Annotated in this window: 45 protein-coding genes (1 of these 45 running past the window's edge); 17 read left to right on the top strand and 28 right to left on the bottom strand. The window is 36.3% G+C overall.

Features of this window, described 5'->3' with window-relative positions; genetic code table 11:
• Both LUA91_RS17855 and LUA91_RS17850 read left to right on the top strand, forming a co-directional pair.
• Positions 1 to 904: the 3' portion of a PA0069 family radical SAM protein gene (locus LUA91_RS17855; RefSeq protein ID WP_231427466.1), read on the top strand. It extends 164 nt beyond the left edge of the window; the window shows 904 of its 1,068 coding nt (coding positions 165-1,068); its start codon lies beyond the left edge, outside the window; its stop codon occupies positions 902 to 904.
• Positions 905 to 940: 36 nt separating this feature from the next.
• Entirely contained in the window at positions 941 to 1,813 is an 873-nt protein-coding gene (locus LUA91_RS17850) for a RimK family alpha-L-glutamate ligase (protein ID WP_231427465.1), read from the top strand.
• A gap of 90 nt (positions 1,814 to 1,903) precedes the next feature.
• Here the strand turns inward: LUA91_RS17850 and LUA91_RS17845 are convergent, their stop codons facing one another.
• Together LUA91_RS17845 and LUA91_RS17840 are read right to left on the bottom strand one after the other, a co-directional pair.
• Positions 1,904 to 2,431 (bottom strand): CAP domain-containing protein, encoded by a 528-nt coding sequence (locus LUA91_RS17845; RefSeq protein ID WP_231427464.1) that lies wholly within the window; start codon positions 2,429 to 2,431, stop codon positions 1,904 to 1,906.
• Between the two features lie 187 nt (positions 2,432 to 2,618).
• Entirely contained in the window at positions 2,619 to 5,171 is a 2,553-nt protein-coding gene (locus tag LUA91_RS17840) for an ATP-dependent Clp protease ATP-binding subunit (RefSeq protein WP_231427463.1), read from the bottom strand.
• 562 nt (positions 5,172 to 5,733) lie between these two features.
• Between LUA91_RS17840 and LUA91_RS17835 the strand changes: the two genes are divergently transcribed.
• The gene (locus LUA91_RS17835; protein WP_231427462.1) at positions 5,734 to 6,054 is read left to right on the top strand and encodes a hypothetical protein; all 321 of its coding nucleotides are present in this window, start codon (positions 5,734 to 5,736) and stop codon (positions 6,052 to 6,054) included.
• A 52-nt stretch (positions 6,055 to 6,106) separates the two neighbouring features.
• On the top strand, positions 6,107 to 7,630 hold the full coding sequence (locus tag LUA91_RS17830) for a DUF4394 domain-containing protein (RefSeq protein WP_231427461.1): 1,524 nt from the start codon (positions 6,107 to 6,109) through the stop codon (positions 7,628 to 7,630).
• A gap of 71 nt (positions 7,631 to 7,701) precedes the next feature.
• Here the strand turns inward: LUA91_RS17830 and LUA91_RS17825 are convergent, their stop codons facing one another.
• The 7 genes from LUA91_RS17825 to LUA91_RS17795 are packed head-to-tail and all read right to left on the bottom strand — an operon-like array spanning position 7,702 to position 18,613.
• Positions 7,702 to 9,120, bottom strand: coding sequence for a phytoene desaturase family protein (locus LUA91_RS17825; RefSeq protein WP_370633673.1), 1,419 nt, complete (start codon positions 9,118 to 9,120; stop codon positions 7,702 to 7,704).
• The gene (locus LUA91_RS17820) at positions 9,120 to 10,583 is read right to left on the bottom strand and encodes a rhodanese-like domain-containing protein (protein ID WP_231427460.1); all 1,464 of its coding nucleotides are present in this window, start codon (positions 10,581 to 10,583) and stop codon (positions 9,120 to 9,122) included. The genes LUA91_RS17825 and LUA91_RS17820 overlap by 1 nt, the downstream gene beginning before the upstream one ends.
• Positions 10,583 to 11,356: a hypothetical protein gene (locus tag LUA91_RS17815; protein ID WP_231427459.1), complete on the bottom strand. Its 774-nt coding sequence runs from the start codon at positions 11,354 to 11,356 to the stop codon at positions 10,583 to 10,585. Before LUA91_RS17815 ends, LUA91_RS17820 begins: the two co-directional genes overlap by 1 nt.
• 1 nt (position 11,357) lies before the next feature.
• Positions 11,358 to 12,803: a hypothetical protein gene (locus tag LUA91_RS17810; protein ID WP_231427458.1), complete on the bottom strand. Its 1,446-nt coding sequence runs from the start codon at positions 12,801 to 12,803 to the stop codon at positions 11,358 to 11,360.
• 19 nt (positions 12,804 to 12,822) lie between these two features.
• Entirely contained in the window at positions 12,823 to 14,136 is a 1,314-nt protein-coding gene (locus tag LUA91_RS17805; protein ID WP_231427457.1) for a beta-carotene 15,15'-monooxygenase, read from the bottom strand.
• 10 nt (positions 14,137 to 14,146) lie between these two features.
• On the bottom strand, positions 14,147 to 15,502 hold the full coding sequence (locus LUA91_RS17800; RefSeq protein ID WP_231427456.1) for a RagB/SusD family nutrient uptake outer membrane protein: 1,356 nt from the start codon (positions 15,500 to 15,502) through the stop codon (positions 14,147 to 14,149).
• An 18-nt stretch (positions 15,503 to 15,520) separates the two neighbouring features.
• Complete coding sequence (locus LUA91_RS17795; protein ID WP_231427455.1) at positions 15,521 to 18,613, bottom strand: TonB-dependent receptor; 3,093 nt, start codon at positions 18,611 to 18,613, stop codon at positions 15,521 to 15,523.
• A 596-nt stretch (positions 18,614 to 19,209) separates the two neighbouring features.
• Here LUA91_RS17795 and ettA point away from each other — a divergent pair.
• Positions 19,210 to 20,889: an energy-dependent translational throttle protein EttA gene (gene ettA, locus LUA91_RS17790; protein WP_231427454.1), complete on the top strand. Its 1,680-nt coding sequence runs from the start codon at positions 19,210 to 19,212 to the stop codon at positions 20,887 to 20,889.
• A gap of 47 nt (positions 20,890 to 20,936) precedes the next feature.
• Here the strand turns inward: ettA and LUA91_RS17785 are convergent, their stop codons facing one another.
• From LUA91_RS17785 to LUA91_RS17760, 6 genes are all read right to left on the bottom strand, one after another.
• The gene (locus tag LUA91_RS17785; RefSeq protein ID WP_231427453.1) at positions 20,937 to 21,329 is read right to left on the bottom strand and encodes a hypothetical protein; all 393 of its coding nucleotides are present in this window, start codon (positions 21,327 to 21,329) and stop codon (positions 20,937 to 20,939) included.
• A gap of 18 nt (positions 21,330 to 21,347) precedes the next feature.
• Complete coding sequence (locus tag LUA91_RS17780) at positions 21,348 to 21,695, bottom strand: hypothetical protein (protein ID WP_231427452.1); 348 nt, start codon at positions 21,693 to 21,695, stop codon at positions 21,348 to 21,350.
• Positions 21,696 to 21,883: 188 nt separating this feature from the next.
• Positions 21,884 to 22,606, bottom strand: a complete 723-nt coding sequence (locus LUA91_RS17775; protein ID WP_231427451.1) for a GDSL-type esterase/lipase family protein — start codon at positions 22,604 to 22,606, stop codon at positions 21,884 to 21,886.
• A 27-nt stretch (positions 22,607 to 22,633) separates the two neighbouring features.
• On the bottom strand, positions 22,634 to 22,864 hold the full coding sequence (locus tag LUA91_RS17770) for a DUF1456 family protein (RefSeq protein ID WP_123205800.1): 231 nt from the start codon (positions 22,862 to 22,864) through the stop codon (positions 22,634 to 22,636).
• A 157-nt stretch (positions 22,865 to 23,021) separates the two neighbouring features.
• Positions 23,022 to 24,326, bottom strand: a complete 1,305-nt coding sequence (locus tag LUA91_RS17765; RefSeq protein WP_231427450.1) for a DEAD/DEAH box helicase — start codon at positions 24,324 to 24,326, stop codon at positions 23,022 to 23,024.
• Positions 24,327 to 24,370: 44 nt separating this feature from the next.
• Positions 24,371 to 24,589 (bottom strand): hypothetical protein, encoded by a 219-nt coding sequence (locus LUA91_RS17760; protein ID WP_231427449.1) that lies wholly within the window; start codon positions 24,587 to 24,589, stop codon positions 24,371 to 24,373.
• A 240-nt stretch (positions 24,590 to 24,829) separates the two neighbouring features.
• Between LUA91_RS17760 and LUA91_RS17755 the strand changes: the two genes are divergently transcribed.
• The 3 genes from LUA91_RS17755 to LUA91_RS17745 all read left to right on the top strand — a co-directional run bounded on the left by LUA91_RS17755 (position 24,830) and on the right by LUA91_RS17745 (position 26,463).
• Positions 24,830 to 25,303 carry a ribonuclease H-like YkuK family protein gene (locus LUA91_RS17755; RefSeq protein WP_056849412.1) on the top strand — a complete coding sequence of 158 codons (474 nt, stop codon included), beginning with the start codon at positions 24,830 to 24,832 and terminating at the stop codon, positions 25,301 to 25,303.
• 130 nt (positions 25,304 to 25,433) lie between these two features.
• Positions 25,434 to 25,961, top strand: a complete 528-nt coding sequence (locus LUA91_RS17750) for a TlpA disulfide reductase family protein (protein ID WP_231427448.1) — start codon at positions 25,434 to 25,436, stop codon at positions 25,959 to 25,961.
• 31 nt (positions 25,962 to 25,992) lie between these two features.
• Positions 25,993 to 26,463, top strand: coding sequence for an SRPBCC family protein (locus tag LUA91_RS17745; RefSeq protein ID WP_231427447.1), 471 nt, complete (start codon positions 25,993 to 25,995; stop codon positions 26,461 to 26,463).
• A gap of 4 nt (positions 26,464 to 26,467) precedes the next feature.
• Here the strand turns inward: LUA91_RS17745 and LUA91_RS17740 are convergent, their stop codons facing one another.
• From LUA91_RS17740 to LUA91_RS17720, 5 genes are all read right to left on the bottom strand, one after another.
• Complete coding sequence (locus LUA91_RS17740; RefSeq protein WP_231427446.1) at positions 26,468 to 27,046, bottom strand: DUF4468 domain-containing protein; 579 nt, start codon at positions 27,044 to 27,046, stop codon at positions 26,468 to 26,470.
• Between the two features lie 84 nt (positions 27,047 to 27,130).
• Positions 27,131 to 28,147, bottom strand: coding sequence for a porin (locus tag LUA91_RS17735; RefSeq protein WP_231427445.1), 1,017 nt, complete (start codon positions 28,145 to 28,147; stop codon positions 27,131 to 27,133).
• A gap of 38 nt (positions 28,148 to 28,185) precedes the next feature.
• Positions 28,186 to 29,574, bottom strand: a complete 1,389-nt coding sequence (locus tag LUA91_RS17730; protein ID WP_231427444.1) for an ammonium transporter — start codon at positions 29,572 to 29,574, stop codon at positions 28,186 to 28,188.
• Positions 29,575 to 29,917: 343 nt separating this feature from the next.
• A complete protein-coding gene (locus LUA91_RS17725; RefSeq protein WP_231427475.1) occupies positions 29,918 to 30,865 on the bottom strand; it encodes a TIGR01212 family radical SAM protein in 948 nt (315 codons plus the stop codon).
• A gap of 480 nt (positions 30,866 to 31,345) precedes the next feature.
• Complete coding sequence (locus tag LUA91_RS17720) at positions 31,346 to 32,788, bottom strand: APC family permease (protein ID WP_231427443.1); 1,443 nt, start codon at positions 32,786 to 32,788, stop codon at positions 31,346 to 31,348.
• Positions 32,789 to 33,088: 300 nt separating this feature from the next.
• On the opposite strand from LUA91_RS17720, the gene LUA91_RS17715 reads away from it, so the two are divergent.
• The 4 genes from LUA91_RS17715 to LUA91_RS17700 all read left to right on the top strand — a co-directional run bounded on the left by LUA91_RS17715 (position 33,089) and on the right by LUA91_RS17700 (position 38,994).
• A complete protein-coding gene (locus LUA91_RS17715) occupies positions 33,089 to 35,335 on the top strand; it encodes a sodium-translocating pyrophosphatase (RefSeq protein ID WP_231427442.1) in 2,247 nt (748 codons plus the stop codon).
• 129 nt (positions 35,336 to 35,464) lie between these two features.
• Entirely contained in the window at positions 35,465 to 36,922 is a 1,458-nt protein-coding gene (locus LUA91_RS17710; protein WP_231427441.1) for an amino acid permease, read from the top strand.
• Positions 36,923 to 37,017: 95 nt separating this feature from the next.
• Entirely contained in the window at positions 37,018 to 38,355 is a 1,338-nt protein-coding gene (locus LUA91_RS17705; RefSeq protein WP_231427440.1) for a porin, read from the top strand.
• Between the two features lie 57 nt (positions 38,356 to 38,412).
• Positions 38,413 to 38,994 (top strand): MarC family protein, encoded by a 582-nt coding sequence (locus LUA91_RS17700; protein WP_056849401.1) that lies wholly within the window; start codon positions 38,413 to 38,415, stop codon positions 38,992 to 38,994.
• 329 nt (positions 38,995 to 39,323) lie between these two features.
• On the opposite strand, the gene LUA91_RS17695 is transcribed toward LUA91_RS17700, so the two are convergent.
• The 5 genes from LUA91_RS17695 to LUA91_RS17675 form a co-directional block, all read right to left on the bottom strand.
• On the bottom strand, positions 39,324 to 40,487 hold the full coding sequence (locus LUA91_RS17695) for an RsmB/NOP family class I SAM-dependent RNA methyltransferase (protein ID WP_231427439.1): 1,164 nt from the start codon (positions 40,485 to 40,487) through the stop codon (positions 39,324 to 39,326).
• 20 nt (positions 40,488 to 40,507) lie between these two features.
• A complete protein-coding gene (locus LUA91_RS17690; RefSeq protein ID WP_231427438.1) occupies positions 40,508 to 41,722 on the bottom strand; it encodes an ABC transporter substrate-binding protein in 1,215 nt (404 codons plus the stop codon).
• A gap of 112 nt (positions 41,723 to 41,834) precedes the next feature.
• Positions 41,835 to 43,364, bottom strand: coding sequence for a glutamine-hydrolyzing GMP synthase (guaA, locus tag LUA91_RS17685; protein WP_231427437.1), 1,530 nt, complete (start codon positions 43,362 to 43,364; stop codon positions 41,835 to 41,837).
• Positions 43,365 to 43,511: 147 nt separating this feature from the next.
• Positions 43,512 to 43,967, bottom strand: coding sequence for a dCMP deaminase family protein (locus LUA91_RS17680; RefSeq protein ID WP_231427436.1), 456 nt, complete (start codon positions 43,965 to 43,967; stop codon positions 43,512 to 43,514).
• A gap of 63 nt (positions 43,968 to 44,030) precedes the next feature.
• A complete protein-coding gene (locus LUA91_RS17675) occupies positions 44,031 to 45,464 on the bottom strand; it encodes an MFS transporter (protein ID WP_231427435.1) in 1,434 nt (477 codons plus the stop codon).
• A gap of 143 nt (positions 45,465 to 45,607) precedes the next feature.
• Between LUA91_RS17675 and LUA91_RS17670 the strand changes: the two genes are divergently transcribed.
• Positions 45,608 to 46,234, top strand: a complete 627-nt coding sequence (locus LUA91_RS17670) for a LysE family translocator (protein ID WP_231427434.1) — start codon at positions 45,608 to 45,610, stop codon at positions 46,232 to 46,234.
• A gap of 71 nt (positions 46,235 to 46,305) precedes the next feature.
• On the opposite strand, the gene LUA91_RS17665 is transcribed toward LUA91_RS17670, so the two are convergent.
• From LUA91_RS17665 to LUA91_RS17655, 3 genes are all read right to left on the bottom strand, one after another.
• On the bottom strand, positions 46,306 to 47,544 hold the full coding sequence (locus tag LUA91_RS17665) for a thioredoxin family protein (RefSeq protein WP_231427433.1): 1,239 nt from the start codon (positions 47,542 to 47,544) through the stop codon (positions 46,306 to 46,308).
• A gap of 214 nt (positions 47,545 to 47,758) precedes the next feature.
• The gene (locus tag LUA91_RS17660) at positions 47,759 to 48,322 is read right to left on the bottom strand and encodes a hypothetical protein (RefSeq protein WP_231427432.1); all 564 of its coding nucleotides are present in this window, start codon (positions 48,320 to 48,322) and stop codon (positions 47,759 to 47,761) included.
• 167 nt (positions 48,323 to 48,489) lie between these two features.
• Positions 48,490 to 50,391 (bottom strand): class II glutamine amidotransferase, encoded by a 1,902-nt coding sequence (locus LUA91_RS17655; RefSeq protein ID WP_231427431.1) that lies wholly within the window; start codon positions 50,389 to 50,391, stop codon positions 48,490 to 48,492.
• A 211-nt stretch (positions 50,392 to 50,602) separates the two neighbouring features.
• On the opposite strand from LUA91_RS17655, the gene LUA91_RS17650 reads away from it, so the two are divergent.
• Genes LUA91_RS17650 through LUA91_RS17635 form a run of 4 tightly spaced genes read left to right on the top strand, consistent with a single transcriptional unit; the run spans position 50,603 to position 57,451 of the window.
• Positions 50,603 to 53,380, top strand: coding sequence for a TonB-dependent receptor (locus tag LUA91_RS17650; RefSeq protein WP_231427430.1), 2,778 nt, complete (start codon positions 50,603 to 50,605; stop codon positions 53,378 to 53,380).
• A gap of 10 nt (positions 53,381 to 53,390) precedes the next feature.
• Positions 53,391 to 54,710: a DUF4876 domain-containing protein gene (locus tag LUA91_RS17645; RefSeq protein WP_231427429.1), complete on the top strand. Its 1,320-nt coding sequence runs from the start codon at positions 53,391 to 53,393 to the stop codon at positions 54,708 to 54,710.
• A 46-nt stretch (positions 54,711 to 54,756) separates the two neighbouring features.
• Positions 54,757 to 56,307: a DUF6850 family outer membrane beta-barrel protein gene (locus LUA91_RS17640; RefSeq protein ID WP_231427428.1), complete on the top strand. Its 1,551-nt coding sequence runs from the start codon at positions 54,757 to 54,759 to the stop codon at positions 56,305 to 56,307.
• Positions 56,308 to 56,311: 4 nt separating this feature from the next.
• Positions 56,312 to 57,451 (top strand): cytochrome-c peroxidase, encoded by a 1,140-nt coding sequence (locus LUA91_RS17635; protein ID WP_231427427.1) that lies wholly within the window; start codon positions 56,312 to 56,314, stop codon positions 57,449 to 57,451.
• Positions 57,452 to 57,671 lie beyond the last annotated feature (220 nt).

Raw genomic sequence — 57,671 nt, 5'->3', positions numbered from 1 at the left:
TATAGTCAATAAAGTTGATAGCCCTGACGTTGGCATGGCTTACTCTTTAAATCCTTATCAAGGTTGCGAACATGGCTGCACCTATTGTTATGCCCGCAATTCGCATCAATATTGGGGTTATAGTGCAGGAATTGAATTCGAACGAAAAATTATCGTTAAACAGGATGCGCCTTCACTATTCAAAAAATTCTTAGAGAAAAAGGGATGGGATGCTTCAACCATTTCATTATCTGGGAATACAGATTGTTATCAACCAGCAGAGCGGAAATTTAAATTAACCCGCCAGCTTTTGGAAATTGCCTTGGAATATAAGCAGCCTATCGGGATGATTACTAAAAACTCGCTGATTTTGCGAGATCGAGATATTCTCCAAGAAATGGCTAAATTAAATTTATGCATGGTTTATGTATCTATAAATAGCTTAAATGAAGATTTGAGGCAGGTAATGGAACCCAGAACAACAACTGCAAAACAGCGGTTACGGATAGTTGAAGAATTGAGCAAAGCAGGAATCCCCATGGGTGTAATGCTTGCTCCGCTCGTGCCGGGCTTAAGCGATCATGAAATTCCAAAAATTTTAAAAGCCGTGGCCGATGCAGGTGCCATAAAAGCAGGTTATACCGTTGTGAGGTTAAATGGTGCAATCGGACAGATTTTTGAAGATTGGCTCCGAAAAAACTTTCCAGATCGCTTTGATAAAGTTTGGCATATGATTCAAAGTTGTCATGGAGGCAATGTAAATGATAGTCGGTTTGGCGATAGAATGCGTGGTGATGGTAATATTGCGAAAATGATAAGAGATAGTTTTAGGTTGCATGCCAGGCTTAATCACCTTAATGAAAAGGAAATTATTTTAAACCACTCTTTATTTAAAGTACCAAATGATCAAATGACCTTGTTTTAATTTGGCCGTTTAATTTATAAGATATAGTTTTAGCTCATGAAAATAGCATTGGTAACTTATCTTGATCAGGGAAAATATGATACGGAAACCGTAGAAAGCGAAGACGAAAAGCTGCTTTTGTTTCTTCAAAATAAAGGTTTAAATATTGATAAAGTAATTTGGAACGATCCAACTATCAATTGGGATAATTATGAGTTGGCCATATTAAAATCACCTTGGGATTATTTTGACCTGATAAAAGACTTTCATCAATGGTTAAATATTTTAGAGGAAAAAAGTATAAGGTTGTTAAACCCAATAAATACTGTGAGGTGGAATACCGATAAACATTACTTAAAGGAAATTCAGGATGCTGGGCTATCGATTACGCCTAGTATTTTCCTAAATAAGTTCGATGAAATATGTTTCGATCGCTTTTTTAAAGAATTTGATACCAGGAAGTTGATTGTAAAACCCTGCATAAGCGGTGGCGCAAAAAACACTTTTAAGGTTACAGATTCTAATAAAAAAGAAGTTGCTAAAAAACTACCTCAACTAATTCAGGAAGAAGATTTTATTATGCAACCTTTTTTACCTGAAATATTAGAAAAAGGAGAATGGTCATTCATCTTTTTTAATGGATCTTATAGTCACTCGCTAATTAAACAAGCAAAAGTCGGAGATTTTAGAGTGCAACCAGCACACGGTGGTACTGTACACCCTCAAAATCCAAGTCAGAATTTAATTGATATTGCGGCTAAATATGTAAATCAATTTGCCAAAGATTGCCTTTACGCCAGAGTAGATGGCACTTTTGTAAATAATAATTTTCTTTTAATGGAGCTAGAGTTGATTGAGCCATTTTTGTTTCTGAATACCGATCAGCAAAACTATGATCGATATTACAAAGCATTGCAAGAATTGATTTAGTGCTGCCTTTATTTAAATATGAAGCTGCAGATTTTATAAGATGAATGTTAATCTTAAGATCTGCAGCTTGATTTGATAAATTAGAAAACGTTACATTTTTACGGCTAGCACTTGAGTCCAGAATAAACCAGATCTGGCAGCACCCATTTCTTTGTAGGCGGGGTTCATCATATTTTTACAATGCCCTTCACTTTTTAGCCAATCATTAAAAACCTGTAACTCGGTAGTTTGACCTTGAGCAACGTTTTCACCAACTGCCTTCCAAATATAACCAGTTGCTGTTACGCGATCGCCAACGCCTGTTCCATTGGCCGACTCGTGCTGCATTTTATTTATCGATTCCATATACTTGCTGTGGCTTATTGCTGCAGATGTTAAGTTCGCATTCCAACTTAACACAGCAACTGGTGGCATCGCAGTAGTTCCGCAGTTGCAACCCGCCAAACGCGTATCGTTTACCAATTTTAATAACATTTCATTATTTAAATTCGTTACCGATGAAATTTCTGCTTTTAGAACAGTTACTGGTAACTCAGGAGATTGGTTATCGATACTTTTCTCGCAAGATGTAGCCAGGCAAGCTACTGCCAGGCAAAAAAATGGGATAGATAATTTCATTTAATAGGACTGTTTCGAGATGAAATATACAGCGAAATAGAACAAAAAAAAATTAATTTAAATTTTATTTTTCTCCCTTTAAACCTATTTAAAGCAATATTTTAATATTTTGTAATCTTAAAAATACAGTATAAAAGCAACTTTGTTGGGCATAAAAAAAACTCCCAATTTTCATTGGGAGTTTTTTTTATTTACTTGAAGAATCTTCTTCTTTTTTCGGCTCTTCTTTTTTCTTTTCGCCTTTTTTGTGATTTACTGAAATCAATTCAGTTTCTTTATCGTAATCAATCTCTAAAACATCACCTTCAGATAATTCTCCTTTTAAAATCTCTTCGGCAATTGGATCTTCCAGATATTTCTGAATGGCTCGTTTTAACGGACGAGCTCCGAAATTACTATCAAAACCTTTATCAGCAATATAATCTTTAGCATTTTCAGTTAATGCAATTTCATAACCTAAAGTATGAACACGACCAAATAAAGCTTTTAATTCGATATCAATAATTCTGAAGATTTCATCTTTTCCTAAGCTGTTAAACACTACAACATCATCAACACGATTTAAAAATTCTGGAGCAAAAGCACGTTTTAATGCGCTTTCAATAACTCCACGGCTGTGAGAATCTGCCTGATTTGTTTTAGCTGCAGTAGAGAAACCGACACCTTGACCAAAATCTTTTAACTGACGGGCACCAATATTTGAAGTCATGATAATGATCGTGTTTCTAAAATCGACTTTACGACCTAAACTATCCGTTAACTGACCTTCATCTAAAACCTGCAATAAGATATTGAATACGTCAGGGTGTGCTTTTTCAATCTCATCTAACAAAATTACAGCGTAAGGTTTTCTTCTAACTTTTTCGGTTAACTGACCACCTTCTTCGTAACCAACGTATCCTGGAGGCGCTCCTACTAAACGTGAAACAGCGAATTTCTCCATGTACTCACTCATATCAATCTGGATCAGTGAATCATCACTATCAAACATAAAACGAGCAAGTTCTTTTGCCAATTCTGTTTTACCAACACCTGTTGGGCCTAAGAAAATGAATGAACCAATTGGTTTTTTCGGATCTTTTAAACCAGCTCTTGTACGTTGGATGGCTTTAGTTAATTTCTTAATGGCATCATCCTGACCGATAATTTTTTCGGCCACTTTATCGTACATATTTAATAGCTTAACGCTATCAGTTTGTCCAACACGTTGGACCGGAATACCAGTCATCATGGCTACAACTTCTGCTACGTTATCTTCCGATACTTCGTAACGTTTAGTTTTGGTCTCAGCTTCCCATTCCGCTTTGGCTTTATCTAATTCTTCAATTAAATTCTTCTCGGTATCGCGGAGTTTGGCAGCTTCTTCATATTTCTGACTACGAACAACCTTATTTTTCTCTAACTTGATATCTTCAATTTTCGCTTCAATATCAATAATGTTTTGAGGAACATGAATATTTGTTAAATGTACCCTCGAACCTGCTTCATCTAAAGCATCAATTGCTTTATCTGGCAAGAAACGATCAGAAATATAACGAGAAGTTAAAGTAACACAAGCTAAAATTGCCTCATCTGTATAAGTTACACCGTGATGTTCTTCATACTTATCTTTAATTCTTGTTAAAATCTCAACGGTTTCATCTGGCGTAGCCGGTTCAACCATTACTTTTTGGAAACGACGGTCTAAAGCGCCATCTTTTTCGATGTACTGACGGTACTCATCTAAAGTTGTTGCACCGATACATTGAATTTCTCCCCTTGCTAAAGCTGGTTTGAACATATTCGATGCATCAAGTGAGCCTGAAGCACCACCTGCGCCAACAATCGTATGAATTTCATCAATAAATAAAATAACATCAGTAGATTTTTCAAGCTCGTTCATCACGGCTTTCATTCGCTCCTCGAACTGACCACGATATTTTGTACCCGCTACTAATGATGCCAAATCTAACGTTACTACACGTTTACCAAACAGTACACGCGAAACTTTACGTTGAACAATGCGTAAGGCCAAACCTTCTGCAATTGCCGATTTACCAACACCGGGCTCTCCAATTAAAATCGGGTTATTCTTTTTTCTACGAGATAAAATCTGTGAAACACGTTCAATTTCTTTCTCGCGGCCAACAATTGGATCTAAACGACCTTCTTCAGCAGCCTTGGTTAAATCACGTCCAAAGTTATCTAGTACCGGAGTTTTAGATTTTATATCCGAAACCTTTTTTGGTGTACTAAAGCTCTCTTCTTCACGATAATCATCATCGCCACCTGTTGATGCGCTATTTGAAATATCGTCTCTGAAACCATTTTTATTCACTTCTACCTCCTGTTTAAAAACATCGTAAGTAACACCATATTGCAACAAGATTTGCGAGGCAATGTTATCATCATCTCTCAAAACTGATAGTAATAAATGTTCGGTACCAATTAAATCGCTTTTAAATATTTTAGCTTCTAAGTAAGTAATTTTTAAAACTTTTTCGGCCTGTTTAGTTAACGGAATATTCCCGAGGTTTACTGTAACACTCGAAGTACCGCGAACAGCATCTTCAATTGAGCGGCGCAATTTACCAGTATCAACTCCTAACGATCGTAAAATCTTTATAGCCATTCCATCGCCTTCGCGAATGAGGCCCAATAATAAATGCTCGGTTCCAATGTAATCGTGCCCTAAACGCAGCGCTTCCTCCCTACTAAAAGAGATTACATCTTTAACCTGTGGTGAAAATTTTGCTTCCATAATACCTTTCTTAACAGCTACGTCCCTAAACTATAAAATTATTTATAAAAGAGTACTGCTGTTTTCTTTATTTTATCAACAATTGCGCCATATACGTGGATAAACAGGCATTTGACCACCGTGCTATCCGTAAATTTACTCAAGAAAATTATAATAATAGTAGATTTATTCTTTACTTATATCTACGTAATAAGTGTTTTGTAGGTTTTAAAGGCAGTTTTTAAAATGAAGTTCTTTTTGGCCCCTAAAAATGTCGGTTTATTGTAAGGATATTAAAGCAACAGGAAACTGCCATATTGTAACCTTTTGCAGAAGCAATTTACAAGTTTTGACAGATATATAAAAGATTCCTGTCACCATTTAACATTATTAACTACATCATTCTAAACAGCAGCATCAAGTATTAGTTATTAATTAAATGAAATTTAATACTAGGCGAACACTCCTTTCAACTATTATCTCGAATCTATATCATGGTTGAAGCAAATTTATTTACTCCGTAAAAATCTAATATTAATTATTCGACGTATATAAATTGATTTCAAGATACTGAAACATTTATATGGCAACTCTCTACCAACGGTTTTTTATATTACTCATCCTACTTCTTGCTTTTGCGGGTAGGAGTGTGGTATATGCATTTCCGGTTCAAAAGGTAGCCAAAGAGATTATTCATAAAAGCAATTCGAATGAGGCAGAAAAATCAGAATCTTCTGAAAAGCAAAATACACTGGAGGAGAAAGTTAAATTAGCTGATCTGCATCTCAATAAAGATTTGGGATTTGATTTTACTAAAATTGATATTATCAATTCACATTCATTTAATGGCAATTTTCTACTTGCCTATTGCCACTTACAAGTTCCAGAGCAACCCCCTAAATAGTAGCCTACCTAGCTCCTATTATCTATTCAAATAATTATTAAACATTAAAATCATGATGAAAATTAAACATTTCTTCATAATGGCGCTATTTGCCGTTATGACCCCAATTTTATTTTCTGCCTGTAAAAAGGACAGAAACAATCAAATGGAAACACTCGTTCCAGGACCAGACGTTAACTTTTATGCCTTAACATCAGATAGCAAGCTGTTGATGATAAACGCAAAAAATCCATCTTCAGTTAGTGCTACTGTAAGTATTTCAGGTTTACAACAAGGCGAAACCTTGCTTGGAATCGATTTCCGTCCTGCAACCGGGCAGCTTTACGGATTAGGCAGTACAAGTCGTTTATATGTTATTGACCAGAAAACAGGTATAGCCAGATCGGTTTCTGCTACTCCTTTTGCCACCTTATTATCAGGCACAGCAGTTGGTTTTGATTTCAACCCAACAGTTGATCGTATCCGTGTTGTAACCAATACTGGCCAAAACCTACGTTTAAACCCGGAAACCGGAACAGTGATGATTGTGGACGGAGCCATTAACGGTGTAACCAACGCAAGAGTAACTTCTGTAGCTTACACTCAAAATAAAGCTGGCGCTACTGCAACAGTACTTTTTGATATTGATGCAGCAACAGATAAATTGTACAAACAAGATCCACCAAATGATGGAAAATTGGTTGAAGTTGGCAGTTTAGGTTTTGATATTGATGAAGCAGGCGGTTTTGATATTAACCCTGATGGAACAGCAGCAATTGCAGCATTATCTGTAGGCGGTACATCTTCATTATTTAATATCGACATTAATACGGGTAAAGCATCTAAAATTGGCAACTTACCTTCAAATATTACAGGTTTAGCTATTCCAACTGAGCCAGTAGCTTATGCAGTTTCGAACAACAACGAGTTATTGATTTTCAATCCAATGGCTGCAACACCAACAGTAGCAGTTAAAACCATTGCTGGCATTCAAACTGGAGAAACTATTTTAGGTATAGATTTCCGTCCTTTAAATGGACAGCTTTATGCTTTAGGAAGCACAAGCAGAATCTACACCATTAATACTTCATCAGGCGCAGCTACAATGGTTGGTTCAGGTCCTCTATCAACTTTAATTAGCGGAACACAATTTGGTTTTGATTTTAATCCTCAAGCTGATAGAATTAGAATTGTAAGCAATTTAGGCCAAAATCTACGTATCAACCCTGCCGATTTAGCTTTAACAGTTGATGGAAATATTTCATTAACAACAGTTGGCATCACAGGTGCAGCATACACTAACAATTTTGCTGGCGCTACCAGTACAGTATTGTTCGACATTGATTCGACAACAGATAGATTATACAGACAAGACCCACCTAACGCAGGAACTTTAGTAGATGTTGGTGCTTTAGGAATTAATGTTGAAGCCAGTAATGGTTTTGATATTGGCGGAACAAGTGGTTTAGCTTATGGTTTATTTACAGTTGGCGGTACACAAAGAATTTACAGTGTTAACCTAACAACTGGTGTGGCTACTGCTGGCCCAGCAATAACAAACGCCTCAAGAGGTTTTGCTTTAGGTTTAGGCTTTTAATTAATACCAAAGTAAATGTTGTAAAAATGCCCTTCAAAATTGGAGGGCATTTTTCATTTTAAATAAGGAGATTATAAATCTTTTAATACTGCATTGGCCGCATGAAAGCCACACATGCCATGTACACCACCACCAGGCGGCGTACTTGCCGAGCAAATGTAAATTCCTTTTGCAGGTGTTCTGTAAGGTGAAAAACTTAAAACCGGACGACTATACAATTGTGTTAAATCTAAAATCCCTCCATTGATATCTCCACCAATATAATTTGGGTTATAGGATTCGAATTGAGTGGTATTAAAAACACGCCGATCAATAATCGTGTCTTTAAAACCTGGGGCAAATCTTTCAATTTGTTTTTCAATTGCATTGGTCATATCAACTGTAGAGCCATTAGGCACATGGCAATATCCCCAAAGTACTTGCTTTCCTTTTGGTGCTCTGCCAGAATCAAATAAACTTTGTTGGGCAAGCAGAACGAAAGGATTTTCAGCTATTTTACCATTGAAGGTAGCTTTCTCTGTAGATGCAATTTTATTAAATGTTCCACCCACATGAACTGTTCCGGCTTTTCTACAATCTGAAGCTGCAAAGGGTACAGGTTCACTAAGGGCCCAATCTACTTTGAAAACACCTGGTCCATAGCGAAAACGCCCAAGCCTTTTTTTATAGATGGAAGGCAAATGATCACCGGCAATTTCTACCAATTGGCGTGGCCCAGTATCAAAAATAACAGCCCTTGCAGATGGAATTTCACTAAAATTTTTTATCATCCAATTGGTTTGCACCTTTCCGCCCAAAGCTTGAAAATAGTTAAGTAGTGAATTTGCCAGCGCCTGCGAGCCACCTTTAGGTAATGGCCAACCTTTTAAATGTCCATTTGCCATAAGTACCAATCCAACCGCAGCGGTTGATAATTTATCAAGGGGCAAAAAAGAATGTGCCGCCATACCGGCAAATAATCCTTTAGCTTCTGGCGTTTGAAATCTTTTCGATAGCCATTGGGCAGATTTTATGGCAGAGAGACCAAATTTTAAACTGGCAAAGATTTCTTTCGGTATTTTAAAAGGACCCAAAATATCTGCAGCTATTTTTGGCCAATTTTCAACGATAGGCTGCATGAGTTCCAGATAACTATTTTTGTCTTTACCCAAGCTTTCGGCTGTTTCAATTAATGAAGGTTTGAGCACAGCACTTGTGCCGTTATCAAATGGATGAGCTGCCAATATGGGTGGATTGATATATTCCAATCCATATTCGGTTAGCGGCAACTGACTAAAAAATGGAGATCCGGCAGCCATAGGATGGATTGCCGAACATACATCGGATAAATAACCCGGAAAAAATTCCTTAGAGCGCATGCCTCCACCAATTTGTTCGGCACCTTCAATTAGCAAAACCGACAAGCCATTGATTTGCAACTGGATTGCACAAGCCAAACCATTTGGCCCCGACCCTACTACAACTGCATCATACTCGTATTTTTTTTGCACTATTGGTTTTGTTTATGTGCTGTCCCTGCCTTTTCGTATTTCGAAACTGCTGTTCCTAAATCATAAACAGCCTGATTTGGAAATTTGTTCTTAATGATACTACTACCAGCTGCAGAGCGATATCCCGATGCGCAGTTTACTAATATCGGTTTATCTTGTGGGATTTTATTCAACTGGTCTTTTAAATCCTGCAACGGAATATTAATAGCGCTGTTAAATATTGGTTCCTCTTTGAATTCCCTATCCGTTCTTACATCAATAATTGTAAATTTTGATTCATCGATGGATTGATCAGAAACATAACTATCGAGTTTTTGCCCATTTGATAGATTGTAGATAAATGCAGCGGCAATATTTTGTTCATAGCCAATTTTAGCAGTTTTAGCAATTACTTCTTCCAGCGATTTTTCATCTGCAGCAATTAAATAAAATTTCGTTTCTGGAGATACTGTACTACCTAACCAGGTTTCGAACTTAGTGCCATTTTGTAAGTTGATTGCATTTTTTCCAAAAGATTTCTTGAAGGCTGATGCTGTTCTGGTATCAATTACAACACTATTTTCGGGAGGTGTAAAATTAGGGGAAAAGATTTCAACTCCAGCTACGCTGGCTGCAAAATTGGGTAGTCCTTTAATATTCCAAGCCACATCGAAAGGAAAATATTTAGGAGTAAAAGGTAAATCATTTAAAATATTCTTTACAAACGCCTCCTTATTTTTGATCTGAAAAGCGGGATTATTGGCTCTTTCTTCACCAATAGTAGAACTCGAGGCATCGCGAATGGCTTTACCACAAAGAGAACCTGCGCCATGAGCTGGATAAACAATAACCGAATCGGCCAAATTGCCAAACTTCTGATGAACAGTGTCATATAATTGTGCCGCTAGTTGTTTGCGTTGTGTGGTAGCGTCGGTTCCACTTTCTCTTAAATCTGGCCTGCCAACATCGCCAATAAGCAAAGAATCTCCTGAAAATACAGCAATATCTTTTCCATTTTCAGTAAGTACAACAGCAATATGATCAGGTGCATGACCAGGCGTAAAAATCGATCGCAGGTTGACATTATCGCTTAATTTAAAGATTGCGCCATCATCAAAACCTGTGCGTTTATAGCCTGCTCTTGTTAAGCTACTGGCATAAATTTTTATGCCTTTTAACTGTTGAAGTTCTAAATGCGAACTGGTAAAATCGGCATGAGGATGTGTTTCTATTACACCGATAATTTCTGCATTTTGCGCTTTAGCATAATCTAAATATGGTTTGGGATTTCTACTGGGATCTACCAAAATGATCTTTCCATCAACTAAAATAGCGTACGAAAAATGTGCAAGCCCTTTATCCTGAAACTGTTCAATATGCCAGTTTCCGTTAGCACTACTTGAGTTGCTAAAAACCTTTGATGGAATTGCAGTAGAAAGTAAAATAAATCCTCCAGCCTGACGAATAAACGATCTCCTTCTCATTACTGAATTACAAAATTAATTTTATCTACCCCCGTATTGCCTGTTTTTTCATCATAGGCAAATACCAAAATTTCATAGTTTCCCTTTTCTTTAATATTTAATTTTCCTGCAAAAAGGTTGGTCTGGCCGGTAAATGATAATGTTAAATCTTCAGTTTTAATTCCTTCTTTTTTCACAATTGCCTGAACACTGATTTTATCGGCATTCCAAATACCACCGCTGGTTATGGGGCAACCGCAGCTCATGGTTACGTTGGCTTTAAATTCTAATTGCCCATCTTTTAAATTAGCCTGTTTAATTTGTTGATGTGTATTTGGTGCTAAAATATCAACGATAAACCCAGGAATTTCCAATACAACACCTTCACCTAAAATATTTTTCCCTGGGATAACCCAAAGTTGTGTAGACGCATTAATTGTCGCATTTTTCCGATTAACTGGCGCCACTACTTCTATATCGACAAAAGTGGGTTCTGCAATTTTTAAATTGGCGATAAACTTTGCCGTGGCACTATCTGTAATAGATTGGAAGCGCTTTTTAGCCTGATTCATGATTACTTCAGTGTTTCCTGAACTTCCGGTAGTTAATCCCTTTGCTAAAATCTCTTTCGTTAAATGATCGCGTACAATAACAAGTGCCCCACCAATACCAGTACCAATAAATTTTGCATCTTTTGCCTGCGCTCTAATTAACACTTGCGTGTTTTGTTGGGCATAAATCTGAAAACTAATCATCATGGCGAATACGCCACCAACTATCTTTTTTAATATCATCTTACTTATTAAATTTAATTTCGCTTCTATCCAATTTTGAAGCAAATTTCCTATCTACCTTATCTAAAATAACGTAAAGTGAATCTTTATGTTCATTCAATCCAGAAAGAATAATCCGATTGTTTCCCGCCCTCTCGAAGTGCCAAACCAATTTTTGCTCTTTTTTCTTTTTATCTTTTGCCGGCTTCTTTTTTCCTGGTCCATCTTCTTCTTTAGATGGTCGATTTTTATCTTGAAGCACTAAACTTTGCGTCTTGTAATCAATGGTGTAATATAAAAAGCGTCTCCCGCCGGCAATACCTGCAAGCTCATAACTTCTATCGATATCTTTTGGATTTGGTGTTCCATTAGCCAAAGAAATTGAAAATGGCTTATGCACCTGGTAAACCAAAGTACTCCATTTCTCTAACACTACACTTTGCCACCTTATCGAATCGAGTGGATTGAATGGCAACTCTTTGCCATTTAACTTAAATGCAGTTACATTATAATATCCGGCGGCGCCAGGTAAACCAGGAGTAATAGGTTCTTTAAGCTGGCCAACGTGATAATGAACATCGTATCTTAAATATGCAAAGATGATAGTGAAGACGATTACAAAAGCATATTTTGTAGAATAGAAAACGCTGCGTTGTTTTTTTGTTTTTAATGGCGGATAATAATAGTTTGGAGTTACTTCCTGTCTCAGGATTAATAGTCGCCATAAGTTCGGCAAATATTGAATGAGTAAAAACAACGACAAGAGAACGAAAAAGCTACTGTAAACATGCACGCCTCCATCATAAGCGAAGTTTGCATGCGCAATATTATAAAGTACACCTGCTACCAGCACTGCACCAATGGCAACTGTTCCTCTAAAGAAAAGTAAAACGCCAGCAACAATTTCAACCAAACCCAACACAATTTCATACCAAATGGAAACACCCACTATTTGCCAATAAATTTTGTAGGTGTTGTAATCCCCAAAGTTGGTATCAAGGTTTGAAATGGAAGGATCGGGCATTTGCATGGGGTATAGTTTTAAAAAACCAAATGCAATAATACCAATGGCAATGCGATAGCGCACCGCAACACGGAGCCAATAATAAAGGGTATTATAATTGGTTCTTTTGCTTTTACGGGCAATTAATGTCCAAATAAATGCACCAATTATAGCGGCTACAAAAGCAACACCCCAAGTGGCATATGATCCGATTCCCCATCTTCCGCTAGGCGTTTGCAGGTTATAAAAATTTGGGCGATACCCTGTTAAATTATTCAGAAATGCAAAAATGGTTTTAGATGAAATTGCCTTCGCATACCAATCAATCGTAACCGGTATAATGAGTAAAAATATGAAGATGAAAGCAAATCTAAACAGAATTTTCTCCCATTTGGTCCAGGCCCGCCATTGCTTTTGGACTATTGAGCCTTGATTAGGTTGTAGTGGTGAAACCAGCGTATCCATAGCTTAAAAATATAATTGATTAATAAACGCTAACTTTTTTACGACGTCCTTTTTGCAATAAGTACTCTTTCGGTAGTTTTTTCAATACCACTTTTATGGAGTCGTTATTTGCATCGGTGCCATCTAGCTGAATAATATCCTGACCAGGCCGATAAATTGTAAGGTGGAAGGTATCTTTAACATTATTTTTATTTGTGAGCTTGATTGTTGAACCTGATACTTTGTAGCTGTAAAAAAATCTACCTGCATTCCCCTTCGATTCGTAATCCTCCAAGCCATTTTTTTGAAAGGTTAAACTTGGTGATAATGCATTAATTGGAGCATTTATATTTTTCTTGATGCTCAATACGTTCCATCTTTCAAAAACTACATCAACCCACCTCAAACTATCGGTTGTCGAATAAGGTTTAAGTTGTCCATTCCACTCAAAACCCTCAACATTATAGTAGCCAGCAGCTCCGTTTAATCCTGGAGTATTCGGATATGGCCAATTGCTATTCCGGTAACTGGCATAAGTAATGGAGCTAAAGAAAATTGCAAAAGCGACAAAAGCAAGTTTTAGTGGCAGCTTAAATTTAGGTTTATAAACAGGATTAAAATTATCTGGCTTTGCCTTACGTTCTTTAATCAACAAATTATAAAGTCGTGGCACATCGTAAAGCAAAAGGAAAATAGAAAGGATTAATAAATAAACGCTATACAATTGATCGCTTAAATGATAGGCATAATTTACCAGAACAATGTTGATGAGCAAGGAAGTTGCCAATCCTGCACCGATAATGGTTGTTCTCCTAAATAGCAGCAACAAACCTGCAAGAAATTCAATTGCGCCTAAACTTTGTTCATAGTAAGCCGAAGCAACACCCGTTGATAAATAATATAGCTTCCAAGGTAGGAAATCACCATAAGCGGTATGTAAATCGCTTAAAGTTGGGCCAGGTAACTGAACTGGAAAAATTTTAATTATTCCATAACTCATCAATGAAATGGCTAACCTAAACCGAACAATAACCCGCATCCAATAGTAAATTTCGGGTTCTTTTTGATTACTATCTTTAACCCAAAAGCCCCAAACATATGCTACAATTAAACTAATTATGAATGCAATGCCCCAACCAGAAAAACTTCCGAAACCCCACTCCTTCCCTACAAAAAATTTGGGCACATAATTTACAGCCTGGAAAACATCCTGAAAATGAGACCAATCTGTTTTAAATAACTGACTGTAATAACTTCCTGTAAGTGGAATGGTTAACAGTAACAGAAATACAAAAATGGTTCTGAAAACAAATCCTCGCAAAAGCTCATCTTGCTTTATCTTTAAATCACTCATAACATCATGTTTAATATCCTGGGTTTTGTGATAAATTCGAGTCGATTAGCAGCTGTGCATAAGGAATTGGCAGCAATAATTTATTAGGATCGCTAAAACCCAAAACTGTATTTGCTCTACCTGTTCTCACTAAATCGTACCAGCGATGGTCTTCAAAAGCAAATTCTAAACGGTTTTCTGCTTCAATAGCCAATATTAAATTGGCTTGTGTTGTTGCCGTAGTTCCAGCTAGCCCAGCACGAGTGCGAACCGCATTGATATCTCGAGTAGCACCTGCCAAATCATTAAGCTGTGCCAATGCTTCTGCTCTTATCAAATACAATTCAGCAATGCGGATCAAATAAATTGGGTCAGTTCCAGCTGTTCTGTAATATAAGTTTCCAAAATACCGGGTAACTCCGCCTGTAGTTTGTGTAAGAATCAAGGAATTTCTATTTCCAGATACTGAAGTATTCAGCAATAATGAAGCTACTGTAGCAGTTGGTGTAACCCAGCCAACTCCACCATTACTGGCAGGCTGCCAATTGTAAGCCTGGCTATTGGTTACGTTAATATTATATTGGAGTTCTAAAACCGACTCTTGGGTAACCGTGGCGTTGGCTGGAAAAAATGAGTTATACGGGCCAATAAGTGCATAATTTGTATCCTCAATTAAACGAGTGGCAAAAGCCGCAGCATTTGTATAGTCTTTTTGATAAAGAGAAACTCGTGCATGTAAAGCATAGGCCGTTTTTCTTGTAGCTCTAATTCTATTGGTGGTATTTGGTAGAAGCGTTTCTGCTTGTGTAAGATCTCTCAAAACCTGGGCGTAAGTTTCTGCAACTGTGCTTCGCTTGGCAGTAGTTTGATCGGCAGCGGTAGCTGTTGGTGTAGTGATTAACTGAACGCCACCCCAGGTTCTGGCTAAATCGAAATACGATAATGCCCTTAAAAAATATGCCTCTCCAACCAGCTGATTTCTTAAAGCTTCGGTAAATGTTGCTGAAACCGGCAACGCTGGAACTTTTGCAATCACATTATTTGCCCGGTTAATGGTATTATAAATTGCTGCCCAGGAATTTCCTACAGCTGCCAGATCTGCCAATACTGTATGGTTTGTAAGTTGCTGATTTACCGTTTGCGAACCCACATATTGTACATTATCGCCAGAGAAAAGCCCTAGTGTTTGAAAGGTATAACCATAATAATCGTTAGATTGAAGTTGGTTGTAAATACCACGTACAGCAGTTTGAGCCGAATTTCCATCAACAATTGTTAGCTCATCAGAAATATTAAGTTCTGGCTTTACATCGATAAACTTTTTGCAGGAACTTGCAACAACTAAAAGTCCTGACAATGCTAAAGCTATTCGTATTGAGATTTTCATGTGTATCTTTTTTTGATTTTAAATGGTAATGTTTAGGCCAAACTGAAATGATCTTGGTTGCGGTGGCGTTCCAAATGAACCGAGGCCTTGGGCATTAGGATTAGAAGTTACACTCGACTCTGGGTCTCCAGTGTATTTGGTGATCAGGAATAAATTTGAGCCAACAAAGTAAAACCTTGCCTGACTTAACCTGATTTTTTTCAGAAATTCTCCAGGAAGATTATAACCAAATGAGAGTTGTTTTAAACGAAGGAAGGATGCATCTTCTAAATAACGTGAGCTTTGATCGATGGTATAATTGGTTCCGATGGAAGTTAATCTTGGGATATCAGTAATATCACCAGGTTTTTGCCAGCGGTTTAAAACATTTGCTAATACACCCCCACTTGTTGGGTTCCGTTCGCGGAAATAACGGTTCAGATTAAGCGATTTGTTTCCTGCCTGAAAGGTAAACAAGAAACTTAAATCGAAATTTTTGAAGGTGAAACTGTTGCTTAAACCACCGAAGATTTTTGGATAAGAATCGCCTAAAATTTGCCTGTTTGCTGTTGTTACGGTTCCATTTGCAGCCTGACCTTCAAACACCGGCGCTCCGGTTTGTGGATCTACAGCCAATTGATTGTATAACCAGAACGAGTTCATCGAATAACCTTCTTTCATAATCACCCAGTCGCGGGTATATTGAGTAATCTGCGTTGGCAATTTCTCGATCCTGTTTCTGTTCCCCGAAAAGTTTAAGCTGGTTTTCCAACTAAAGTTATTATTGGTGATGTTAGTGGTATTAATGCCAACCTCATAACCTTTATTGCTCATTTCACCCTCATTGGCCCAATATGTGGCAAAACCAGAAGATGCGGCAATTGGTTTCTGCAAAAGCAAACCGGTGGTATATTTATTGTAAACATCAACCGTAACAGAGATTCTATTCTCAAATAAACCTAAATCAAAACCCAAATTGGTTTGAGCTGTTTTTTCCCAACGCAAATCGGGGTTACCTAATTGAATAGGACCGATACCAGGTTGAGGCGATCCTGCAACATCAGGGTAACTGCTTCCGCCCGTCCATAAACCTTGCGCTGCAAAATTATCGATCCCAGCCTGGTTACCCGTTACACCATAAGAGGCACGAAGTTTTAAATCGCTTAGCCATTTGGCATCTTTTAGAAACGATTCTTGCTTTAATCTCCATGCACCTGAAACTGCAGGAAAATATCCCCATTTATTATTGGCGCCAAATTTTGACGATCCATCAGCACGGGCACTCAACCCAATGTAATATCGGCTTGCATAATTATAATCAAAGCGGCCAAAAAACGAAGCCAAAGAATATTTGCTCCAATTTTGAGATGAAGTTCTTGTGGAGGCTGATGAAATCAGTTTAAAATTATCGTTGGCGAAACCACTTCCTTCTGCCGCAGTTAAACTAATTACATTTGCTTGCAACGAGTTTCCTACCAGTGCATTGAAGTGATGATCTCCTTCATTTTTGATATAAGTTAAGGTTTGCTCGTTAATCCATGTACTGTTTTGGGTAATAGATGAGGTAGCATTACCTCCTACCGCCCGGCCAATACTGGTTTGGCTGTTCCAGTATGCCGATTCGTCGTAATGATTATAATCTAACGAAAAACTACTTTTAAATTTTAAACCATCTATAATTTTGGCCTCGGCGTAAGCACTTCCAACATACCTTAAACTGGTGGTATTTACATCGTAATTATCGATTAAAACATAAATATTATCCGAACCGGTAGAAGTACCATCTAATGCAAATTTCGGCGTATAAGTAGCTGCACTCGTGGCGGCATTCCACAAATTAACCTGCGGACCATCGCCTGTTCTGGCCTGATTCCGATCGCTTTTTGAAATGCTGTTGGTTAATCCAAAAGAAATTGCATCACTTAAATTATGATCGTAGTTAAATTTTAAACTGGTTCTTTGAAACTGCGGTACTTTAATTAATGCTTTTTGATCTGTGTAACCTGCACCAACGTAAAATCTCGATTTGTCGGTTCCACCTTGTATAGATAAATTGTAATCCTGTATCAATCCGCGTTGAAGAATATCTCCAATACGATCGAATGTTTGCTGTTCCTCTGGTAAGCCAGCCCCACCTTGCGATACTGGCCTAAAAGGTCGATTAGCAAAAGTTTGATTTAAAGCCGGGCGATCAATACCAGAATTAATCCAATATTCATTTGCCAGTAATGCCGATTCAGGCCCTGAAGCCAATTGTGGAATAGTAGATTTATCAGCTTCAACCCAGCCAGTAGAAACGTCTAAACTTACTTTTGTTTTGGCATTGAAACTTCCCCTTTTTGTAGTAACCAAAACAACTCCGTTAGCTCCTCTTGAGCCATAAATAGCTGTGGCGGAGGCATCTTTCAATACCTCAATGCTTTCAATATCCGCAGGATTGATATCTGCCAATGGCGAAGTTGTTCTTCCGCCCAAATTGGTGGTTTGCAACGATGTATTATTTAAAAAAACTCCATCAATTACATATAGCGGCTCGCTACTAGAGTTAATCGAGGTTGTTCCCCTAACCCGCACAAAAGTGCCTTCACCAGGCACACCAGAATTTGAATTAATTTGAACTCCGGCAGCTCTTCCCTGCAGCTGTGCATCAAAACTGGCAACCGGAAGTTTTACTGTTTCCGAAGCTTTAATTTTTGAAACCGCACCAGTTAAATCTGATTTTCTTTGCGTTCCATATCCTACAGCCACCACGTCATTCAGTTGGTTTGCCGATGCTTTTAAAGAAATTGTAACTGGGGATCCATCAACCCGTTTTTCTTGCGAATCGTAACCAATTAAACTTACAAATAACGTATAAGGAAAGCTTTGTCCGGTACGAAATGAAAATGAACCATCGGCAGAAGTAGCCACCGCATGTGTGGTTCCTTTTATCCGAACAACAACTCCCGGAAGGGGCTCTTTTGTTGCTACATCGATTATTTTACCAACAAGTTGAGAATTGATTGTAGAAGGTTTTACCTCTTGCCCAGATACAGAAAGCGAAAACAGGATTAATGCAAAGATGCTGGCAAGCGAAAAGAAGTCTGAAAAATTATGATTGTAAAATTTCTTGACATGGATATTTATTTCCATATTTAAAATGTTTGTTAAGGATTAGTCTTTAATGGAACAAGGAATGAAGTCCAGTTTAGTGATTGGCGTTACGACTGGGCTATTATTCATCTACAAACCGGCAAGGCTACCTTGTCGGTTTTATTATTTACAATTACGTCATTGGTTATTTTTTGATTTAGAAATCTGAAAGATGTTCTGCGGTATTGCCCTTAAAATAGGGTTTCAATTTTATTTAGCAACAACAATGCTGACGCATATTGGGAGCTAAATGATTGCGTTTGTAAGCTTTAATAATTTGGAATTGCAGGGATGTGATCATGACAACTACTAAAATGTTTTGGCAAATATAGAAGATTATTTTAATTAGACTACTAATTCTATAGAATTAATATGAAAATAATTTATCACGATGTTTTTCCCTCTTATATGAGGATGATGATAACAGAATTTGATTCTTGTGAAGGTTTAATAATTGTTCTCAATTCAGTAAAAAATTTAAATGCAGGCAAAAATATTTTAATAACACTGCTTACCCTATTTTTTATGGAATGGTTGTTTTTATCTTTGTAATCAATTCTAATCCTTAAATGGAGTAAAATCCTAAATAATAAATTATGTCAGACGAAAAAATAATCTTTTCAATGGCTGGAGTGAGTAAAATCTATCCACCACAAAAACAGGTTTTAAAAAATATTTATTTATCATTTTTCTATGGTGCTAAAATTGGCGTTGTAGGTTTAAATGGCTCTGGTAAGTCATCATTACTAAAAATTATTGCGGGTTTAGATAAGTCTATACAGGGAGAAGTTGTTTTTTCTCCAGGTTATTCTGTAGGGTATCTGGCGCAGGAACCGATTCTCGATCCTGAAAAAACCGTTCGTGAGGTGGTTGAAGAAGGCGTTGCCGAAGTAACCGCAATCTTAAAAGAGTACGAAGAAGTAAATGAGGCTTTCGGTTTGGAAGAAAATTATTCTGATGCCGATAAAATGGACAAATTGATGGCTCGTCAAGGCGAACTTCAAGATAAAATTGATGCCATGGGCGCTTGGGAGCTCGATTCAAGACTGGAAAGGGCAATGGATGCTTTGCGTTGCCCGGATCCGGAAACCAAAATCGGCGTACTTTCTGGTGGTGAACGCCGCCGTGTGGCCATGTGTAGGTTGTTGCTTCAAAAACCCGATGTGTTATTATTGGATGAGCCTACCAACCACTTGGATGCTGAAAGTATTGATTGGTTAGAACAGTTCTTACAAAACTACGAAGGAACCGTTATCGCCGTAACTCACGATAGGTATTTCTTGGATAACGTTGCCGGATGGATTTTGGAATTAGACCGTGGTGAAGGTATTCCTTGGAAAGGAAATTATTCTTCTTGGTTAGATCAAAAAGCTAAACGTTTAGCGCAAGAAGATAAAACTGAGAGCAAACGCCAAAAAGCTTTAGAGCGTGAGTTGGAATGGGTGCGTATGGCACCAAAAGCCCGTCATGCAAAATCCAAAGCCCGTTTGGCCAATTACGATAAGTTGGCATCAGAAGATGGAAAAGAAAGAGAAGACAAATTAGAGCTTTTCATCCCTGCTGGACCACGTTTAGGTAATGTGGTAATTGAAGCTACCAACGTAACAAAGGCTTATGGCGATAAAGTTTTGTTTGATAACTTGAACTTTTCGTTACCTCCAGCAGGTATTGTAGGAATTATCGGACCAAATGGTGCAGGTAAAACTACTTTATTCCGATTAATTACTGGTCAGGAAGAACCAGATAACGGAACTTTCCGTGTAGGTGAAACCGTAGAGTTAGGTTATGTAGATCAAATGCACAATGATTTGGATGCAGATAAAACCGTTTACGAAAACATTACTGATGGTTTAGATAATATTCAGTTGGGAACCAAAGCCGTTAATGGCCGTGCCTATGTTTCTAAATTCAATTTCAATGGGGGCGATCAACAGAAAAAAGTAGGCATTTTATCAGGTGGCGAACGTAACCGTGTTCACTTGGCCATTACTTTAAAAAAGGGGGCAAACGTACTTTTACTCGATGAGCCAACAAATGATATTGATGTGAATACTTTACGTGCACTAGAAGAAGCATTGGAAAACTTTGGTGGTTGTGCTGTTGTAATTAGCCACGATAGGTGGTTTTTAGATCGGATTTGTACGCACATTTTAGCATTTGAGGGTAACTCGGAAGTGTATTTCTTCGAAGGAAATTATTCTGATTATGAAGAAAATCGTAAAAAACGTTTAGGGGATGTTGCTCCAAAACGAATCAGATACAAAAAATTAAATTAGTAAAAATGCCCGATGAAATCTACCATCGGGCATTTTTTATGCGAAGATTAATGTGCATTGGTGGTTAATGGAACATTTATTTGCTGCCCTTCCTTCGATTTTCTTTTTCCCCTAAAGAAGAAATAAAGATTGATAAAGAGCATAATACCAAGATATATTGAAAAACCACCAATTTTTGAGCTAAGCGCTTCCACTAAATCCTGATAACTGTTTGAGTAAATGGTTATTTTCATAATCAAAAGTGCAAAACCAATGTTCAACAAATAAAATCCCGTTTCGAAAAGTTTATTTGTTGCATTTGCAATTTCCTCCCTTCCCTTAAAAATATCAAGCATATAAACTTTACTGTTTTTGAATAATGTTTTCGAAACATAAAAAGTTAAGAAAAGTGCAACTGGTAAATAAACAGCATAACCGATTAAAATTTTGGTAGTTTCCATGACTAAATTTTTAGATTGTTATTTAATTAATTTATGAATGGTATTGGTAAGCAAAAAAATATTCAAATAATGTAAAACTGAAAGTATGCAGATGATGACAGCAACTTTTACAGCTAAAACTTCGGCCAATTGCAAAGGGTTGTTAATGTTTTCCCAGCCAATGAGCGTCATGGCACAGTAGCCAATATTTACCAGGTAATAAGAAACCAAAAGCGACTTATTAATCTGTTGGCACAATTCCAAATGATCAGGAATAAGTGCTGCAACGAATATATTTCCGTTTCGATAGCAAATTTTCCCTACAACAACAATGATGAAAACGATTACTGTAATGAAAATGCCATAACCAATTAAATTGTAACTCATCTCTTTTGAATTTAATTAAACATTAAAACCGATTTCTAAATTAGTTGCCCCATCAATTTCATAAACTAATTTCACTGCTCTTTCATGATGTAAATTTAAATATTAATTTCTGTACTTTCAAATATTATTGAAAGTTTTAAATAAAAAAATATCCCATGATTTTTAATCATGGGATATTTTTTTATTTGCTATCTCCTTTTGCCTATCGCTTTATCTATTGCTATTTCGGTAACTTTTTCCATTACCTTATATCCAGCCAAATTTGGATGTACTCCATCAGTGGTAAATTCTGCTTTTTGCCCGTTTCGTTCATCCACCAATGGTGTCCAATAATCTATAACCGTAAATCGGTTGGCGTTTGCATATGCCGCAATTTCTTTATTAAGAGAAATAATCCCGTCTGCAACACCTTGAAGATTTTTATTCCATGGATATTCGTAAATAGGTAAATACTTGCACAGAATAACTTTAATATGATGTTTCCTAGCCAGTTCAGCCATCGATTTAATATTATTCAGTACCGTTTCATTACTTACATGACCTTTGTTCCCTGCCAAATCATTACTGCCAGCTAAAATAATTACAGCCCTCGGATTAAGATTTATCACATCTTGCCTAAATCTGATTAACAACTGAGGTGAAATTTGTCCGCTGATTCCCCTATCAACATAGGCGTTGTTAGCGAAATATTCAGGATCTTTTTGCTTCCAGAATTCGAAAATAGAACTCCCTAAAAAAACGACTCTTTTCTTACCTTTAGTTGGTTCTTTCAGTGCATCATTTTCTTTCTGATATTTTGAAAGTGCCGCCCAGTCATCAGAGAAATCTTCTTTTTGACTTGAATTTCCTTGTTGTGCAAATAAACTTGTTGAGCTTAATGTTAAAAGAAGTAGAAAAATCTTGATTTTCATTTCAATGGGATGTTGACGATCAATTTTTTATTTCTTCTCTTCTCTTGGTCCTCTTTTATAGATTACCAAACCATTTAAGAAATTGCGCAAAATTTGATCACCGCAAGGCTTAAAATTTTCATGGTCATCGTTCCTAAAAATATCACCTAATTCTGCTTTCGTAACTTTAAATCCTACCAAATCGCAAATGGTAATAATATCTTCCGTTTTTAATGAAAGCGCTACTCTTAATTTTTTTAATATATCGTTATTGCTCATACTTAAATGATTGAATTTTGAATGAGAGATTGAATGAATAGAGGTACAAATGCCTAACTGTAACACCCATTTTATTATAACTTCCGCCTTCCGCCTTCCGCCCTGCACTTTTAACTTTTAACTTTTAACTTTTAACTTTTAACTTTTAACTCAAACCCTAGCTCGCTATCTTCAGTTTTAACTTCTTGCCCTTAATTTTTTCACCCGCTAAATTACGCATCAATTGATCCGATTTTGCCCGCTTTACAGCAATATAACTCGTTGTATCTTTCACTTCAATTAACCCTAAATCATCTTTAGCTAGTCCACCTTTTTGCAAAAACAAACCCACTATATCAATTTTATTAATCTTATCCTTTTTTCCGTGAGCCAAATATAAAGTTACCCAATCGCTGGCTTCGGGTATTTTATAATGATCGCTTAAATCTTCCTCTTCAATATCTTCAGGAAGGTATTTATAATTTTCTTCAGGGGTAATAACAGCATAAGCAGTTCCTTTTGCATGCATCCGGGCTGTGCGACCATTTCTATGGATATAAGCATCTTCGGTGTAAGGCAACTGATAATGAACAATGTGTTCTATTTCAGGAATATCGAGTCCACGGGCAGCCAAATCTGTAGTAATTAAAATTTTATGACTGCCATTTCTAAATTTCAACAGCGCTTTTTCACGGTCTATTTGCTCCATGCCACCATGGAAAACATCGTGACCTAAGCCATGCTCAAATAAAATATCACTAATTCGATCAACTGTTTCTCGGTGGTTACAAAATACTAAAGTATTCTTATTGCCAATTTTGCTTAAAAGCTTGAATACAACTTCTAATTTATCAGCCGCTGGAGCAGTTACTTTTTTAAGTTTTAAATCAGGTTTAGATTGAATATTTTTTGAAAAGTCGATATCTACAGGTTTGCTTAACTTCACAAAAGCTGGAATCTCTTCCATTTTTGTAGCTGAAGTTAAAATACGCTGACTTAAAGAAAGTAATTTTGAAATGATATACGACATATCAGATTCAAACCCAAATTCTAATGATTTATCGAATTCATCAAGAATCAAATTCTTAACAAAAGATTCGTCAAAATTCTGGTGTTCCAAATGGTAGGCGATTCTACCAGGTGTTCCAATTAATACAGCTGGTGGATGTGCGAGATTGTTTTTCTCTACGCGTACAGCATGGCCACCATAACAGCAATTCACTTTAAATGGAGTGCCCATTTGCTTAAAAACCTGCTCAATTTGCAGGGCAAGTTCTCTCGAAGGAACTAAAATCAACGCCTGAACGCCTTTAACATCGGGATTTAGATTTGCCAATAGGGGCAGCAAAAAAGCAAGTGTTTTACCAGAGCCAGTTGGTGCGATCAGTAACACATCATTACCAGATTTTACTGCTTTCAACGCAGCTTCCTGCATTTCATTTAGCTTGGCAATATTTAATCTTTTTAAGGCGTTCTCTATCATTTCGCCAAAGATAAGCATTTCAATTGGCCGTAAATAAAAATCGATTAGAACTTAAAAAACTTGTTTTTAAGTTTCCTAAAAACAGAAAAATTTAATCGTTTATCCAATAACATTAACATACTGCCACGCTTCGCGATTGAAGAGTTTACCTTTTCTGTAACAAGATCAACCGATGATTTCAATCGATCTGATAAATCATCTGCAAATTTATTAGCTCTGCTGTTTTGCAAAAGCTGAAGTTCTTGAATTAATTCCGCTCTCATATTCGTTGAATTTTATTATTAAACCTAACAAGTAAAACGGCAATTAGGTTGTAAATAATATGAAACTATTGTAATTATTGATAACAAAAAATGCTAACTTGTTGAAAACTAAGTCGCTGTTAGCAAATAAACAATTTCATCTTAACATGAATTTAATTTCTAGCTCCTATTTTTATAAAAACCGAATACCATTTGTACCAAAGGGATTTCTTTGGAATTAACCTCAAAACAACATTGTGTATGACCTGGAAAAAATTTAGTGGTGAAATTATCCAATCTTCCATCCTCGAAGAAGTGGAACAAGCAATTATCAGAGAAACAGAAAATGGCTACAAACTAAAAGTCTGCATCGGAACCGACTCTCAAGTTAAAGGTTTAACAACCGACTTTGCGACAGTAATTGTGCTGTTAAGAGAACATCATGGAGGTTTTATGTACATCCATCAGGAAAAGAGCACCCAACAAGTGGGCATCAAGGAAAGAATGTTAATGGAAGTTCAAAAATCAATTGAAACTGCCTATTCCATTTGCGATTTGCTCGACATTTACGATGTCGCTTTGGAAGTTCATGCTGATATCAATACCAATCCATCTTTCAAATCAAATAAGGCCTTGAACGATGCCATGGGATACATTCTGAGCATGGGCTTTATTTTTAAAGCCAAACCCGAAGCTTTTGCAAGTTCTACCTGCGCCGATAAAATGGTACACTAGTTTTGTAAAGAAAATTTATAGGAGTATCTTTATCATAAATCCTTACATGAAAACATCCTGATTTTTCAAATCATTCAATTGATGATCCAAATCTTGATAGCTTCACCACCTTCAAAACAACTGTTTACAGATGAAAAAGATATTCCTTTTAATATGTTTAGCTATATCAGCGAATGTGTTTGCCCAAGTAACTGATGATAGCTCTTACACCAAAGTTGGAGACACTGCCCCAAATTTCAAATTTGAAATTGAAAAAGGAAAATCAGTTGATTTAGCGAATTTCAAGGGCAAACTTATTCTAATTAATTTATTTGCAACCTGGTGCCCACCCTGTAATGTCGAACTTCCTCTGGTTCAAAAACAAATTTGGGATAAGCATAAAAACAACAAAAACTTTCATTTTTTTGTATTTGGAAGGGAAGAAGGTTGGGATAAATTAACGCCATATAAAGAAAAGAGAGGGTTCACCTTTCCTATTCTACCTGATGTAGACAGAAGCATTTTTAGCAAATTCGCAAAACAAAGTATTCCAAGAAACATCCTCATTGATCAGGATGGCAAAATCATTTATCAATCTATTGGATATGAAGAAAAAGAGTTTCAAAGCTTGGTAAAACTGATTAATGATAAATTAAATGCTGCACCAGCAACAAAATAGCTTTGCTCGTGTTTATGTATAAAACTCAGCTTTGAAATTATACAGAAAAGAATTTACTCAAAAGATCCCGGTTGGTTTAGATACTGCCTGGGATTTTTTTTCGTCGCCATTAAATTTGGCTGAAATAACGCCGAAAGATATGACTTTCGATGTGACCACGCCCAATATGGAGAACACCAAAATGTACCCTGGCTTAATTATCACCTATAAAGTTTCGCCTCTTTTTGGAGTGAAATTGGATTGGGTAACAGAAATCACGCATGTAAAAGACAGAGAGTATTTTATTGATGAACAGCGTTTTGGTCCTTTTGCATTCTGGCATCATCAGCATCATTTTCAAGAGATTGATGGTGGGGTCTTGATGCATGATATCCTCCATTACAGCGTTGGCTGGGGGCCAATTGGGAATGTTGCAAATGCAGCTGTGGTTAAAAATAAGATTAATGGTATTTTCGATTTTCGCTATAAAAAAGTGGAAGAACTATTTGGTAAAATGCCATAACTCATTACCATTTCTTTGTAGAAATTGTTTCTTTCTTTGTTGGTTCAGCAGTCTTTTTGTCTGTAGCTAAATACTTTTTAAATGTGTCGCCAAACTTAGCCACTTTTAGATAAGCACTCGCTTGGATATCTTTCCATGAACCGGCATTTAATCGATCAGCCGATTTTTCTAAGGGCGTTCCAATGGTAGTTGTGGCAACAAAATTGCCATAGCGATCGCGTTGGTAAGGAATATATTCAAAATCTGTTAACCAGTATCGATATTTACCATCCTTAACTTCAAAAACGAAATTGTAATTCAGTTCGCCACTCGGGTGGCCAGCCACTAGAATAGTTTTATCAATAATGAGTTTCCCTTTTGCTAAAACAGAGGTATCCGTACTGGTTATTAAACTCATTGATTTTTTATTCACCGTTGAGACAAAATTCTTAGCTCTTTCTAACAAAATGGCTTTTGCTAAAACTTGCGAATCGACAACTTTATAATAAATGAATTTCCCATTTTCATCTTTAGGAAAATGTTTTTCCTGAGCTGATAATTTCAGCATGAAAATGGCTAAAATTGCGGCAAATGTGTATTTCATCGAATTCTTTTTATACTATTTACGAAGGTAAAAAAAAGCCGCAGGTTATATAGACCGGCGGCTTAAATCATTTAAATATTGCTTTTAGAAAGCGTAAACTGCTGCTAAAGAAAACTGACCAGCATTTGGTGCTGCCATTCCATTTTCTTTTGCAAAAGGTTTAGTACCACTGTGATCTAATCTCATCTCTGGAATAAATGTTAAACCACCCGATTTGATATTAGCAGTTAAAGTTACGGATGTATATTTCTCACCCTCAATGCCAGCAACATTTTTGTATTTAAAATATTCTCCTCTTAATCCTAAAGCTACAGCATCAGTAAAAGCATATTGCGGATACAAAGCAGCACCAGCATAACCACCTGCATCATCATTGATATCGTAATTTGCAGCATTTAGGCCTAATTTAAATTTATCAGTAATTTGATATGCCGTTGTTAAATCGGCAATGGTTCCGTAACCGCCACCACCAGCACCAGATAATACATTTAAGTAAGCCGTCCATCCTTCAACAGGAGAAACCATTAACTGACCACCAATGCTAGATACACCACGAGTGGCAGTGTAAACATTCCAATCGTTAAATAAACCGGCCATTAAACTTACCTTATCAGAGAATTTGTAGGTTGCTTTGATACCGGCATTTTGAAATGGACCATTGGTAAATAAGTATGATGTAGAATAGTTAAAGTTTCCAACCGGAGAAATTACCTCATATCCAATAAATGTACCCATGTAACCTGCAGTCATTGAAAACTGGTCGGTAAAATCATAATTTACATACAAGTTTTGAATATGAAAGGAAGAAGTGCCATCAGATCCATTAATTAATGATTGTTCTTGCCCTCTTGGTCCGAACGATAATTCTCCAACAAATGATGCTTTTCCAGTTTTCTTTTTTAAAACCAGGTCAATCATTCCTAATGAAACTGAATTGTGATCAGATGCGAATGAGGTTGCAATATTAGGCTTTTTCGCAAAATCGTATTTAAAATATGTATCAACAGATCCTGATATCTCGAGCGGAGATGTTGATGTTTCTTGAGCCAGGGCGCAGCTAGCGCTGGCCATTGCAAAAATAGCAGTTAAAAATTTCTTCATATTTGAGCTTGAATTTGGGTTTAGATATAGTTTAGATTTTATGCAATTGTTTCAGTTAACGGACTGTTCTTTTCGATATAAACAGCTCTTTCTTCAACAAGCAAAGTTCCCTGAGAATATTTTTCATTGTGTTGTGATTCATCAAGACCCATTTCTTCTTCTTCTTCTGATACGCGAATTGGTTGAATTAAATTAATGAATTTGAAAATGACGAAGGATACCACAAAACTGAAAATGATTACGATTACTGCACCTTTCACCTGAGTAAAGAAGAAATCAGTACCACCATACAATAAACCGTCGGCACCGATGCTGTTTACAGTTTTGGTAGCAAAAACACCAGTTAAAATCATACCAACAATACCACCTACACCATGGCAAGGGAAAACGTCTAATGTATCATCCAAACTAGTTTTTTGTTTCCATGAAACCACTAAGTTTGAAATTACTGAGGCAATAACACCGATGAAGATACTTGATGGAATACTTACGAAACCAGCACCAGGGGTAATGGCAACCAAACCCACAACGGCACCAATACAGAAACCTAAAACTGAAGGTTTTTTGCCTCTTGCAACATCGAAGAACATCCATGATAAACCAGCAGCACCGGCAGCAGTATTTGTAGTTAAAAATGCCGACACAGCTAATGAATTTGCACCTAAGGCCGAACCAGCATTAAAACCGAACCAACCGAACCAAAGTAAACCTGTACCAATTAAAACGTAAGGAATATTTGCAGGTGGAACTTCTTTATGCTCTAAGTGAGATTTTCTACGTTTTAATACCAATGCACCTGCCAAAGCAGCCATACCAGCAGAAATATGAACCACGGTACCACCAGCAAAATCTAAAACACCCATTTTTAATAGGAATCCTTCTGGCGACCAGGTCCAGTGAGCCAATGGCGAATAAACAAATATGGCGAACAATACAATGAATAATATGTATGAAGTAAATTTAATACGCTCTGCAACTGCTCCTACAACCAAACCCGGTGTAATAATGGCAAACATTAATTGGAAAACTGCAAAAAGCGACAATGGAATAGTTCCCCAAGCTGGACCAGAATTTACACCCTGAAAAAATAAATAAGTTGAAGGGTTTCCTATAAATCCACCTATTGATTCTCCGAACGCTAAACTGAAACCAACTACAGTCCAAAGAACAGTAATTACTCCAGCTGCAACTACACTTTTAATCATCGTTGACAATACATTTTTGCGGTGAACCATACCACCATAGAAAAATGCAAGACCTGGAGTCATTAAAAAAACCAATGCCGCAGAAATTAACACGAAGGCAATGTCAGGTGCACTGTATTTACCATCGTCAAAATTTGGAAGTAATGGAATAAATAGTGCCGCAACTGCTACAATCATTAAGACTGCGAAGGGCGCATACTGTTTGAGGGAAAATTTACTCATGTTTTTTAGTTTAATTTGTTTGTTTTGAAAAATACGCTAATAATCTGATAATTATTTCGATAAAAATACGACATATTGTATTTTTTACACCATTTTATTAAATAATTATATCAAAAAGATATAATTTTTATAAAACAAAACAAAATACAATACAAAAAATACGATCATAACAAAATACATAATGAATTGAGCCTCGATTTTATCAAAAATAAAATGATGTAATTTTCACAATCAATAGGTTTTTATCACTTTTTTGAAGAATATTATCTTTAAAATACACCAAAAGCAAAAAATCCTATGATAATTCATAGGATTTCTAATAAATATTAATAAAAATTCAATTTTAACTTAAATAATTGGAACCTTGAATAACACCCCTTTTTTCCAGTTCCTTATCAATGTATGTTTGAATTGCTGACTTATTTAATCCCCAATTAGGCGCAATTAGCAAATCCCAATCAGAAATTCCAAATAAACGTTGAATAACAATATCAGGTCTTAACATAGGAATGAGTTCACAAAGCAAATCCGTATATTCTTCCAATGTAAAAAGCTTGAACGGTTCTTTTTTATACTTTGCTCCCATTATAGAACCTTCAACAATGTGTAAATGATGAAATTTAACAAACTTAATTTGAGGAAAACGATTTATTTCATGAATATAGCCGTACATCATTTCTTTTGTTTCCCAAGGAAAACCAAAAATAGTATGTACACAAAGATCAAGCTTGCTGTTTTCTAATAATTTAACTGCCGCTACAAATTCTCCGTGACTACAGCCTCTGTTAATTTGCTCCAGTGTTTCATCATAAATAGATTCCATGCCCATTTCTAAATCAACATCGAAGCGGTCGGCATAACTTTCCAATAAAGCCACCTTCTCTGCATCAATACAGTCTGGGCGGGTACCTACCGAAAAACCAACAACATTTTCAGTTTCTATGGATAGTGCTTCATCATACATCATTTTTAAATAATGCGTTGGCGCATAGGTATTGGTATTTGGCTGAAAGTAAACAATAAATTTATCAGCTTTATAACTCGTTCTGGCTCTCTTTATGCCTTCTTCCAATTGTTCTCTAATGGTAGGCATTTTGCGTGATGGTTCTGGCGTAAAAGAATCTACGTTACAATAGGTGCAACCACCAAACCCTTTACTTCCATCTCTGTTCGGACAGGTAAAACCACCATCAACAATTACTTTAAATACACGCTGTCCGTTATATTTCTCACGCAAATGTGTTCCGTAATTTTTATATCCCTTAATGCCTAAATCTACCTGTGTTCCCATTGCTGCAAAAATACACAAATACATTTAAGTACAATATTTTGGTTTTTAAGATTACACGGCAGTCATAATTGATTGGAAAACGAAAATAATATAAAGGCCATATTCTGCCCACTGTTATTTGCTTACGCTTGGGCCAACGCATTCAGGCACTTGTATGCTTTGTAAAACCTGCAGCCACCTACACCTGCCAGGTATAGAAATTTTCAAACCAGTAATTATTTGAGTTGGCTAAACCCGACTGTAGCGAAAATACTTTTTCTTTGCCAGGTTAGGCATCCGATAAACAGAGCAATGATGCCAATGTTCATTGGATGATTTTGGTGAACCACAGAAATAGATTGAAGTGAAGGCGGGACTTTCGGAACCGATGAGCAATGCCATTGCTTTTCTATAATCAATAGAATTAAAGAATAATAATAGTCTATAAAAAAATAGGGTAGCAGAAAAACCCACTACCCTATTATTTTTACTTAATAAATTTTAGCCCTGTGTTGTTTTCCTGTTGATGAAAAAGTACACCGGAACACCTATTATTACAATGATTAGCCCAGGCCAGGTGTATTGCTGTTTGTAAATTAGAAGTAGAATACAAAATGCGGCTCCAATGAGTAAATAAATAATTGGCGTTACAGGATATAACCAGGTTTTATATGGCCTTTCTAAGGCAGGTTTTTTTAATCTTAAATATATCAAGCCAAAAACCGTTATCATGTAGAAAAGCACGATTACAAAAGATATCATATCGAGCAAATTTCCGTACTGTCCACTTAAACACAATACAGATGCCCAGATTCCCTGCATCCAAAGCGATTTCTCGGGCACGCCATTTTTGTTGTTCTCTAATGCGGCTTTAAAAAACATGCCATCTTGCGCCATGGTTTGAAACACCCTTGCTCCCGCCAGTACGATTCCATTTACACATCCAAAAGTAGAAACCATTACCAATATAGCCATTACAATGGTTCCAATTCCACTGCCGAAAATTTGTTCAGATGCTGCAACGGCAACCCTATCGTTAGCCGCAAAAGCAATGCTATCTCTATCTAATGTATTCAGGTATATCAAATTGACCAACAAATAAAGAATCATTACTGCTGAAGTACCTAAAACCATAGATCGAACAACATTTTTTTTAGGATTTTCAATTTCGCCCGAAACGAAGGTTACATTTTCCCAGGCCACGCTCGAAAATACAGAGCCAACCATTGCCGCGGCAATTCCGCCCATAATAGTCATTCCAGAAATTGATTCCCAGCCAGATTTTAAGAAATTTCCACTTAAATCTGTTTTCAGGTTATTGAATGCATCCCATCCAAAACTCATATTCCCACCCCATAAATTATTTTTCACCAGTAAAAAGCCTAATATGATTAAACCGATTAAAGCAACAATTTTGGATCCTGTAAAAATATTCTGTAAAATTTTGCCGCTTTCTACACCTTTTGTGTTGATATAAGTTAGCAGTAAAATAACGGCAATAGCTAGGATTTGAATCCAGGTGATTTTATAACCACCACTTTGAAAAATTGGAGCAGCATCGTTTAAAGCAGGAATTAAGTATGCTGTAAATTTTCCAAATGCTACTGCAACAGCTGCAATGGTACCAGTTTGAATTACGGTAAAAAGCCCCCAACCGTATAAGAAACCCATCATTTTACCAAAAATTTCTTTCAGATAAGTATACTGTCCGCCAGCTTTTGGAAACATAGCCGATAATTCTCCGTAAGAAATTGCCGCAGCCACCGTCATTACGCCAGTGATAATCCAAACTACAATTAACCAATAACCAGAGCCCAAATTTCTCATAATATCGGCACTTACGATGAAGATTCCACTACCAATCATCGATCCCATGACCAGCATTACAGCATCAAAAAGACCCAATTTTCTTTTAGCAGAGCCCTTTTCCTCAATATTTTCCATTTTTTAGTTTTAGTTTGGTTTACAGTTGTAGTTAGCGGCTAATTTATTTATAAAAATACATAAACCTACTTGTTGCTTTGTATTATTTTAAATGATGCTAAAATAGCAAAGTATTAACCATGCATACTTTATTACATTAACTAAAACCATTCCCTCAATCTCTAATATTTTATTTAACCACAAGAAAATAAAATTATTATATTGCTAATCTAATAACCAAAATATTAAAATCAATGTTCGTTACTTATGAGTGTAACTTGATGAACTTGATATCAACAAACTAATAACCAAATATTAACTATGAATTTTTTACAAGACAACTTAATTTACACGATCCCGGCTTTGGGCCTTGTTGGGATAATTGTGATGATGATTAAAAGCGCCTGGGTAAACAAGCAAGATGCAGGCGACAAAAATATGCAAGAACTTGCTGGCTACATCGCCGACGGTGCAATGGCATTTTTGAAAGCCGAATGGAGGGTATTAAGCATTTTTGCTGTATTTACAGCAGCGTTATTGGCTTATTCGGGAACCATAACCGAAATTAATGGTGTTCCGATGCATTCGAGCTGGATAATTTCAATTTCATTTTTGATTGGTGCATTTTTTTCCGCTAGCGCTGGATATATCGGGATGAAATCTGCAACCAAAGCAAATGTAAGAACCACACAAGCGGCAAGAACGAGCTTAAAACAAGCGTTAAAAGTTTCATTTACCGGTGGAACAGTTATGGGATTAGGTGTTGCTGGATTAGCCGTGTTGGGTTTAGGAGGATTGTTCATTGTTTTTCTAAAATATTTTAATGTGGTATCAGTAAATAGCGTGGAAATGAAAACTGCTATTGAAGTGCTGACAGGATTTTCATTGGGTGCAGAATCAATTGCCTTATTCGCTCGTGTGGGTGGTGGTATTTACACCAAAGCCGCCGATGTAGGAGCCGATTTAGTAGGAAAAGTTGAAGCAGGAATTCCAGAAGATGATGTAAGAAACCCTGCAACTATTGCAGATAACGTGGGAGACAATGTAGGTGACGTTGCCGGAATGGGCGCCGATTTATTTGGATCGTATGTGGCAACTATTTTAGCAACAATGGTTTTGGGACAGGAAATTAATGTTGTAGACAAATTCGGTGGAATGTCTCCTATCCTACTTCCAATGGTTATTTGTGGCTTAGGTATTATCTTTTCAATCATCGGTACTTGGTTTGTTACCATCAAGGATGAAAAATCAAACGTTCAAAATGCACTTAACTTAGGTAATTGGTCGTCGATTGTGATTACAGCCGTAGCGTCGTTTTTTATTGTAAAATGGATGCTTCCAGAAACTTTAAATTTACGTGGTTACGAATTTTCTAGCATGAATGTTTTTTACGCCATAATGGTGGGCCTGGTAGTGGGTACAATTATGAGTATCGTTACAGAATATTATACTGCAATGGGTAAAGGACCTGTAAATTCAATTATCCAACAATCTTCAACAGGTCATGCTACAAATATTATTGCTGGTTTATCTGTTGGGATGAAATCTACTGTTATTCCAATATTGGTATTAGCTGGCGGAATTATGTCTTCCTATTATTTTGCAGGTTTATATGGTGTGGCTATTGCAGCCGCCGGCATGATGGCTACAACGGCCATGCAACTGGCTATTGATGCATTTGGTCCGATTGCGGATAACGCAGGCGGTATTGCAGAAATGAGTCAATTGCCTCCGGAAGTACGTGAAAGAACTGATAATTTGGATGCGGTTGGAAATACCACTGCAGCAACCGGAAAAGGTTTCGCTATAGCATCAGCAGCCTTAACTTCATTGGCATTGTTTGCTGCTTTTGTTGGTATTGCTGGTATTAGCGCTATAGATATTTATAAGGCCCCAGTTTTAGCAGGTTTATTTGTAGGCGGTATGATACCATTTATTTTTTCGGCATTATGTATTCAGGCAGTTGGTAAAGCTGCAATGGATATGGTGCAAGAAGTACGCAGGCAATTTCGCGAAATTCCAGGAATTATGGAATACAAAGCAAAACCAGAATATGAAAAATGTGTGGCCATTTCTACTAAGGCTTCTATCAGAGAAATGATGCTACCTGGTGCCATTGCTTTAATTACACCTATCATTATTGGCTTTGCATTCGGGCCAGAGGTTCTTGGTGGATTATTAGCTGGTGTAACCGTAACAGGCGTACTGATGGGGATATTCCAAAGTAACGCTGGTGGCGCTTGGGATAACGCTAAGAAATCATTTGAGCAGGGAGTGATGATCAATGGAGAAATGTTTTATAAAAAATCAGAGCCGCACAAAGCTTCGGTTACGGGCGATACCGTTGGAGATCCTTTTAAAGATACTTCCGGTCCTTCGATGAACATTTTAATCAAATTGATGTCGATTGTTTCATTGGTAATTGCTCCATACATTGCAGTAAAGGCAGGAACTACTAATCAAAAGCAAGAAGTAAGTAAGGAAATCAGAATTGAGCAAAAAACTGATGCCTCTGGCAATACAATTACTGATACTTTAGTGAATACAGCAGAAACTTTATCAAATTAGTTGTAAAAACATAGAGATAATACAACTGAATAGGGGTTTTTAACAAAATCCCTTTTTCTTTTTCGCAATTTTTATTTAGGTTTACCGCTTATTATCATAAATCAACAAACATAAAAGACTAAACAAATTATGAATCTTAAAAAGCCTATTGATGTGCTTATAGCAGAGTCTGCTGAAAGTGGAGAGGGGACGCTCAAGCGTACACTGAGCAGTACGAGCCTTGTTGCTCTGGGTATCGGAGCTATTATTGGGGCAGGTTTATTCTCTTTAACAGGTATCGCCGCCGCTGACCACGCCGGACCAGCAGTAACATTATCATTCGTTTTAGCTGCTGTTGGCTGTGCTTTCGCAGGATTATGCTATGCAGAGTTTGCATCAATGATTCCAGTAGCTGGTAGTGCTTATACTTATTCTTACGCTACCATGGGTGAGTTTATGGCTTGGGTAATTGGATGGGATTTGGTTTTGGAATATGCACTTGGTGCGGCCACGGTAGGTGTATCTTGGTCTGGATATTTCAACAAACTCCTCCATGAATTTGGGATGGAAATGCCGCTATATTTAACCAAATCGTTTGCTGAAGTTGATGGTGGAGGTATTAACCTTCCAGCAGTAGTGATCGTATCATTGCTTTCATTAATGCTAATCCGCGGAACAAAAGAATCGGCAAGTCTTAATAATATTTTGGTAATTGTTAAAGTTACTGTAGTAATCGTATTTATCGCTTTAGGATGGAAATTTATTAATCCAGCTAACCATACGCCTTACATACCAGAAAACACAGGTGTTAAAGGTGAATTTGGTATTTCTGGAATTGCCGCCGGTGCTGCATTGGTATTTTTCGCATTTATTGGTTTCGATGCGGTTTCTACTGCTGCTCAGGAAGCAAAAAATCCACAAAAAGGTATGCCAATTGGTATTTTAGGGTCGTTAGTAGTTTGTACTATTTTATATGTGCTATTTGCTCATGTGATGACCGGATTAGTTCCATATTCTATTTTCAAAGGTGACGCTTCTCCGGCAGCAACAGCTTTTAAAGTTACTGGATACAGCTGGTTACAAATGGGTTTAATCATCGCGATTTTAGCTGGTTATACATCAGTAATCTTGGTGATGTTAATGGGACAATCTCGTGTATTCTACACGATGTCTAAAGATGGATTATTACCAAAGTTCTTCAGTAGCATTCACTCAAAATTCAGAACACCATTTAAAACCAATATCTTCTTCATGTTCTTTGTGAGCATATTTGCAGGTTTTGTTCCGGTAACAGATTTAGGCCACATGGTTTCAATAGGTACATTATTTGCCTTCTCTTTGGTTTGTATTGGCGTTATGTTATTACGTAAAACTGATCCTGATAGACCAAGACCTTTCAGAACTCCGTTAGTTCCTTTCGTACCAATTATGGGTGTAATTGTATGTGTGTACTTAATGTCGTCATTACCATTAGAAGCCTGGATCCGTTTAGCAATTTGGATGGCTTTAGGTATAGCGATCTACTTCTTTTATGGAAAAGGTAATTCAGTACTTAGAAATAAGGGAAAAGTGGTTCCGCCAGTCGATCCACCAAGACCTGGATTATAATATTATTTTTCAAAAGCCTCGAGAAATCGGGGCTTTTTTATGCCATTTATTTTGGTAAAGGTTTTATTGATTTACCTTTGCATAAAATCAGCTACATGAACCATTCATTCTTATTGGCAATAAGTAAATACACTTTTGTTGTTTTCATTTTATTAGTTGTTTCTTCCTCCTCGTTTGCACAGCGAACGATTAATGACATTATGGATTCAACTACGGTAAATCACTTGTTGATTATCTCGAAGAAATATGGTTCACTATCATTTAGTGGTTACATGCAGCCTCAATTTCAGGTTGCACAATCAAACGGCACGCAGGCAGAATATCAGGGAGGAAACTTTGGCGAGTACACCAATAACCGCTTTCGTTTACGAAGAGGTAGGTTAAGGGCCGATTATATGATATTGAATGATGATCAAAGTCCTTCTACATATTTTGTTTTACAATTCGACGGAACAGAACAAGGTGTTAATATCAGAGATTTTTGGGGCCGTTACTATGAAAATAAATGGAAGCTGTTTTACATCACATTAGGACTTTCAGGTCGCCCTTTTGGAAACGAGTTACAACTTTCTTCTGCAGGCAGGGAAGCACCCGAACGTGGACGAATGTCGCAAATTTTAATGAAAACAGAGCGTGATTTGGGGATTACATTTACTTTTAATCCCAGATGGAAAGATGCTAAACTTAAAAATTTTGTATTCGATTTAGGTGTTTATAACGGACAGGGATTAGCTGGCCCAGCAGAATTTGATAATAGTAAAGATGTTATTGCCCGTTTTAGCCATAAACCATACAAAATTAAAAGTATGGGTATATCTGTTGCAGGTGGTATAAGCACTTTGCAGGGCGGGTTAAACCATCGCTTGCCAGTTAGCTATAAAATGGATAGTAAAAACGGTTTATGGGAAATGGTAAAAGATTCATCTGCAACGACCATTAATAAAGTTGCCCCCCGAAGATATTATGGGGCAGACATTCAATTCGCTACTTCAACCAAAAGCTGGAAATCTGAATTAAGAGCGGAAGTAATTTCGGGTTTGCAAACGGGTACATCGACAACATCTACCACCCCAGGCACGTATCCTGTTGATAATAAATCTATACCTCTGCCATACTATACCAGAAATTTTAACGGTGCTTATTTTACTTATGTCCAAACGTTAAACAGCACTGATAATCAGTTGATTTTCAAATACGATTGGTATGATCCAAATTCTAAAGTAAAAGGTATGGATATTTCGGCAGCAAGAGGTTTATCTGCCGCTGATGTTCGGTTTGATACTTTTGGCTTCGGTCTCCTACATCATTTTAACCCTCACTTTAAAGCTGTTTTATATTACGATGTGATCAAAAATGAAACAACACAAATTCAGGATTATCAAGATGATAGAAAGGATAATGTGCTAACTTTAAGAACGCAATTTTATTTCTAAACATTTGATCACCTTCAATTTATACAAATTGCTTTACCTTTGTTAAAATTGTTCTCTATGAAATTCGATTTCTTGAAGTTCGACTTCAATCAGATTCTAACAACTACAATGGTAATTTTTGCCATTATTGATATTCTGGGTTCAATTCCTGTAGTAATTGAATTGCGTAAAAAAGCAGGACATATCGAATCAGAAAAAGCATCGATTGTAGCAACGGCGCTCATGATTTTGTTTTTATTTCTTGGAGAATCTTTACTTAAGGTAATTGGACTCGATGTAGAATCATTTGCCATTGCTGGTTCATTTGTAATCTTTTTTATTGCAATGGAAATGGTTTTAGGATTAACAATTTTTAAAGAGGAAGCACCAGAAACAGTTTCGATTGTACCGCTTGCTTTCCCTTTGATTGCCGGCGCAGGAACAATGACAACGCTATTATCTTTAAAAACAGAATATCAAACACAAAACATTCTTGTGGGCATTATCCTTAATATGCTTTTCGTTTACTTCGTTTTAAAAAATACCGAACGCTTAGAAAAATTATTTGGTAAAACTGGATTAAATATCCTTCGTAAAGCTTTTGGAGTAATTTTATTGGCTATCGCCATCAAATTGTTCAGAAACAATACAGGGCTGTAAAAGGTGTATGGTTTCCATATCTTGATTATCTAATAAATTTATTAATGCTCATCAACAATTTTGCAATAGGAATCCACCATTTTTCTTAGGCAATGATGAAAATGAGATTGACACGAAACGATGAAAAATCGTTTCTCGCAATGGTGAGCATATTAATGTAACAAAAATTACGTATATTCATCTAAACATAAAGCTAACCAATCATGAACAGCTTTGAGGAATATACATTAGTAATTGGAGCAATTGCAGTTTTAATAGAAGCTGTAAAATACCTTAAAAAGAATTATAAATCTTGGTTTGAGCACGTTTAGTGTGCCCTCCCTTTTTGCTTATTCGTCTTTAATTAATCGGGCTACAAACATAGTATCTGCTTTATGTTCATATCCTTTTATTAGCTCCATTTTTTCTAATTTTAAAGGCAATGTATCTAGTAGATGATGCACAACGTCTTCATTTTCTTCAGCGAAGGCAGAACAAGTAATGTAAATTAAGGGTTTTCCAGGTTTTAAATATTTCACAACGTTGGTGGCAATAGCCTTCTGCATCGCTGCGAATTGATTGATTTTTCGCTCCTCAAAAAAAGTTAGCATTTCTGGCGTCCGCCCCCAAGTGCCCGAACCTGTACAAGGAGCATCTAAAATAATTCCATCAAACTGATAATGATGCAAAATTTGATCGTTATTTTTTAATAAGTCAAGTTCTTTCTTATGGTATTTTTTTATGCCCGCTAACCGAAAGCGTTCATCTAAATTTAACAAAACAGTTTCCCGTAAATCACTTACCAGCAACTCAATACCTGGCTCTAAACTATGAAGCAGTAAGGTTTTCCCGCCAGATGCAGCACAGCAATCCCACCACTTATCCCATTTTTTTGGCTGAAAATAATTACCAGTATATTGAGAAGAAAGATCTTGAACCTGGTAAGATCCTTCCGAAAGAATAGCCTCTAATTTAGTTCCATTTGGCAATGCCAATGCTGTTTCTAATGCCTTTTGTACAGGAATATTTTCAGTTTCTAATTTTGCAATTGTTTCATTTATTTCGTTGGCAGAAACACGAATAAACAAATCTGGCTGTTTAAAAAATGAAGTAAAAAATTCGGCTTTATCAATTTCTGCCGACAACTTATCATGCAGTGGGTAAACATCTTCCAGCACAAAATCTGAAAATTTTTCTTTAACAATTTTCAATTTTTCTATCAATGAAAGCGTTATAAGCGCTTTAAGTTCAGGATAATTTTTTTCAACTATTAAACTCAAAGTATCATGACAGAGAAAATCTGCAACAGCTAACCGCTGCTCATTCGACAGTTGTGTTAAAGCCTTTCCTAACCTAAAAAGGCTGTACAAATGCCTGGTGGCCCATCTCCTATCTGAAGATCCCATTTGTTTATTTTGCTTAAAATAACCAGGCAAAAAACGATGTAAGGGCAAACTTCCATCATAACTATTCAAAATCTGCTCAAAGGCCCGTAATTGATGGTCTGCTCTCATGACAACGGAAAGTATTTAATTTATTCGACAATATTTAAGGCAAAGTTTTTATACTTCAGCAACATTAAACTGGTATTAATATAACCCAATTTTTCATCATGAATGAAAGAAAAATTATTATGCAAACCTTTATATTTTTCCTTTGTAACGTTCTCTAAGTAGCTTTCGCCATATTGATCTAAAAGTTTACCAAAGTATAAGCCAATATCAAAACCTTTAAAAGCATATTCTCCTGGTTCAAAACCGTATTGGCGGCGATATCTTTTAATAAATGAAGTAACTGCTGAATTTTTATAATCAATTTTGTACGATGAACTAATAATCGTATTTAAAGCCTGTACCATTTCGGTAGGATAATTTTGTTTTACCCAATTCGGATGACCAAATAAATTTATGGTATAACCTCCTTTAGGAAGATTTTTCAATTTATTAAGTTTTTCTATGGTTGGTAAAACAAATGACCTATCGGATGAAGTTACAATAACCACATATTGCTTACCGCTAATCATTTTGGTTTCTAGTGAATATACGGAAGCATATTCCTGTATTACAAATTTTGAATTAGCTTTGAAATACGATCTTATTGGCGCCGCAAAAGCTTCATCCTCACTTTTTTTAGGGTTAATCAACACTACAATCGTATTTGCTGAACTGTAACTTTTGGTGATGTAAGCCGCAATCTTCTTAGCATGCAAATCAATACTGTTTACAATCGAAATAAGATTTGGATTATTAAATTCTGAAGGATTTGATGCTGCTAGTGGCGAAACGACGGGAATATTATTCTCTTTTGAATACGCTGCGATAAACTTTTGTCCATCAGGAAAAACAGGACCTACAATTAAATTACTCTGTTTAAAACGTTCATTTTTATAAAGAGCAGAGATGTGTGCATTATCATCTTGTGTATCAAATACATTCAATTTGAAATTTAAACCCGAAGCTGCAGCCGAATCAATACCCAATTTAAACCCCTGATAAAAATCGATAGGCATTGCATATTTCTCTACATCTGATTTCGTTGCTGTTTTAAAATTAATTTCATCGAGTTTAAAGGGGGCAAGCAATGAAATACTGGCTTGGGTAAACTTCTTTGCTGTCTTCTTTTTATCAGCAGGTTTTTCCTTCTCAACAGGCTTTGTGGTTTCTGTTTTAGGGGTTCTTATTTTAGGCGAACAAGCTCCTAAAATTAAAATAAAGAAGACTAAAATAAAGTAACCGTTTCTCAAATTCATACCTATTGTTATTTAACAAAATATGCTAGCAAAGTTTATTCCACCTTGCTAGCATAATCTTTATTTTACTTAGTTTGAACTGGAAATTTCAAACCGAAAACTTTGAAATCAATTATTCCCACTCAATAGTTGCAGGTGGTTTTGAGCTGATATCGTACACAACCCTGTTAATGCCTTTAACTTTATTAATAATCTCGTTAGAGATTTTAGCAAGCACTGGGTATGGCAAATGACACCAATCTGCTGTCATCCCGTCAACCGATTCTACAGCACGTAATGCAATTACGTTTTCGTAGGTACGCTCATCGCCCATTACTCCCACTGATTGTACAGGTAAGAAAATTGATCCTGCCTGCCAAATTTTATCATATAATCCAGCAGCTTTTAACTCTTTGATGTAAATTGCATCCGCATCTTGTAAAATAGCTACTTTCTCGGCTGTTACTTCACCCAAAATACGAATACCTAAACCAGGACCTGGAAATGGATGGCGACCTAAAATAACGTCATCAATACCTAAAGCTTTACCCACTCGGCGCACTTCATCTTTAAATAATGTTTTTAGCGGCTCAACCACTTTCAACTTCATAAAATCTGGCAAACCACCTACATTATGGTGAGATTTAATCGTAGCCGACGGACCATTAACCGATATTGATTCAATTACATCAGGATAAATAGTTCCCTGGCCTAACCAATTTACACCAGTAACTTCGTGTGCAGCATCGTCAAAAACTTCAATAAAAACCCGGCCGATAGCTTTACGTTTCAATTCAGGATCTGTTAATCCAGCAAGCTGACTTAAAAAACGATCTTTAGCATCAATTCCTTTTATATTTAAGCCCATGTGTTTGTACTGCTCAAGCACCTGTGCATATTCATCTTTCCGCAATAAACCGTTATCAACAAAAATACAATGCAAGTTTGTACCTATTGCTTTGTGCAACAAAACCGCAGCTACACTACTATCAACACCTCCTGATAAACCTAAAACTACTTTATCGTTACCTAAAGTTTCTTGCAACTCGGCAATGGTAGTTTCGATGAATGCAGCAGAAGTCCAATCCTGGCTGCAACCACAAATATCAACCAAGAAGTTTTTTAACAGTAATTTTCCATCAATACTGTGTGTAACTTCAGGATGAAATTGAATGGCATAAGTATTGGAATCTTTAATGTGATAAGCAGCAACTTTTACACTTTCAGTACTGGCAATTAATTCTGCATTTGCAGGCATATCGGTAATGGTATCACCATGACTCATCCATACTTGAGAGTCGATATTAATACCTTTAAATAGTTTATTTTCCTGGTTAACAAAATTTAGGTTGGCACGACCGTATTCACGTGTAGAAGATGCCTGTACCTGGCCTCCAGATTGCTGTGCGATATATTGAGCACCGTAACAAACTGCCAATAATGGGTATTTATTATGATATTTTGATAAATTAATTTGTGGAGCATCATCCTGACGAACAGAGTATGGGCTACCAGAAAAGATAACGCCTTTTACATCTTCTGAAATCTCTGGAAGATTATTGTATGGATATATTTCACAGTAAATATTTAATTCGCGAACTCTACGAGCGATGAGTTGTGTAAATTGCGAACCAAAATCGACGATAATGATTTTTTCTTGCATCCGCAAAGATAGAGAAAGAAAGGGAATTGTTAAATTGTTTTATTGATATTTTCTGGCTGCAAGTTATCAGTGTTTAGTTGTTAGCAACAAGCTTAACCATTCAACAGTTTAGCCGTTTAACAATTAACCTATTACTCAATTCAGCAATTAACCAATCAACTTTACTTCTACCCCAAATTTTCTTAAAAAATCTACACCTTCATCACTAGGCAAACCTTTGTATGCCGCATACGATTTTGAGTAATACACCAACTTAATTCCTGAGGAGAGGATTAATCTTGCGCAAGCTATACACGGAGATAATGTAGTGTAAAGTGTGCATCCTTCTATTTTTGAGCCATTTTTAGAGGCGTACAATATTGCATTTTCTTCTGCATGGAGCGCTAAAGAACAACTTCCCTTACTATCTCTTGCGCAACCATGTTCTGGCCATTCTTCATCGCAATTGTGTGTTCCTGCCGGAGGACCGTTATAACCAATAGAAATGATACGGGTATCTTTTGTTAAAACGGCACCTACATGTGCTCTAACGCAATGCGATCGCTCGGCCAAATCGGTAGCGAGATTCATAAATATGGTGTCGAAACTTGGTTTGTTAGTCATGCTAAAAAATAAAAAAGCCACAAAGAATAAATCTTTGTGGCTGTAAAAATACTTTATTAAAAATTAATGTCCACCAGAAATTTTCTGATCAAAATTAATTCCTTGAGATCTTAAAATTCCACTTACTCTCCAGGCGTAGAAAGCTAAGTAAGCAAAACAAAGAATCCCTACAATGTAACTGTACTGAATGCCTGTAAATTCTGAAACTGCCCCTTGCAACCAGCTGATGATACCTCCACCCATAATCATCATGATTAAGAAGCTACTGCCTTGACTAGTGTGTTTGCCTAAACCACTTACTGCTAAAGTAAAAATACATGGCCATAATGTACTGCAAAATAAACCAACGCTGGTAATGGCATAAACACTTACCATACCAGTTGTAAACATACCTACAAGTAAGGCAAGAATACCTATGGCAGAAAAAATCAATAACATTCTTGCAGGATTTCCTTTACTGGCCATATCTGCAATGATTAGAACAAGAATAATCAATCCATAAACGTAAAAGGGTGCCAAATCATGATCGGCGATTGCATTTACAGCTAAGAAAATTCCAAAAGCTAAATATGGCGCAACAAATCTCAATATTTTTTGCGTTTTAATATTATCTGTAAAAGCTTCAACCGCTCCTGTCCATCTACCAATCATCATACTTGCCCAATACAAAGAGATATATGGGGCAATATCATGTAAAGCAAAACCTAGATCTTTTTCCATATAGGCAGGTAGATTACTTGCCGTAGAAACTTCAACGCCTACATAAACGAATATGGCAATCATTCCCAAAACCAATTGTGGGTATTTTAAAGCAGATCCTTTTACACCCACCTCTTCAGTTTTTGCTTCTACTAAAGCCGGGCGATCAGGCAATGATGATAATTTTAAAAATATAGCTACAGCTATAAAGGCAACACCGAGAATTAAATAAGGAATTTTAACACTTTCGATACTAATGTCTGAGCTTGCATTTGCAGCAGAACCAAAAATGGCAAAACTTACAATTAGTGGCCCAATGGTAGTACCGAAATTATTAATCCCACCAGCTAAAGTTAATCGTTGAGAACCGGTTTTAATTGGCCCTAGAGCAATAGCTAAAGGGTTAGCAACTGTTTGTTGCAATGAAAATCCTAAGGCTACAATAAATAATCCTGATAACATTAGCGGGAACGATGCCAAATTAGCCGCAGGATAAAACAATAATGTACCTGCTGCAGATATTACCAAACCTAAGGCTAATGAATTTTTATAGCCAAGCTTGTTCACAATATCCTGACCAATAAGTACAGAAATTCCGTTGTAAATTAATGCGCCAACAGTGTATGCAATATAAAATGCCAGCGAAACCAACTGACTTTCAGCCTGTGAAAGATCGAAAGCCTTTTTAAAAACAGGAATTAAAATATCATTACTTGCGGCAACAAAGCCCCAAAAAAAGAATACGGTAACCAGAGGAATAAATTGGGCCCACTTGGTTTGTGTTTGTTCTGAACTCATTTTTAAATTTAGTTTTAGTGGGGCTAAACATAGATAAAAAAAACTTAAATAAGAGTAACTTTTATGCAACTTATGCAACAAAAATAAATGCGCTATGTTTAGGTATAAAATTGCATATTCGCATATTATAAACAATACAATACATGTTTGAAGCCATATTATTAGGTATTGGGGCAGGGATTATTTCGTCGTTTTTAACAGGTCCGGTATTTTTTGCAATGATTAAAACCAGTATAGAAAGAGGCTTTATGGCAGGTTTTTCTTTGGCTATTGGTGTTATAATTAGTGATGTTATTTTAATTGCCTTAGTACTTTTCGGCAGCCAGTTTTTTGATTACAAAGCCAGCTTTGATAAATATGTAGGAACCATTGGCGGAGTTTTTTTACTCGCTGTAGGAATATATTATTTGGCATCAAAAATGAAGGTGAACTATGATTCGGCAACACTTCAAAAAATAAGTAAACGCGGTTATGTTTTAAAAGGTTTTTTAATGTGTATCCTTACACCATCTACATTAATGTTCTGGATTATTGTAAGTGGAATTATTTCGGTTAAACTTAATAATATGCTAAATGAGAAGCTGGTCTGTTTTTTCATTGCTATGGCTACACAATTGAGTATTGATGGAGCCAAGAGTTTTTACTCGAGTAAGCTTCGTTATAAAATTAAGGAAGATGCCTTAAAAACACTCAACAAAATTGCAGGCGTAATAATTATCTTCTTTGCTTTTTGGTTAATATATAAAACCTATATTCAGTTTTACGCTTAAATTTGGATGACTGATAAAGCGTCATTAGATATAAAGCCTCCTATCAAGATCATTTATCTGATAGCAAATTGCTAACTACCAATTTTTGCTTTTATATTTTCCTTTAATTTCAATGTTGCTTCATTCGGTGTTAGTGCATGCGCTCGTTCTGCCCATAGTAATGAGTCGTTCAGGGCACGATCTGTTGGTTCTAACGTTTTATAATAAGCCTCGGCAACCATGTAAAGTCCGGAAGCAATTCCTGCAGCAAAATTTTTCTTCATCCTTTTTGCCTCCTCAGAAAACCCGGGGATTTTGGTACTATCCTCTTTCCCCGATAAGAAAGGTGCCATAACTTCATCATAAAATTCCTGATTCTTTCTATTGATTAAATCATCAGGAACAAGCATTAATTTGGAAGCGATTGAAGAACCTGCGACTTTTAATTTTTCGCTATCCTTACGTTCAGTATAAAAAAGCACTTTATAACGATTAACATTATTAACCTGTTCTTCATTCATTGAAGGCACAAGTAATTCGATGTTTTGTAGGGCATTTTCTTCCTCAACTAGTTTCTTCTCCTTCCTAGCTTCAGCAAATTCATTGGTAAGCATGGCAATCATTGGCCGGGTAATTTCCTTAAGTTGATTTTCATTCAAAAGTTTAAGGTTTGATAAAATAAGCTTCACTGCATCAGAATTTCCATAACCTATATTTTTAGCCAGGAACACCAATTCATCTGCTGTTTTAATCTGATCATCAGGTAAACTATTAATGTATAAATTCAGTAATTCTGAATTTTTAAGTTTCATACTGCTCCGCTTGATGATATAAGATTTTAAAAAACCAGATTCACGGTTACCTTTTTCAAATTTTTTCTCAAAATGTGCCAGGCTATTTACAGCATTTTTTTGAGCAGCAACACGTTTTCCTAAATCAATAAATTTTACTGCCGACATATAATCATCCGCCCTAAAGATGACACTTCCTGTTTCATCTAGAAAAATCCAGGTGGGATAAGCCTTTATGCTAAACTTTTTTGCCAGTTCTATTCCATTTCCTTTTTCAGCATTAACCTTATAATTAACAAATAGCTGATTATATACTTCACCAACATTTTTATCTGGAAAGATTTCAGCATCCATTCTTTTGCAAGGTGCACACCAATCTGTATAAAAATCCAAAAAGATTAATTTATGCTGTTTTTTTGCCTCATTTAGCAAACCTTTCCAATCACCTTTAAAAAAAACAATGCCAGTTGAAAAAGTTGCTGCGCTTAAATAGTTGATTGAACTAGCAACTAATAAGAATATAAAGAAAATACGTTTCATAGGGATGATACTGTTTTACATAAAGTTAAAAATATTTTTCAAGCACAACCTATATTAAGTGTACTGCACTTATTCATGTTTAGCAAAAGGCCAGTTCCGTTAAAAGCAAAAAGCCCGCAATAATGCGAGCTTTTTATCATTTTCTTCCTTTTAAATCTAATATCGTGAATCACCTATCAGTTATAGCATAGGTTTTAGTTGAATTAAATCCGATTTATAAAACATTGTCAAGATTATAAATATCTACATAATCAAGAAGTTTACCGCCAGCACAGTTTTCCATTTTTTGTAATCGATAATAGGCCCGATCTCCTTTTTTTAAAAACACTTGTGTGCCCGTCTTTTCACAAGGCATGCCCCCGTTGTTATCTTTAATGTAAGTTATTATTGTACCATCAAATGATATTCTATTGGCATCTAACCTTTTCATCCGCCCATTAATCTTCAGGTATTCATTGCTATTATTAGTCTGCTCGCCTTTTATAGAAAACCAATTGTCTTCCTTTTTAATTATTTCGGCAAATCCTTTCTCACTTTCAAAACTGATCCATTGCAAGCCTATTGGAATTTTTTTACCTACATTAATTTCTACCTTCGGAATACGGCTTTTGATATCGTCCTTTACATTTTTTAGTGTATCATTCAATTCTGATAGCTTACTAGAAATACTATCACTGGTGTTATCAATAGCATTGGTAACCTTTTGTTGGCTACTATCAGAGCAGCCAAGACCTAAGGCAATGGTAAATGCCAGACAGAATTTTATCAAATTTTTCATAATGGTGAATTAACATTTACACCTTTCTAAATGTTTTTATCTACGCACACAAATTGTGATAAATTAAATTACTGGCTTTAGTCAATACATGATAGCAATCATAATTTTAGACAAAAAAAATAGCCCGCATCAATTGCGAGCTATCTAACTTTGAATATGTTTAGGGTTTAATAAGCCCTTTGATTATTTCCCTCTTTCCAGTTGATGAAAGCTTTGTTCACCACTTTATTTCCACCTGGAGTTGGGTAATTGCCAGAGAAATACCAATCGCCTTTATTTTTCGGACAAGCTTCATGCAGGTTTTCCAAACTTTGATAAATTACCTCCACTTCGGCAACTGTGCCTTTTGGCGTAATAATCTGCGCAATTTTAGCCGAAATTTCTTCGGGAGTAAAAGGTTTGTAGATCTCTTTTACATGATTTACAATTTCCTCTTTTGGCAATAATATGGATGCTTTACATTTGGTATAAACATCTTCAATAACCTGCCACATTCCGCGTTCCGTTAATAACTGGATAGCTGCATCAAACGCAACAAATTGGCCCATTCTACTCATATCGATCCCATAACAATCTGGATAACGAATTTGCGGAGCTGATGAAACAATAATAATTTTCTTTGGATGCAAACGGTCGACAATTTTAATGATACTTTGCTTTAATGTTGTACCGCGAACAATTGAATCATCCAAGGCCACCAAAGTATCCTGATGGTTATTGATAATGCCGTAAGTGGTATCATAAACGTGAGCCACCATTTCACTACGATCAGCATCTTGCGTAATAAAGGTTCTTAATTTAACATCCTTTACTGCAAGTTTCTCTACTCTTGGCGCCATTGATAACAATTCTTCCAATTGTTCATCAGACAATTCTTCCTTTTTGTGTAGAAGAATATCTTTCTGGTGCCTGCGAACATATTGTTGAACACCATCAACCATCCCAAAAAACGCAACTTCTGCCGTGTTTGGAATAAATGAGAATACCGTGTTTTTTAAATCATAATTAACAGCCTGAAGAATTTTGTCACTTAATAAACGGCCTAATTGTTTACGCTCACGATAAATCTCCACATCACTTCCTTTTGAGAAGTAAATGCGTTCAAACGAACAGGATAATCTTTCAGTAGGCTCACGGAATTGCTCCATGCTTACCTCGCCATTTTTTTTGATAATTAAAGCATGACCGGGATCAATTTCCTTCACATCTTTAAATTGGATATTAAAGGCAGTTTGTAATGCCGGTCTTTCTGAAGCTGCAACTACAATCTCATCATCATAATAATAATAAGCCGGGCGAATACCTGCCGGATCTCTCATGATGAATGAATCACCATTACCCACCATACCACAAATTGAGTATCCACCATCCCAGGTTTTAGCCGAGCGACGAAGAATATTTGGAATATCCAGGTGATCGGAAATTTTATGGGTAATGGCTACATTATCAAATCCTTCCTTTTTATACTGATCAAAAAGCTCTTGATTTTCATCATCCAAAAAGTGACCAATTTTTTCTAAAACTGTAACGGTATCTGCTTTTTCTTTTGGATGCTGACCTAACTCGTACAGTTGCTCTAATAATTCATCAACATTGGTCATGTTGAAATTACCGGCTATGACAAGATTACGCGTCATCCAGTTGTTCTGCCTTAAAAAAGGATGGCAATTTTCGATGCTGTTTTTACCATGTGTACCATAACGCAAATGGCCCAATAACACCTCGCCGATAAAGCTAACATTGTTTTTGAGCCACTCTGTATCCTGCATTAATTCAGGCGTGTTTTCTTGTATATCTACGAACTTATTTTGTACGTATTCGAAGATATCTGCTACCGCATTCGAAGCCATGCTCCGGTATCGGCTTATGTACCTACTGCCAGGTTTCATATCCAATTTAATGGTGGCAATACCTGCGCCATCCTGGCCCCGGTTATGCTGTTTTTCCATTAAAAGATATAATTTGTTAAGGCCGTAAAGTGCTGTACCGTACTTTTGCTGGTAGTAAGAAAGTGGTTTTAACAGGCGAATAAAAGCGATTCCGCATTCGTGTTTTATCTGATCACTCATTGTGTGGGTTTGAAGCCGCAAAGTTATCCTTTTAAATAATCACAACCTAAACAAAAGTGTTTTCTTTTGTCACAAGGAGGTTAATTTGGAATAATGCGTTGGTAAAGAAATATAAAGCGTAAAATGTTAAATTATCTAGAATTGTTCTAAATAGTTTTGTAAAGAAATGTTAAATTCACATATTTGTGCCATTATTAAGATTTAGTCTAAATTGAAGAAACTTTACATTTTATTACTATTGGTTTTGGTTTGTTTCGCCGGGATGGCGCAAATTCGAAACGCGGTCACCGGAAAAGTTGTTGACCCTCAAAACAGGCCGCTGGAGCTGGTAAACATTAAGGTTATAGAAACCAATCAGTATGCAACAACTGATAAATTTGGGATTTTTAGAATTAATGGGTCAGAGATCAATAATGTGCTAACGCTTGAAATTTCCTACATCGGTTTTCAAAAACTAAGAATTTTCGCTACAATTAAAGAAGGAGAAACCAACCTTGGCAACATCAATTTAAAAGTATTGGATTTAAGTTTAGAAAACATTGAGATCAACGCCAAACGGAATTATTCTGGTCAAACAAACTCTTCTTTGGTCATCAACCGTGATTTAATTGAGCAAATACCTGCTTTGAGTGTCAATGATTTATTAAATCAGATTCCCAATAGGAAAATCACACCTCCTTCTTTGCAAAATGTACAAAATTTAACTTTAAGATCAACATTTGCTCCAACAACTAGTGGGCGAAGTGATTTCGAATTAAATAATTCATTTGGTGTGGCAATTATATTAGATGGCAACCCGATTAGCAATAACGCAAATATGCAAAGTCGAAATGTAGGTATTAGTGGTATGGGTGGTTCTGCTGTAACTTCTGGTGCTGGTTATGGTTTAAGAGGAAGTGGAAGTACAACCTATAGCGGAGATTATGCATTTGGTGGAACCGATTTAAGACAAATTCCTGCAGATAATATTGAGAGCATTGAAGTTATTTCGGGTGTAGCTCCTGTTAAATATGGCGATTTGACCGATGGTGCAGTAATTATAGAGAGACAAGCTGGCGTATCGCCTACGTATGTACGAATGCAACTAAGAGATAATGCTACATCTTACAGTTTATCTAAAGGATTAAAACTGAGTGATAAGCTTGGTTCACTTAATTTAGGCGCAAATTATGTTAACTCATTTGCAGATAATCGCGATAAATTAAAGGAATATAGAAGAATAAATACAAATGCCATGTGGACCAATAGCTACGGCAAAGACAAGGCGCTTAAAAATACTTTTAGCTTTGATTATGGAAGAAATTTGGATGGCATTAAACAGGATCCTGATGATCCGAAAAGCACTAAAACAAGGTTCGATAGTTGGAATCTAAGTTTGAGTAACAGGACCAGTTATCGCTTTAGCAGTAATTTTTTCAAAAGTATTGGATTAAACTTAAATTATGCTGAAGGTCATCAAGTTACATACGACGAACAATTGGTTAATGAAGCATATGTTTTATACTCTGATGCGGTAACGACAGGAATTACGCGAGGCAAATATGACTCAGGCGTATACACCGCCGTTTCTCAAATAGATGGTCGCCCAATCAATTTTTCGGCCCGATTGGATCTTAGTACAGAATTTAAAACTGGAAATATAACGCATTATTTATCATTTGGAACAAACTACAGTTATAGTGCAAATAAGGGTTTAGGTCAGGTTGTAGATCCAAATGCTCCTAGGGGTGGTGTAAGGGTAACTTCAACAACATTCTCCTCGAAAAATTCAGAACGTTATTATGATTTTAATTTGGCCAACGCCATTAAAGATGCTGGCTTTTACACCGAAGATATGTTTAAGGTTAAATTATTTGATCGAGACTTAAATGTACGAGCTGGTGTAAGGGCTGATATCCAAAATGGTTATGCATCTTTTGCTCCGCGAACTAACCTCAACTATGGGTTAAGCAAAAATGTTAGAGTTGGATTAGCTTACGGCTTATCATTTAAGTCGCCAGGGCTTGCTCAAAGATATCCTGGCCCTACCTTTAGAGAAATTCCTTTGCTGAATGCTTACAATGGAAATGTAAATGAAAGTATTTATTTGCTATATGTGAACAGGTATGAGCCAAATAACGAAAATTTGAAAGCATCAAAAAGTGAAACCATTGAATTTACAACCCAAATAAAGTTAAAGGATTTCAATCTTTCTGTTTCAGCTTATAACAAAACTAACAGCAATGGCATTAGTACCGTTCACGATTTTCAAGCCTTAACTTTACCTACTTATTCTGCTGTTTTAACTCCCGGCCAACCGGCAGCCTATACGCAAACCGGATCGAGAATTTATTCCTTAGATTATTATCGATTTGATAATGATTTAAGATCAGAAAATCAGGGTTTTGAAATAGTTTTAAGTACACCAGAAATTAAAGAAATCGCTACCTCTTTCAATATAAGTGGTGGATTTTCAAAAACTGCTTATCAATCTACCTATCCTACAATAACAAATGCTGTAACTTCTTTAACAACAAGTACCAATCCGAAATATGCAGTTACAGGAGTATACGAACCAAATAACAGAAGTGCATATTTCAGCTCTGGTAGAATAACGGCCTCAACACACATTCCTAAAGTTAGTTTGATTCTCCAGCTTACTGCCGAATTTGATTTATATAAAAAGACCGTTAGTGCAGCAAATCAAAACTTACCAGTAGCGTATTACACACTTGATAATAGTTATGTTGTGGTAAACAATTTTGACAGAAACGATCCTTTAACTAGCCACCTTTACAGGTCGCCAGCAGAATTAAGTTCTACCAATTTGCCAAAAATCATATCAAATTATCATTTAAGCATCGCCAAGGAAATTAAAAAACGTTTCCGGTTTTCTTTCAATGTATATAATGTATTGAATTATCAGCCTTACTATACCAGTACCACTGGGTCGTTAATATTTCCTAATACTGCGCCAACATTCGGAGCAGAAATGTCTCTAAAACTTTAATAATTATCAGATGAGAAAGTTAATTTTATATAGTATCTGCACCATTATCTTTTTTTCCTGCAAAAAAATAGATAACCCGGAACTACATTCCATAGATCTAAAAATCAATTCAAGTTATGCCTCGATTGATTTGGGGAAAAAATTGTCGCTTAACAAAGTTGCAGTAAAAATACTCAATGTTAATACCAACGTAGAGCGAGAATTATTAAGCGATGCTGATGGAAATGTATCCTTCAATGGAATATCTCCTGGTGTTTATGATATAAGCGCAACAATTACAATCCCTGCCACAATCTACACAAGTTTAACAGGAGAGATTGTGGATAAAGAGGTAATTTTTAATGCTTCTGATAAAAACAAGGTAATTGGTTTAACCAATACAAGTCAAAGTCTGAAGCTTATATCGGGTAACATTGGAAGTTGGCTAATTAAGCAAATTTATTATGCGGGCTCAAACACAACAACTGGAGCAAGTTTTAGAGATCAGTTTATTGAAATCTATAATAATACCGATTCTATCATGTATGCCGATAGCTTATATTTTGCAGAAATAATCGGTCGCCAAAGCTATACTAATACCACTTACCATACCCTACCTAATGGACAAATGGATTGGAATAAATCGCTAAATATGCCATCTAATATTGATGCTAATAACGATTACATTTATCCAAGAGCACTATTTATGCTGCCCGGAAAAGGCAAACAATATCCCGTACAGCCAGGAGCAAGTATTGTGATCGCACAAACTGCAATTAATCATAAATCTCCGTTTACCGGAACAGATGGAAAAACGATTACCGTTCGCGACCCTTCTTTAACAATTGATTTAAGCGGCGCTGATTTCGAAGCTTACTTTGCGCCATTTCTTCCCCGACCTTTGGCGTCAGACATTGATAATCCTGCTGTGCCTAACATTGAAGTTTTGGCATATAATGGTACTGATATGTTATTTGATAATCCTGGAAGAACAGCATTTATCGTTTTTAAAGGAGATGGCAAAACTGATGTTAAGAAATATCCTCAATTTAATTATCCCACAGTATCTGCCCCATCTTCTACTTCTGATAAATTTTATCAAATACCCAATAAAGTGGTAATTGATGCCGTTGAGATACAACCCAATACCGCATCAGCACGTGTTCCGAAAAAACTTGGAGCATCATTAGATGCAGGTTATACATTTGCGCCGAACGGCCAATACAGCTCTCAATCTGTGATTAGGAAAACAGAAAAAACAGAGAATGGAAGAAGAATTTTAAAGGATACCAACAACTCAACAGAAGACTTCGATTATTTAAATCTGGCAGCACCAAGAGGATTTAAATAATTTAATAGCTAATTATTGCTTTTTGCAATATGCTTTAATATACAAAATGAAGAAAATAATTATATCCATCATACTAGCGTCTTTTTGCTTGTTTTGCTATGGTCAAAATAAAATAGAGCCTTTAGCGCAAATTTTATCAAGCAAGGTTTTTAATGCTGATTCCGTTTACAAAAACGCATACGAATTTGCTAAACTAAGTCCGTTTAACCTACGCGAACTTATGCCTTTGCAATACAGCAGCATTAATGCTGGCTTTAATTATGATAAGGGAAACTTTATGCAGGCTCAAAATTCGGCAAAAATAAAAGACACGTATTTAAAAACTGAGGGTAGCACACAGTTAGGATCAATTGCGTTATGGGGTCTCTTTAGCTATCACAAAACTTTTGAAGATAGTACAATGTACAATCATCAAACCAGGAATAATGTTTCTGCACCTTATTACTTTGGCTCGCCTATTAATGTTAGTTATGAGCGTTCAGTATATAATTTAAGTGCTTTAGCAGAAAAAAACATCATTAAAAAAAATTTACCCATTGGCATTGGTGCTGATTATCGGATTGGAAATCATTTTTCTACAAATGATCCAAGGGGAGCGATATCAGATTTTCAACTTAATTTGGTTAGCACAATTGGCTACACATTTTTTAATCGCTTAAAGCTAGGCGCAGCATACCGATATGGATACGGACAAGAGCGTTTTAGTGTGGATTACAAGAATAATAGTTTTTCTCAAATCGTTTTGTTGCCTGCCTATAATAATTACCTGGTTAATGGCTATGGAGAAGCCTATGTAAAGAATATAGAACGAGATTATAATAACGACCAGACCAGAAATGGTTTTGATACATACATTAATTTTGAATCCAGTGCTTTAGGCAATTTTTATTTCTCCTATTCGCATATCCAGGAAAAGCAAAAATACTTGAGATCGAATTCGTTAGGACGATCTAATTTCAATAATTACGACCTTGATAAAGATTCTTACAATTTATTGTGGCTAAAAACATTGGGTAACAAAAAAATATCTACCAACCTGATTTATAACAATATTAATGGTAAAGATTTAAATTACATTTACTTAGCGAATAATTACTTGTACCAATCTCAACAGATCGGCTTTAAAAGTATATTAACGGTTAAAAAACACACAAATATGTTTAACTACTTTTTATCAGTTTATAAAAATGGAGAACAAAGGAAAGATGGATTAACTGGAAATGATGTAAAATATAATAACTTAGATTTAACTGGTGGATTTGGATACAACAAAACTACCGCAAAACAATGTAATTGGGGTTTCGATTTAACTGGGATTTACACCAAGCCCCTTAACAATGATTTAACTGTACAAAGTATAAATGCTGGTCAGTTTACCCAAAGGGTTATTTATTACGATTATATTTACAACACTTCATCTAGAATTGGAGGCGGTTTAAATGCTGACTTTAGCTTTCCTGCATTCGATCAAATTCAAGCAGGAATTAAATTTGGAATATCTTACGTAAATCGCTTAAAAATAGAAGATAATAATTATCCTTTCATTCCCGGTAAAGACCGATTTTCTTCCAATATCAGCTTAAATCTGTATTTTTAACACCATGAATAAAGTTTTAGTATCGCTTGCCTTAATCCTAACCGGATTAATCTTATTTTCTTTTCAATCAACAAATTTCAATGATGAGGATGAATTGAGCATAGATAGCTTGCGTAAAGTTTATTCAAAGCCTACTGATCAATGGCCAAAACCAACTGTAGATAAAGGAGCAGTTTTTGAGGAGCTGGGAGAACTTCCCCCCTCTCCTGTCGATTTGAAAAATGATTCGGTAAAAAATGTGGTGGAGCTTGGAAAGATTTTATTTTTTGATCCCCGTTTATCGGGTTCAAACCAAATTTCTTGTTCAAGTTGTCATGCGCCAGATTTGCACTGGTCAGATGGCCGTCAGGTTTCCGTTGGCCATGACCATTTAACCAATATTCGCAATGCACCATCGTTAGAAAATGTATGGTTTTACAAACGTTTATTTTGGGATGGGAGAGCAGCAAGTTTAGAAGAGCAGGCTGAAAGTCCGGTGGCAGCGCATAACGAAATGCACCAGGATATGAAGGCGCTTCCTAAAAAACTAAGCAAAATTAAAGGTTATCAGCCTTATTTTACCGCAGCATTTGGCTCAAAAACCATCACTAATAAAAGAATTTTCGAAAGTTTAGCAACTTTTCAACGTAGCATAGTGAGTAGAAGAACCCCATTCGATCGCTTTCTTGCCAGAGATAAAAAAGCATTAACTGATCAACAATTGGTAGGATTGCATTTATTCCGTACCAAAGCCCGGTGCATTAACTGCCACAACGGACCATTTTTTACAGATAATGAGTTTCATAACGACGGGTTAACTTATTATGGGCGTAAGTATGAAGATTTAGGTTTATACAACGTAACCAAAAAAGCTGAAGATGTAGGCAAATTTAAAACGCCAGGCCTACGCAATGTGATGAAAACGGCTCCTTGGTTTCACAACGGTTTATTTCCTGATATGGATGGCGTATTGAATATGTACAATGTTGGAATGCCGAATCAAAGGGTTAAAGCCGAGCAGGTAAACGATCCGTTATTGCCTAAAAATGATAAACTTTTAAAGGGATTGATGTTAAGTAAGGCCGAAAAAGATGCTGTAGTTTCTTTTTTAGATGCGCTCACATCTCCTACTGTTTTGGTTAGAGTAGAGAAATTACCACAGTAATCTCTCTAGCTTTCAGCTGATAACAAGATTAACAGCGAATATTCTAGGATTCCCACCTGCGTGGGAATGACGGTTGGCTAATGAACGCCATCCATGAACGGTCGTCATCCTACCATTGACGTTACTTTCAACTATCTATAATTCAATTAATTGCATTTTTAGTTCATTTGCTTTTTTATGAAGAAACATGATTTGCTGCTGTTTGATTTTTTCTTCATAT

It is taken from the genome of Pedobacter sp. Leaf250, from assembly GCF_920984735.1.
Taxonomy (GTDB): Bacteria; Bacteroidota; Bacteroidia; order Sphingobacteriales; family Sphingobacteriaceae; genus Pedobacter.
The sequence above is the reverse complement of the archived record's forward strand: the minus strand, read 5'-3'. Positions and strand labels throughout refer to the sequence as shown.

Coding starts and splice junctions, on each gene's coding strand:
- LUA91_RS17850 (WP_231427465.1), top strand. CDS start 941: ATGAAAATAGCATTGGTAACTTATCTTGATCAGGGAAAATATGATACG.
- LUA91_RS17845 (WP_231427464.1), bottom strand. CDS start 2,431: ATGAAATTATCTATCCCATTTTTTTGCCTGGCAGTAGCTTGCCTGGCT.
- LUA91_RS17840 (WP_231427463.1), bottom strand. CDS start 5,171: ATGGAAGCAAAATTTTCACCACAGGTTAAAGATGTAATCTCTTTTAGT.
- LUA91_RS17835 (WP_231427462.1), top strand. CDS start 5,734: ATGGCAACTCTCTACCAACGGTTTTTTATATTACTCATCCTACTTCTT.
- LUA91_RS17830 (WP_231427461.1), top strand. CDS start 6,107: ATGATGAAAATTAAACATTTCTTCATAATGGCGCTATTTGCCGTTATG.
- LUA91_RS17820 (WP_231427460.1), bottom strand. CDS start 10,583: ATGAGAAGGAGATCGTTTATTCGTCAGGCTGGAGGATTTATTTTACTT.
- LUA91_RS17815 (WP_231427459.1), bottom strand. CDS start 11,356: ATGATATTAAAAAAGATAGTTGGTGGCGTATTCGCCATGATGATTAGT.
- LUA91_RS17810 (WP_231427458.1), bottom strand. CDS start 12,803: ATGGATACGCTGGTTTCACCACTACAACCTAATCAAGGCTCAATAGTC.
- LUA91_RS17805 (WP_231427457.1), bottom strand. CDS start 14,136: ATGAGTGATTTAAAGATAAAGCAAGATGAGCTTTTGCGAGGATTTGTT.
- LUA91_RS17800 (WP_231427456.1), bottom strand. CDS start 15,502: ATGAAAATCTCAATACGAATAGCTTTAGCATTGTCAGGACTTTTAGTT.
- LUA91_RS17795 (WP_231427455.1), bottom strand. CDS start 18,613: ATGGAAATAAATATCCATGTCAAGAAATTTTACAATCATAATTTTTCA.
- ettA (WP_231427454.1), top strand. CDS start 19,210: ATGTCAGACGAAAAAATAATCTTTTCAATGGCTGGAGTGAGTAAAATC.
- LUA91_RS17785 (WP_231427453.1), bottom strand. CDS start 21,329: ATGGAAACTACCAAAATTTTAATCGGTTATGCTGTTTATTTACCAGTT.
- LUA91_RS17780 (WP_231427452.1), bottom strand. CDS start 21,695: ATGAGTTACAATTTAATTGGTTATGGCATTTTCATTACAGTAATCGTT.
- LUA91_RS17775 (WP_231427451.1), bottom strand. CDS start 22,606: ATGAAAATCAAGATTTTTCTACTTCTTTTAACATTAAGCTCAACAAGT.
- LUA91_RS17770 (WP_123205800.1), bottom strand. CDS start 22,864: ATGAGCAATAACGATATATTAAAAAAATTAAGAGTAGCGCTTTCATTA.
- LUA91_RS17765 (WP_231427450.1), bottom strand. CDS start 24,326: ATGATAGAGAACGCCTTAAAAAGATTAAATATTGCCAAGCTAAATGAA.
- LUA91_RS17760 (WP_231427449.1), bottom strand. CDS start 24,589: ATGAGAGCGGAATTAATTCAAGAACTTCAGCTTTTGCAAAACAGCAGA.
- LUA91_RS17755 (WP_056849412.1), top strand. CDS start 24,830: ATGACCTGGAAAAAATTTAGTGGTGAAATTATCCAATCTTCCATCCTC.
- LUA91_RS17750 (WP_231427448.1), top strand. CDS start 25,434: ATGAAAAAGATATTCCTTTTAATATGTTTAGCTATATCAGCGAATGTG.
- LUA91_RS17740 (WP_231427446.1), bottom strand. CDS start 27,046: ATGAAATACACATTTGCCGCAATTTTAGCCATTTTCATGCTGAAATTA.
- LUA91_RS17735 (WP_231427445.1), bottom strand. CDS start 28,147: ATGAAGAAATTTTTAACTGCTATTTTTGCAATGGCCAGCGCTAGCTGC.
- LUA91_RS17730 (WP_231427444.1), bottom strand. CDS start 29,574: ATGAGTAAATTTTCCCTCAAACAGTATGCGCCCTTCGCAGTCTTAATG.
- LUA91_RS17725 (WP_231427475.1), bottom strand. CDS start 30,865: ATGGGAACACAGGTAGATTTAGGCATTAAGGGATATAAAAATTACGGA.
- LUA91_RS17720 (WP_231427443.1), bottom strand. CDS start 32,788: ATGGAAAATATTGAGGAAAAGGGCTCTGCTAAAAGAAAATTGGGTCTT.
- LUA91_RS17715 (WP_231427442.1), top strand. CDS start 33,089: ATGAATTTTTTACAAGACAACTTAATTTACACGATCCCGGCTTTGGGC.
- LUA91_RS17710 (WP_231427441.1), top strand. CDS start 35,465: ATGAATCTTAAAAAGCCTATTGATGTGCTTATAGCAGAGTCTGCTGAA.
- LUA91_RS17705 (WP_231427440.1), top strand. CDS start 37,018: ATGAACCATTCATTCTTATTGGCAATAAGTAAATACACTTTTGTTGTT.
- LUA91_RS17700 (WP_056849401.1), top strand. CDS start 38,413: ATGAAATTCGATTTCTTGAAGTTCGACTTCAATCAGATTCTAACAACT.
- LUA91_RS17695 (WP_231427439.1), bottom strand. CDS start 40,487: ATGAGAGCAGACCATCAATTACGGGCCTTTGAGCAGATTTTGAATAGT.
- LUA91_RS17690 (WP_231427438.1), bottom strand. CDS start 41,722: ATGAATTTGAGAAACGGTTACTTTATTTTAGTCTTCTTTATTTTAATT.
- guaA (WP_231427437.1), bottom strand. CDS start 43,364: ATGCAAGAAAAAATCATTATCGTCGATTTTGGTTCGCAATTTACACAA.
- LUA91_RS17680 (WP_231427436.1), bottom strand. CDS start 43,967: ATGACTAACAAACCAAGTTTCGACACCATATTTATGAATCTCGCTACC.
- LUA91_RS17675 (WP_231427435.1), bottom strand. CDS start 45,464: ATGAGTTCAGAACAAACACAAACCAAGTGGGCCCAATTTATTCCTCTG.
- LUA91_RS17670 (WP_231427434.1), top strand. CDS start 45,608: ATGTTTGAAGCCATATTATTAGGTATTGGGGCAGGGATTATTTCGTCG.
- LUA91_RS17665 (WP_231427433.1), bottom strand. CDS start 47,544: ATGAAACGTATTTTCTTTATATTCTTATTAGTTGCTAGTTCAATCAAC.
- LUA91_RS17660 (WP_231427432.1), bottom strand. CDS start 48,322: ATGAAAAATTTGATAAAATTCTGTCTGGCATTTACCATTGCCTTAGGT.
- LUA91_RS17655 (WP_231427431.1), bottom strand. CDS start 50,391: ATGAGTGATCAGATAAAACACGAATGCGGAATCGCTTTTATTCGCCTG.
- LUA91_RS17645 (WP_231427429.1), top strand. CDS start 53,391: ATGAGAAAGTTAATTTTATATAGTATCTGCACCATTATCTTTTTTTCC.
- LUA91_RS17640 (WP_231427428.1), top strand. CDS start 54,757: ATGAAGAAAATAATTATATCCATCATACTAGCGTCTTTTTGCTTGTTT.
- LUA91_RS17635 (WP_231427427.1), top strand. CDS start 56,312: ATGAATAAAGTTTTAGTATCGCTTGCCTTAATCCTAACCGGATTAATC.